At 68.5% G+C, this 55945-nt stretch carries 61 protein-coding genes and 2 riboswitches (2 of these 63 running past the window's edge); of the genes, 47 read left to right on the forward strand and 14 right to left on the reverse strand.

Features of this window, described 5'->3' with window-relative positions:
- Window positions 1-817, reverse strand: partial view of a hypothetical protein gene (locus tag ACFTSF_RS29900; RefSeq protein WP_380157507.1) — the 5' portion only. It extends 101 nt beyond the left edge of the window; the window shows 817 of its 918 coding nt (coding positions 1-817); its start codon is at window positions 815-817; its stop codon lies beyond the left edge, outside the window.
- Window positions 818-964: 147 nt separating this feature from the next.
- On the reverse strand, window positions 965-1657 hold the full coding sequence (locus ACFTSF_RS29905; protein ID WP_380157509.1) for a 3-keto-5-aminohexanoate cleavage protein: 693 nt from the start codon (window positions 1655-1657) through the stop codon (window positions 965-967).
- Between the two features lie 76 nt (window positions 1658-1733).
- Window positions 1734-1811, forward strand: a riboswitch (cobalamin riboswitch).
- An 85-nt stretch (window positions 1812-1896) separates the two neighbouring features.
- Here ACFTSF_RS29905 and ACFTSF_RS29910 point away from each other — a divergent pair.
- From ACFTSF_RS29910 to ACFTSF_RS29950, 9 genes are all read left to right on the forward strand, one after another.
- Window positions 1897-3969: a magnesium chelatase subunit D family protein gene (locus ACFTSF_RS29910; RefSeq protein WP_380157511.1), complete on the forward strand. Its 2073-nt coding sequence runs from the start codon at window positions 1897-1899 to the stop codon at window positions 3967-3969.
- Window positions 3969-4583: a cob(I)yrinic acid a,c-diamide adenosyltransferase gene (gene cobO / locus ACFTSF_RS29915; protein WP_380157513.1), complete on the forward strand. Its 615-nt coding sequence runs from the start codon at window positions 3969-3971 to the stop codon at window positions 4581-4583. Before ACFTSF_RS29910 ends, cobO begins: the two co-directional genes overlap by 1 nt.
- Window positions 4584-4623: 40 nt before the next feature.
- Window positions 4624-5979 (forward strand): cobyrinate a,c-diamide synthase, encoded by a 1356-nt coding sequence (locus ACFTSF_RS29920; protein WP_380157515.1) that lies wholly within the window; start codon window positions 4624-4626, stop codon window positions 5977-5979.
- A complete protein-coding gene (gene bluB / locus ACFTSF_RS29925) occupies window positions 5976-7439 on the forward strand; it encodes a 5,6-dimethylbenzimidazole synthase (RefSeq protein WP_380157517.1) in 1464 nt (487 codons plus the stop codon). Before ACFTSF_RS29920 ends, bluB begins: the two co-directional genes overlap by 4 nt.
- Window positions 7436-8047 (forward strand): hypothetical protein, encoded by a 612-nt coding sequence (locus tag ACFTSF_RS29930; protein ID WP_344158662.1) that lies wholly within the window; start codon window positions 7436-7438, stop codon window positions 8045-8047. Before bluB ends, ACFTSF_RS29930 begins: the two co-directional genes overlap by 4 nt.
- A gap of 115 nt (window positions 8048-8162) precedes the next feature.
- Window positions 8163-9266 carry an outer membrane lipoprotein carrier protein LolA gene (locus ACFTSF_RS29935; RefSeq protein WP_380157519.1) on the forward strand — a complete coding sequence of 368 codons (1104 nt, stop codon included), beginning with the start codon at window positions 8163-8165 and terminating at the stop codon, window positions 9264-9266.
- Window positions 9267-9396: 130 nt separating this feature from the next.
- Window positions 9397-10275: an ABC transporter ATP-binding protein gene (locus ACFTSF_RS29940; RefSeq protein ID WP_344158658.1), complete on the forward strand. Its 879-nt coding sequence runs from the start codon at window positions 9397-9399 to the stop codon at window positions 10273-10275.
- Entirely contained in the window at window positions 10262-11122 is an 861-nt protein-coding gene (locus ACFTSF_RS29945; RefSeq protein ID WP_380157522.1) for an ABC transporter permease, read from the forward strand. Before ACFTSF_RS29940 ends, ACFTSF_RS29945 begins: the two co-directional genes overlap by 14 nt.
- A gap of 14 nt (window positions 11123-11136) precedes the next feature.
- Window positions 11137-11973, forward strand: coding sequence for a putative RNA methyltransferase (locus ACFTSF_RS29950; RefSeq protein WP_380157523.1), 837 nt, complete (start codon window positions 11137-11139; stop codon window positions 11971-11973).
- A 43-nt stretch (window positions 11974-12016) separates the two neighbouring features.
- Here the strand turns inward: ACFTSF_RS29950 and ACFTSF_RS29955 are convergent, their stop codons facing one another.
- On the reverse strand, window positions 12017-12682 hold the full coding sequence (locus ACFTSF_RS29955; protein ID WP_380157525.1) for an FMN-dependent NADH-azoreductase: 666 nt from the start codon (window positions 12680-12682) through the stop codon (window positions 12017-12019).
- A gap of 122 nt (window positions 12683-12804) precedes the next feature.
- On the opposite strand from ACFTSF_RS29955, the gene ACFTSF_RS29960 reads away from it, so the two are divergent.
- A complete protein-coding gene (locus ACFTSF_RS29960) occupies window positions 12805-13356 on the forward strand; it encodes a MarR family winged helix-turn-helix transcriptional regulator (protein ID WP_380157527.1) in 552 nt (183 codons plus the stop codon).
- On the opposite strand, the gene ACFTSF_RS29965 is transcribed toward ACFTSF_RS29960, so the two are convergent.
- Both ACFTSF_RS29965 and ACFTSF_RS29970 read right to left on the reverse strand, forming a co-directional pair.
- The gene (locus tag ACFTSF_RS29965; RefSeq protein WP_344158648.1) at window positions 13353-14009 is read right to left on the reverse strand and encodes a response regulator transcription factor; all 657 of its coding nucleotides are present in this window, start codon (window positions 14007-14009) and stop codon (window positions 13353-13355) included. The two genes, ACFTSF_RS29960 and ACFTSF_RS29965, sit on opposite strands and share 4 nt — an antisense overlap.
- A 5-nt stretch (window positions 14010-14014) precedes the next feature.
- Window positions 14015-15277 (reverse strand): sensor histidine kinase, encoded by a 1263-nt coding sequence (locus ACFTSF_RS29970; RefSeq protein ID WP_380157528.1) that lies wholly within the window; start codon window positions 15275-15277, stop codon window positions 14015-14017.
- Between the two features lie 360 nt (window positions 15278-15637).
- On the opposite strand from ACFTSF_RS29970, the gene ACFTSF_RS29975 reads away from it, so the two are divergent.
- The 13 genes from ACFTSF_RS29975 to ACFTSF_RS30035 all read left to right on the forward strand — a co-directional run bounded on the left by ACFTSF_RS29975 (window position 15638) and on the right by ACFTSF_RS30035 (window position 26688).
- Window positions 15638-16654, forward strand: coding sequence for an ABC transporter substrate-binding protein (locus tag ACFTSF_RS29975; RefSeq protein WP_380157530.1), 1017 nt, complete (start codon window positions 15638-15640; stop codon window positions 16652-16654).
- A 5-nt stretch (window positions 16655-16659) separates the two neighbouring features.
- Window positions 16660-17463, forward strand: coding sequence for an ABC transporter ATP-binding protein (locus ACFTSF_RS29980; protein WP_344158642.1), 804 nt, complete (start codon window positions 16660-16662; stop codon window positions 17461-17463).
- Window positions 17460-18239, forward strand: coding sequence for an ABC transporter permease (locus tag ACFTSF_RS29985; RefSeq protein WP_380157532.1), 780 nt, complete (start codon window positions 17460-17462; stop codon window positions 18237-18239). Before ACFTSF_RS29980 ends, ACFTSF_RS29985 begins: the two co-directional genes overlap by 4 nt.
- Window positions 18236-19324, forward strand: coding sequence for an Ldh family oxidoreductase (locus ACFTSF_RS29990; RefSeq protein WP_380157534.1), 1089 nt, complete (start codon window positions 18236-18238; stop codon window positions 19322-19324). The genes ACFTSF_RS29985 and ACFTSF_RS29990 overlap by 4 nt, the downstream gene beginning before the upstream one ends.
- On the forward strand, window positions 19324-19758 hold the full coding sequence (locus ACFTSF_RS29995; RefSeq protein ID WP_380157536.1) for a RidA family protein: 435 nt from the start codon (window positions 19324-19326) through the stop codon (window positions 19756-19758). The genes ACFTSF_RS29990 and ACFTSF_RS29995 overlap by 1 nt, the downstream gene beginning before the upstream one ends.
- Window position 19759: 1 nt before the next feature.
- Complete coding sequence (locus ACFTSF_RS30000) at window positions 19760-20596, forward strand: fumarylacetoacetate hydrolase family protein (RefSeq protein WP_380157538.1); 837 nt, start codon at window positions 19760-19762, stop codon at window positions 20594-20596.
- Window positions 20593-21291: a GntR family transcriptional regulator gene (locus tag ACFTSF_RS30005; RefSeq protein ID WP_344158632.1), complete on the forward strand. Its 699-nt coding sequence runs from the start codon at window positions 20593-20595 to the stop codon at window positions 21289-21291. The genes ACFTSF_RS30000 and ACFTSF_RS30005 overlap by 4 nt, the downstream gene beginning before the upstream one ends.
- A complete protein-coding gene (locus ACFTSF_RS30010) occupies window positions 21288-22013 on the forward strand; it encodes an SDR family NAD(P)-dependent oxidoreductase (protein WP_380157541.1) in 726 nt (241 codons plus the stop codon). Before ACFTSF_RS30005 ends, ACFTSF_RS30010 begins: the two co-directional genes overlap by 4 nt.
- Window positions 22010-23593 (forward strand): FAD-dependent monooxygenase, encoded by a 1584-nt coding sequence (locus ACFTSF_RS30015; RefSeq protein ID WP_380157543.1) that lies wholly within the window; start codon window positions 22010-22012, stop codon window positions 23591-23593. The genes ACFTSF_RS30010 and ACFTSF_RS30015 overlap by 4 nt, the downstream gene beginning before the upstream one ends.
- Window positions 23593-23985 (forward strand): cupin domain-containing protein, encoded by a 393-nt coding sequence (locus ACFTSF_RS30020; RefSeq protein WP_380157545.1) that lies wholly within the window; start codon window positions 23593-23595, stop codon window positions 23983-23985. The genes ACFTSF_RS30015 and ACFTSF_RS30020 overlap by 1 nt, the downstream gene beginning before the upstream one ends.
- Before the next feature lies 1 nt (window position 23986).
- Window positions 23987-24886: an amidohydrolase family protein gene (locus ACFTSF_RS30025; protein ID WP_344158624.1), complete on the forward strand. Its 900-nt coding sequence runs from the start codon at window positions 23987-23989 to the stop codon at window positions 24884-24886.
- 52 nt (window positions 24887-24938) lie between these two features.
- Window positions 24939-25886, forward strand: coding sequence for a zinc-binding alcohol dehydrogenase family protein (locus ACFTSF_RS30030; protein WP_380157547.1), 948 nt, complete (start codon window positions 24939-24941; stop codon window positions 25884-25886).
- A 109-nt stretch (window positions 25887-25995) separates the two neighbouring features.
- The gene (locus ACFTSF_RS30035) at window positions 25996-26688 is read left to right on the forward strand and encodes a GntR family transcriptional regulator (RefSeq protein ID WP_380157548.1); all 693 of its coding nucleotides are present in this window, start codon (window positions 25996-25998) and stop codon (window positions 26686-26688) included.
- A 5-nt stretch (window positions 26689-26693) separates the two neighbouring features.
- On the opposite strand, the gene ACFTSF_RS30040 is transcribed toward ACFTSF_RS30035, so the two are convergent.
- From ACFTSF_RS30040 to ACFTSF_RS30060, 5 genes are all read right to left on the reverse strand, one after another.
- Complete coding sequence (locus tag ACFTSF_RS30040) at window positions 26694-27305, reverse strand: SMI1/KNR4 family protein (protein ID WP_380157550.1); 612 nt, start codon at window positions 27303-27305, stop codon at window positions 26694-26696.
- Window positions 27302-27763: a PPOX class F420-dependent oxidoreductase gene (locus ACFTSF_RS30045; protein WP_380157552.1), complete on the reverse strand. Its 462-nt coding sequence runs from the start codon at window positions 27761-27763 to the stop codon at window positions 27302-27304. The genes ACFTSF_RS30040 and ACFTSF_RS30045 overlap by 4 nt, the downstream gene beginning before the upstream one ends.
- Before the next feature lie 187 nt (window positions 27764-27950).
- Window positions 27951-28904, reverse strand: a complete 954-nt coding sequence (locus tag ACFTSF_RS30050; protein WP_380157554.1) for a hypothetical protein — start codon at window positions 28902-28904, stop codon at window positions 27951-27953.
- A gap of 274 nt (window positions 28905-29178) precedes the next feature.
- On the reverse strand, window positions 29179-29538 hold the full coding sequence (locus ACFTSF_RS30055; RefSeq protein ID WP_380157555.1) for a hypothetical protein: 360 nt from the start codon (window positions 29536-29538) through the stop codon (window positions 29179-29181).
- Window positions 29535-30074 (reverse strand): hypothetical protein, encoded by a 540-nt coding sequence (locus ACFTSF_RS30060; RefSeq protein WP_380157557.1) that lies wholly within the window; start codon window positions 30072-30074, stop codon window positions 29535-29537. The genes ACFTSF_RS30055 and ACFTSF_RS30060 overlap by 4 nt, the downstream gene beginning before the upstream one ends.
- A gap of 75 nt (window positions 30075-30149) precedes the next feature.
- Between ACFTSF_RS30060 and ACFTSF_RS30065 the strand changes: the two genes are divergently transcribed.
- On the forward strand, window positions 30150-30869 hold the full coding sequence (locus ACFTSF_RS30065; RefSeq protein ID WP_380157559.1) for a hypothetical protein: 720 nt from the start codon (window positions 30150-30152) through the stop codon (window positions 30867-30869).
- A gap of 217 nt (window positions 30870-31086) precedes the next feature.
- On the forward strand, window positions 31087-32607 hold the full coding sequence (locus ACFTSF_RS30070) for a DNA polymerase Y family protein (RefSeq protein WP_380157560.1): 1521 nt from the start codon (window positions 31087-31089) through the stop codon (window positions 32605-32607).
- Here ACFTSF_RS30070 and ACFTSF_RS30075 read toward each other — a convergent pair.
- Both ACFTSF_RS30075 and ACFTSF_RS30080 read right to left on the reverse strand, forming a co-directional pair.
- A complete protein-coding gene (locus ACFTSF_RS30075) occupies window positions 32598-33791 on the reverse strand; it encodes an RNA polymerase sigma factor (RefSeq protein ID WP_380157562.1) in 1194 nt (397 codons plus the stop codon). The two genes, ACFTSF_RS30070 and ACFTSF_RS30075, sit on opposite strands and share 10 nt — an antisense overlap.
- Complete coding sequence (locus ACFTSF_RS30080; RefSeq protein WP_380157564.1) at window positions 33791-34162, reverse strand: YciI family protein; 372 nt, start codon at window positions 34160-34162, stop codon at window positions 33791-33793. Before ACFTSF_RS30080 ends, ACFTSF_RS30075 begins: the two co-directional genes overlap by 1 nt.
- A gap of 172 nt (window positions 34163-34334) precedes the next feature.
- On the opposite strand from ACFTSF_RS30080, the gene ACFTSF_RS30085 reads away from it, so the two are divergent.
- The 20 genes from ACFTSF_RS30085 to ACFTSF_RS30180 all read left to right on the forward strand — a co-directional run bounded on the left by ACFTSF_RS30085 (window position 34335) and on the right by ACFTSF_RS30180 (window position 50998).
- A complete protein-coding gene (locus ACFTSF_RS30085; RefSeq protein ID WP_344158600.1) occupies window positions 34335-34931 on the forward strand; it encodes a CDP-alcohol phosphatidyltransferase family protein in 597 nt (198 codons plus the stop codon).
- Window positions 34932-34934: 3 nt separating this feature from the next.
- A complete protein-coding gene (locus ACFTSF_RS30090) occupies window positions 34935-35771 on the forward strand; it encodes a DUF881 domain-containing protein (protein WP_380157566.1) in 837 nt (278 codons plus the stop codon).
- Window positions 35768-36100, forward strand: coding sequence for a small basic family protein (locus ACFTSF_RS30095; RefSeq protein WP_131352136.1), 333 nt, complete (start codon window positions 35768-35770; stop codon window positions 36098-36100). Before ACFTSF_RS30090 ends, ACFTSF_RS30095 begins: the two co-directional genes overlap by 4 nt.
- Window position 36101: 1 nt before the next feature.
- Window positions 36102-37235 (forward strand): DUF881 domain-containing protein, encoded by a 1134-nt coding sequence (locus ACFTSF_RS30100; protein WP_380157569.1) that lies wholly within the window; start codon window positions 36102-36104, stop codon window positions 37233-37235.
- A 66-nt stretch (window positions 37236-37301) separates the two neighbouring features.
- On the forward strand, window positions 37302-37682 hold the full coding sequence (gene gcvH / locus ACFTSF_RS30105) for a glycine cleavage system protein GcvH (protein WP_344158590.1): 381 nt from the start codon (window positions 37302-37304) through the stop codon (window positions 37680-37682).
- A gap of 120 nt (window positions 37683-37802) precedes the next feature.
- Window positions 37803-38333 carry an FHA domain-containing protein gene (locus ACFTSF_RS30110; protein ID WP_380157571.1) on the forward strand — a complete coding sequence of 177 codons (531 nt, stop codon included), beginning with the start codon at window positions 37803-37805 and terminating at the stop codon, window positions 38331-38333.
- On the forward strand, window positions 38320-38979 hold the full coding sequence (locus ACFTSF_RS30115; RefSeq protein WP_344158586.1) for a MerR family transcriptional regulator: 660 nt from the start codon (window positions 38320-38322) through the stop codon (window positions 38977-38979). The genes ACFTSF_RS30110 and ACFTSF_RS30115 overlap by 14 nt, the downstream gene beginning before the upstream one ends.
- A 23-nt stretch (window positions 38980-39002) precedes the next feature.
- Window positions 39003-39494 (forward strand): bifunctional nuclease family protein, encoded by a 492-nt coding sequence (locus ACFTSF_RS30120; protein ID WP_344158584.1) that lies wholly within the window; start codon window positions 39003-39005, stop codon window positions 39492-39494.
- A 333-nt stretch (window positions 39495-39827) separates the two neighbouring features.
- A complete protein-coding gene (locus tag ACFTSF_RS30125) occupies window positions 39828-40448 on the forward strand; it encodes a MerR family transcriptional regulator (RefSeq protein WP_380157574.1) in 621 nt (206 codons plus the stop codon).
- A gap of 21 nt (window positions 40449-40469) precedes the next feature.
- Window positions 40470-40560: riboswitch (glycine riboswitch) on the forward strand.
- Window positions 40561-40639: 79 nt separating this feature from the next.
- On the forward strand, window positions 40640-43486 hold the full coding sequence (gene gcvP / locus ACFTSF_RS30130; RefSeq protein WP_380157576.1) for an aminomethyl-transferring glycine dehydrogenase: 2847 nt from the start codon (window positions 40640-40642) through the stop codon (window positions 43484-43486).
- A 103-nt stretch (window positions 43487-43589) separates the two neighbouring features.
- On the forward strand, window positions 43590-43736 hold the full coding sequence (locus ACFTSF_RS30135; protein ID WP_380157578.1) for a hypothetical protein: 147 nt from the start codon (window positions 43590-43592) through the stop codon (window positions 43734-43736).
- A gap of 25 nt (window positions 43737-43761) precedes the next feature.
- Window positions 43762-43905, forward strand: a complete 144-nt coding sequence (locus ACFTSF_RS30140) for a hypothetical protein (protein WP_380157580.1) — start codon at window positions 43762-43764, stop codon at window positions 43903-43905.
- A gap of 128 nt (window positions 43906-44033) precedes the next feature.
- Complete coding sequence (locus tag ACFTSF_RS30145; protein WP_380157582.1) at window positions 44034-44174, forward strand: hypothetical protein; 141 nt, start codon at window positions 44034-44036, stop codon at window positions 44172-44174.
- An 8-nt stretch (window positions 44175-44182) separates the two neighbouring features.
- Window positions 44183-44335, forward strand: a complete 153-nt coding sequence (locus ACFTSF_RS30150; RefSeq protein ID WP_380157584.1) for a hypothetical protein — start codon at window positions 44183-44185, stop codon at window positions 44333-44335.
- An 18-nt stretch (window positions 44336-44353) separates the two neighbouring features.
- The gene (locus tag ACFTSF_RS30155) at window positions 44354-44515 is read left to right on the forward strand and encodes a hypothetical protein (RefSeq protein ID WP_380157586.1); all 162 of its coding nucleotides are present in this window, start codon (window positions 44354-44356) and stop codon (window positions 44513-44515) included.
- A gap of 12 nt (window positions 44516-44527) precedes the next feature.
- The gene (locus tag ACFTSF_RS30160; RefSeq protein WP_344158568.1) at window positions 44528-44695 is read left to right on the forward strand and encodes a hypothetical protein; all 168 of its coding nucleotides are present in this window, start codon (window positions 44528-44530) and stop codon (window positions 44693-44695) included.
- A 107-nt stretch (window positions 44696-44802) separates the two neighbouring features.
- The gene (locus ACFTSF_RS30165) at window positions 44803-44937 is read left to right on the forward strand and encodes a hypothetical protein (protein ID WP_380157588.1); all 135 of its coding nucleotides are present in this window, start codon (window positions 44803-44805) and stop codon (window positions 44935-44937) included.
- A gap of 6 nt (window positions 44938-44943) precedes the next feature.
- Window positions 44944-46182, forward strand: a complete 1239-nt coding sequence (locus ACFTSF_RS30170) for a lanthionine synthetase C family protein (RefSeq protein ID WP_380157589.1) — start codon at window positions 44944-44946, stop codon at window positions 46180-46182.
- 11 nt (window positions 46183-46193) lie between these two features.
- Window positions 46194-49091: a lantibiotic dehydratase gene (locus ACFTSF_RS30175; RefSeq protein ID WP_380157591.1), complete on the forward strand. Its 2898-nt coding sequence runs from the start codon at window positions 46194-46196 to the stop codon at window positions 49089-49091.
- Window positions 49088-50998: an ABC transporter ATP-binding protein gene (locus ACFTSF_RS30180; protein ID WP_380157593.1), complete on the forward strand. Its 1911-nt coding sequence runs from the start codon at window positions 49088-49090 to the stop codon at window positions 50996-50998. Before ACFTSF_RS30175 ends, ACFTSF_RS30180 begins: the two co-directional genes overlap by 4 nt.
- Here the strand turns inward: ACFTSF_RS30180 and ACFTSF_RS30185 are convergent.
- Entirely contained in the window at window positions 50946-51593 is a 648-nt protein-coding gene (locus ACFTSF_RS30185; RefSeq protein ID WP_380157595.1) for a LuxR C-terminal-related transcriptional regulator, read from the reverse strand. The genes ACFTSF_RS30180 and ACFTSF_RS30185 overlap by 53 nt on opposite strands.
- Before the next feature lie 111 nt (window positions 51594-51704).
- Here ACFTSF_RS30185 and ACFTSF_RS30190 point away from each other — a divergent pair, with 111 nt between their 5' ends.
- The gene (locus ACFTSF_RS30190; protein WP_380157597.1) at window positions 51705-53006 is read left to right on the forward strand and encodes a serine hydrolase domain-containing protein; all 1302 of its coding nucleotides are present in this window, start codon (window positions 51705-51707) and stop codon (window positions 53004-53006) included.
- A gap of 88 nt (window positions 53007-53094) precedes the next feature.
- The gene (locus ACFTSF_RS30195) at window positions 53095-54675 is read left to right on the forward strand and encodes an IucA/IucC family protein (protein WP_380157599.1); all 1581 of its coding nucleotides are present in this window, start codon (window positions 53095-53097) and stop codon (window positions 54673-54675) included.
- Here ACFTSF_RS30195 and ACFTSF_RS30200 read toward each other — a convergent pair.
- Window positions 54665-55945: the 3' portion of an amidase gene (locus ACFTSF_RS30200; protein ID WP_380157600.1), read on the reverse strand. 123 nt of this gene lie beyond the right edge of the window; 1281 of the gene's 1404 nt are visible here — the last part of the coding sequence; its start codon lies off the right edge, out of view; the stop codon is at window positions 54665-54667. The two genes, ACFTSF_RS30195 and ACFTSF_RS30200, sit on opposite strands and share 11 nt — an antisense overlap.

Genomic DNA, 55945 nt, shown 5'->3' on the forward strand with positions numbered 1-55945 from the left:
CCCAGGCCGGATCGCCGAAGATCTGCTGATAGGTGAACCTCAGTACCAGCCAACCCGCGGCAACCAGATCGTCGTAGCGTCGGCAGTCCGCGGCGAAAGCGGTCGGCCCACCGTGGAATTCGTACCCCTCGACCTCCAGCGCGAGCCTGATCGGCCGGCTCCCGAGATCAACCCGGGCGACGAAGCCCGCGCTGTCGTACACGATGACCTGCGGTTCGAAGTCTGTGATCCCGGCCGAGATCAGCACGCCGCGGAACACCGACTCCAGAAAGCTCTCCGCGAGCGGAGTGGCCGCCGCCGCGACCTGCAGGGCGAGCGGACGGCCGAAGCCGCGCATCCCGGTCGCTGCGTTCTCGAGCTCGGTGAGACTCAGCTGCCCCGTCCGGAGAGCCGCGTCGGCGACGGCGAGCGCCTCTCCGAACGGCAGGATCCGGGCGCAATCGATCACGGTCTGGAGCAGCGTCGTCGTCCGCGCGAGACGCTCGTCCGAGGTAATCGGTGCCCAGTGCAGCACTGCCGGGCGCCCGCGGCGCACGCGACGGTTGATCGGGACCGTGACGTGCGGCTTCTCGGGTTGGGCGAGCAGCGGCAGACCCCAGAGATGCGCAGCGCTCACGTGGGAGGCGACGCCGTCGTAGGCGAGCGCAGCGAGCCGGTGCGGCCCGAGCGAAGGCAACGCGTATTGGCCACGGGCGACTCGTTCTAGCTCACCGCACTGGACTGCGGCTCGCAGCTTCCGCTCGGTGGTGAGCTGGAGGAGCTGCGCTGCCTGGGCCGAACCGCCCAGCCGGGCCACGATGTCGACGAGGGAATCCACTCCATGAGCGTGCCTGATCGCGCCTGATCGCGGCCGGAGTTATCCACAGGCGTCGGTAAGGACACGTAGAGGTGCCGAATGCGGCGCTGGGGCACGCTCAGCTAAGCGGGCCGCGGTCTGCTGGGAGCTACTACTACGTGTCCTTGGCTACAGGAACTTGAACAGATCCGCGGTCGAGGCGGCTGGTTCGCCGGTGGGGGTGGTGAGGGTGTCTTCTAGGCCTAGGCGGAGGTGGTGGGCTTGGGAGCGGGCCCAGTGGAGGGTTGGCCAGGTCCAGTGGGATTCGCCGTGGACGAGGATGGGGGTGTTGGTGGCGGGGAGGGCGGCGAGGATGGATTGGGCGGCGGTGGGGCCGTCGGGGCCGGGGGAGATGCCGGGGATGGCTTCGATCAGGATGCGGTGGGTGGGGCCGGACCACGCCAGGTAGGTGGCGGCGGCTTGGGGGGTGAAGAGGCCGGCTTCGACGGCGATTCCTCGGGACAGGAGGAGGTCGGCGACCTGGGCGGCGCCGGGTTCGTGGAAGTTGACGCTGGCGAAGTCGGGGCCGGGGTGCCACTCGGCGATCAGGCGGAGGCGTTCGGCGAGGTCGGGGACAATCGGTTCGCGGGTCGAGACGCCGAGGGGGACGCCGGGGCAGGCGGTCTGGACTGCTTCGACGGCGGCGCGGATGTCGGGCCAGTGCAGGCTTTCCCGTTCGTCGGCGCCGCGGGGGTGAATGTGCAGGGCGTCGGCTCCGGCTTGTACGGCGGCCGCGGCGGCTTCGGCGAGTTCGGCCGGGGTGATGGGGACACCGGGGTGCTCGGCGCGGGTGCGGTCACCGTTCAGGCAGGCCTTGATCATGCGGTCAGGGTAGGTGTGAACCTGGTCGCTGAGCGGCGGGCCTTGGTGTGCCATGATCGAGCGGACAGGTGTGGAGGAACACCGGTGACCGGGTGCAGACCCGGAAGTCCGGGGCGGTCCCGCCACTGTGACCGGGAGACCGGAAGCCAGGACATCCACACCCTGTCCGCCGCGGTCCCCGTGGCGTACCAGCTGCCGAAGCGGGCGTGGACACCCGCTGACGAAGGGATTCCCCGCTGATGCGGCCTGCGCCACCCTCGACCGGCTTCCCGTTCACCGCGGTGGTCGGGATGGAAGACCTTCAGCTCGCGCTGATCCTCGCGACGATCTCACCGGCGATCGGCGGGGTACTGATCCGCGGCGAGAAGGGTACGGCGAAGTCGACCGCCGTCCGCGCGCTGACCGAGATCCTGCCGCCGGTGGACGTCGTACCGGGGTGCCGGTTCTCGTGTGACCCCGCGGCTCCGGCGGCGGACTGTCCGGACGGGCCGCATGTCGCGCCCGAGGCGGTGAGCCGGGCGGCTCGGTTGGTCGAGCTGCCGGTGGGCGCGACCGAGGACCGGGTGCTGGGGTCGTTGCACCTGGAGAAGGCGCTGGCCGAGGGAGTCACGGCGTACGAACCGGGTCTGCTGGCGGCCGCGCACCGCGGACTGCTGTACGTCGACGAAGTCAACCTCCTGCACGACCATCTGGTGGATGTCCTTCTGGACGCGGCCGCGATGGGCCGGGCGACGGTCGAACGCGACGGGGTCTCGGTCACGCACCCGGCGCGGTTCGTGCTGGTCGGCACGATGAACCCGGAGGAGGGCGAACTGCGGCCGCAGCTGCTCGACCGGTTCGGGCTGACCGTCGACGTCGTCGCGAGCCGCGATCCCGCCGTACGCGTCGAGGTGATGCGCGCGCGACTCTCCTACGAGGCCGACCCGGCCGCGTTCGTCATCCGGTACGACGGCCCGCAGCGTGAGCTCGCGGAACGCATCGTGAAGGCGCGCGACCTGCTGAGCGAAGTCATCCTGACCGACTCGGCCTTGCGCCAGATCGCCGAGATCTGCGCGTCGTTCGACGTCGACGGGATGCGCGCCGACCTGGTCACCGCCCGAACCGCAGTCGCCCACGCGGCATGGTCCGGTCGGACGGTCGTCGAGGTCGAAGACGTCCGCGCCGCCGCCAAGCTAGCCCTCCCACACCGCCGCCGCCGGAACCCGTTCGACGCCCCCGGCATGGACGAGGACCAACTAGAACAAGCAATCCAAGACAGCACGCCGCCGCCCCCGGACGACGACCCGGACGGTGGACCCGACGGCGGCCCAGGTGGCGGCTCCGACCCGGACGCACCGCCCACGGACCCCGACGCAGCACCGCCCACCGACCCGGCAGACGACCGCGGCCCAGACGCCCACGACCCCGGCACCGGGCCGGACGCTCCCCGGAACTCCGCCGACCCGGATCCGGCCGACAGCCAGCCCGGGCGCCCGACTCCGGTCGGTGACGTCGTCGGGAGCTCCGAGCCGTACAAGGCACGACTGCTGAGCGTGCAGGCGGCGGGTGCGGGGGTTGCTGGTAGGCGGTCCCGGGCGATCACCGAGGTCGGGCGTGTGGTGGGCGACCGCGCACGCGTGGGGAGTGAGTCGGGCCGGCCGCACCTGCTGGCGACCATCCGGGCAGCAGCACCACACCAGCACGCCCGCGGTCGGATCGGTGCCGGGCTGGCGGTTCGGGCTGGGGATGTGCGGTTGTCTGTGCGCGAGGGGCGGGAGGGGAACCTTGTGTTGTTCTGTGTGGATGCTTCTGGGTCGATGGGGACGAAGCGGCGCATGGGTGAGGTGAAGACGGCCATCGTCTCGTTGCTGCTTGATGCTTATCAGCGTCGCGACACCGTCGGGCTTGTCACGTTCGCGGGGGCGGAGGCGACGGTTGCGTTGCCGCCGACCGGGAGCGTGGAGACCGCCGTACGGCGGCTTGAGTCGCTTCCGACTGGGGGTCGGACGCCGCTCGCCGAGGGGTTGTTGCAGGCGGCCGAAGTACTGCGGATTGCGGCGATTCGGGATCCGCGGCGAAGGCCGTTGCTGGTGCTCGTGACGGATGGGCGCGCGACGTATGGCGAGAAGGCGTTTGCGCGGGCGAAGCAGGCGGCTGGTTGGCTGGCGCAGCGTGGGATTGCGACTGTGGTTGTGGACTGTGAACCGCGCCGCGGGGTTCGGCTTGGGCTGGCTGGTGAGCTTGCGGCTGACCTGGGGGCGGAGTATCTCGACCTCGGGGATGTTGCCGCTGGCAACCTTATTCGTGCGGTCACCGAAAGGAAGGCGGCCTGATGCCGAAGGGACAGCCGGAGGTCGTACCGCAGGACGGCCTGACCACGCGGCAGCGCCGTAACCGGCCGCTGCTGATGGTGCACACGGGCGAGATGAAGGGCAAGTCGACCGCCGCCTTCGGGATGGCGTTGCGCGGCTGGAACCAGGGCTGGAACATCGGGGTCTTCCAGTTCGTGAAGAGCGCGAAGTGGAAGGTCGGCGAGGAAGGTGCCTTCAAGGCGCTCGGTCAGTTGCACGAGGCAACGGGGCAGGGTGGGCCGGTCGAGTGGCACAAGATGGGTGAAGGCTGGAGCTGGTCGCGCAAGGCCGGCACCGAGGAGGACCACGCCGCCGACGCCGTGGAGGGCTGGCGCGAGATCCAGCGCCGGATCGCCGCCGAGACCCACGATCTCTACGTGCTGGACGAATTCACCTACCCGATGAAGTGGGGCTGGGTCGATGTCGACGAGGTTTGCGAGACGCTCGTGAACCGGCCCGGTCACCAGTACGTCGTCATCACCGGCCGCAACGCCGACCAGCGCCTGATCGACGCGGCGGACCTGGTCACCGAGATGACCAAGGTCAAGCACCCGATGGACGCCGGGCAAAAGGGCCAGCGAGGTATCGAGTGGTAGCGGCTGGGGCGGGATCGAGCGGCTGCCCGAGGAGCCGGGCGTGGTGATTCCACGGATCGTCGTGGCGGCGCCCTCGTCGGGTGCCGGGAAGACGACGGTCGCGGTCGGCCTGATGGCGGCGTTGCGCCGGGCTGGGCACGTGGTGGCCGGGTTCAAGGTTGGTCCGGACTACATCGACCCTGGGTTCCATGCGGTGGCCACTGGGCGTCCCGGGCGGAACCTTGACGCGATGCTGTCCGGTGAGGAGCGCGTGGCGCCGCTGTTCGCGCATGGCGCGCAGGGTGCAGACATTGCGGTGATCGAGGGTGTCATGGGCCTGTACGACGGCGCGCTGGGGACCGACGGGTTCTCATCGACCGCGCATGTGGCGAAGTTGCTCAAGGCACCGGTTGTGCTCGTGGTGGATGCTTCCGCCGCGGGGCGGAGTGTCGGGGCGGTCGTGCAGGGGTTCGTTGCCTTTGACACCGAGGTGCGGATCGTCGGGGTGATCCTGAACAAGGTCGGTTCGGATCGGCATGAGGCGGAAGTACGGGCCGGGGTGGCACCGACCGGCGTACCGGTGCTGGGCGTGTTGCGGCGGGACACGCGGTTGACGGTGCCGAGTCGGCATCTGGGTTTGGTGCCGGCGGATGAGCAGCGGGAGCAGGCGGAGAACGCGGTCGAGGCCGCGGCTGAGCTGGTCCGTGCTGGGGTTGACCTGGAGGCGTTCGTTGCGGCGGCCCGGGCGGCCTCCGAGCTGGAGACGTCAGCGTGGGATCCGGCGGCGGAGGTGACGCCGGCGGAGGAAGGCCGGCCGGTCGTCGCGGTGGCTGGTGGGCCGGTGTTCTCGTTCCACTACACCGAGACGACGGAGCTGCTGACGGCCGCCGGAGCTGAGGTGGTCCGGTTCGATCCGCTGCACGACCCGTTGCCTGAGGCAACCGCTGCGTTGTATCTCGGTGGTGGGTTTCCCGAGTTGCATGCCGAGGCGTTGTCGGCCAACGAGCAGTTGCGTCGGCAGGTCGCGACCGAGATCGCGGCCGGGCTGCCGGTGATCGCGGAGTGCGCCGGACTGCTGTACCTGTGCCGCGAACTCGACGGTCACCCGATGACCGGAGTACTCTCGGCGACCGCGCGAATGACCGGCAGTCTGACGCTCGGCTATCGGACCGCGATAGCGGCGACGACGACGGCGTTCTTCGATGAGGGCCGGCGGGTTCGTGGGCATGAGTTCCACCGGACTGCGGTTGAGCTCGACGGTGAGGTCGACCCGGCTTGGTACCTGCCCGGCGGGGTCGAGGGGATTGCGCGGCCGCGCGTGCACGCGTCGTACCTGCATCTGCATTGGACGGCGAGTCCGGATGTGCCGGCGCGGTTGGTGGCGGCGGCACGCGTGCACGCTGGGTTGGAGAAATGAACCTGGTCGTCGGCGTCGGCCTGCGCGCCGGTACGTCGTACCGCGAGCTCCGAACCCTGGTCGACGAAGCCGTCGCGGAGGCAGGCGGCGAGGTGCGGATCCTGATCACGGTCGAGGGGCGTGAGTCCGAGCCGGGTGTCCAGAGGCTGGCCGCTCACCTGGGAGCCGAGTTGCAGACAGTCGCCCCAGCTGAGTTACGTCGGCAGCAGGTGCCGAGCCCGAGCGAGCAGGTCGAGCGCCTAGCCGGTACGCCGAGCGTCGCGGAGGCCGCCGTACTGAGTACTGGTGCTGAGCTGGTTGTTGCCAAGCGGACGTCGCCGCAAGCGACTGTTGCGGTGGGGCGGCTTGCGTTCGCTCCGGGGTATGCGCCGGGGGAGCGGCAGGTGGTGCATCGGGTGCTGGCTGAGCGGCGGGATGTACGGCGGGGGTTCGTGGACCTGCCGATTCCGGATGACGTGCTGACCCGGGTGCTGGAGTCTGCGCACCGGGCGCCGAGTGTCGGACTCAGCCAGCCGTGGGACTTCCTGCTGATTCGGGAGATCGCGACCCGGCGGAAGATTCATGATCTGGCGACTGCGCAGCGGGATGCGTTCGCGGCGTCGTTGCCGGAGGAGCGGCGTCAGCAGTTCGACGGGTTGAAGATCGAGGCGATCCTCGACACCCCACTGAACATCGCGGTCACGTGCGACGCCGGCCGCGGTGGACGACACGTCCTCGGCCGGCACGCGGATCCGCGCACCACGTGGTTCTCGGTCGCGATCGCCATCCAGAACCTGTGGCTGGCCGCGCGCGCCGAAGGACTCGGCGTCGGCTGGGTCTCGTTCTTCGAACCCGGCGAGGTTGCCGCGGTACTCGACCTACCCACCCACATCGAGCTCGTCGGCTACCTCTGCATCGGGTACGTCGACCAGTTCGCCCCCGCACCGGAGTTGGTCCGGTCGGGCTGGGCGTCGCGCCGCCCGCTGAGCTGGGCCGTGCACCAGGAGTCGTGGGGAAGGCGAGGACTCCCAGGCGCCGAGCCAACCTCGATCGCCGCCGACGCCAAGCAAGCGGCGCTGAGCACCCCCGTAGCTGATGGCGGTGCACCCCAGAAGGTGGCGCCAGGAGCGTCCTTCCCGGAGCATCCGACTCCACGTGGGCAGGTGGTTCGGGTGGTGGTTGGTGGGGATCCGGCCGAGTACCTGGGGCGGGCTGACACGGTGGTCGTGCAGTTGGGTGCCAAGCCTGAGGCGGATTTCGGGGTGTTGTGGCGGCCGGTGCGGGATGTGGTGGAGGGGGTCGAGACCGGCGTGGAGATCGTGCGGGATCTGGCGATGCAGGGGGCGGGGGAGATCGTCGTACGGGTGGTTGCTGACGGCGAGGTGGCGGTTGCGGTGGGGCGGGGACTGCGGGTGGGGGCTGGTGCTTGCGGGGTTGGGTTTCGGGATGAACCGGGGGAGCTGCGAGACTCCTCCGCATGACTGTGCCACCCAGTGGGGGATCCATGTACGTGCCCGCCTTCTCGATGAAGCAGCGGATCACGCTGATGGCCAACAAGTACGAGCTGATCACGACCAACCCGGACGGGTCCGACGGGCCGTTGCTGGCGTTCGCGCAGCAGAAGCGGATGGCGTTCAAGGAAGAGGTCACGTTCTACACCGACGACACCAAGTCGCAGGTGGTGTTCTCGTTCAAGGCGCGGAAGCGGATCGACCTCGGGTCGGGGTACGACGTCTTCGATGCGAACGGGCAGCAGATCGGCTGGTTCAAGAAGGAGTTCGGGAAGAGCCTGCTGCGGTCCAGCTGGCAGTTGACCGGGGCCGGGTTCGAGTCGTCGGGGACGGAGCGGAGCGCGGGGATCGCGATTCTGCGCCGGGTGTGGGACTTCGTGCCGTTCGTCGGTGAGATCCCGCTGCCGTTCATTTTCCACTTCGACTTCACCGACAACGCGAACCAGCAGCCGATCCTGTCGGTCGAGCGGAAGATGTCGATCCGGGACCGGTACCGCATCACGGTGCAGGACCAGCGCGTCGACTTCCGGGTCGCCGCCGCGATGACGGTCGCTCTCGACGCCCTCCAGAGCCGCTGATTCAGCACAACCGAGCCCGTCGTACGACCCAGGTCGTACGGCGGGCTCACTCTTTCGGGTGAACTGACCCTGAGGGGCCTTGGCTGGGCTTGCTGCCGGTGCGAGTCTTGAGGACATGGGTGCAGCGCAGCGCAGTCGACGGTGGTTGGTTCCGGTTTCAGCGGTGGCCGTGGTGGCCGGAGTGGGGACGCTCGGGCCGGTGGTCGCCGACGCCTCGCCGAAGTTGCCCGATATCTCCGCACAGCAGCTGCTGGCGAACGTGCAGACCGCGAAGGTCGACGGGCTGAGCGGCACGGTCCACTCGTCCGCGGATCTCGGGCTGCCGGCGCTACCCGGTGTGACCGGTGGTAGCGATTCCGCGAGCGGTCAGGTGACTGAGTTCCTGAGCGGTGAGCACACCGCCCGGGTCGCCTTCGCGGCGCCGGACAAGGCGCGGGTTTCGGTGCTCGACAACATGGCCGAGCGGGTCTGGACGACGGACGGCAAGTCCGCCTGGGCCTACGACTCGGGCAAGCGCGAGGCCGTCAAGCTCCAGGTTCCGGAGCACAAGGCCGGCAAGGCGGAGAAGGCGCCGCAGTCGTACAACCCGCAGGACGTGGCCAAGCAGTTCCTGGACGCGATCGACCCGAGCACGAAGGTCGACGTCAGCGGGACCGAGAAGGTCGCCGGGCGGGACGCCTACAAGCTGCGGCTGACCCCGAAGACAGACAAGACGACGGTCGGCTCCGTGACCCTCGCGGTCGACTCCAAGACCTGGGTTCCGCTGCAGGTGAGCGTGCTGCCGAGGACCGGCAAGGACCCGGCGGTCGAGATCGGCTTCACCCAGGTCTCCTTCGCCGTACCGTCCGCGAGCACCTTCACCTTCACCCCGCCGAAGGGCGTCGAGGTCACCCAGCCGAAGGTGCCGACCACGCGGCCGGACGTCCCGAAGAGCATCCCGAGCAAGCCGGAGAAGAAGCCCGGTACGGCGGATGAGCCGACCGTGCTCGGTGAGGGCTGGGCCTCCGTGGTCATGGTCAAGGGTGTGAAGCTCACCGGCGACGGTGGTCCGGTCGACCAGTTCCTGGCGAGTGCGCAGACGGTCGAGGGTTCATGGGGCAAGGGCAAGATCGTGACCAGCAAGATGGTCAACGCCCTCATCACCGACGACGGCCGGGTCTTCGCCGGCCTGGTCACCCCCCAAACCCTCCAGGACGCCGCAGCCAAGGCACCCCGCTGACGTGACAGAGACTCAGGTGTCCGAGGAGGCTTCCAGCACCTCCTCGGACCGCAATCCTCCACCTGCCACCCCGACGGGCGGGAGCCCGCTCGTTACGCGAGGGCTGACCAAGCGGTTTCGGGGTGGACAGGTGGCGGTGGACTCGGTGGATCTGGAGGTGCCGGCGGGGAGTGTTTTCGGCTTCCTCGGGCCTAACGGATCCGGCAAGACCACCACGATCCGGATGGTGCTCGGGCTGATCGCGCCGACTTCGGGCGCGGTCGAGTTGCTCGGGCAGCCGATGCCGAAGGCGCAGTTACGGGTGTTGCCGCGGGTGGGGGCGTTGGTGGAGGGCCCGGCGTTCTATCCGTTCTGGAGTGGGCAGGCGAACCTGCTGCGCTTCGATGCCGCCGACCGGACGGCGGACCCGCGCACTCGCAAGGCGAGGGCGGGTGAGGCGCTCGAGCGGGTCGGCCTCTCGAACGCGGCCGGCAAGAAGGTGCGGGCGTACTCGCTCGGCATGAAGCAGCGGCTGGCGATCGCGGTCGCGCTGATGCAGCGCCGTGAATTGCTAGTGCTCGACGAGCCGACCAACGGGCTTGACCCGCAGGGCACGCGCGAGGTGCGGCACCTGATCCGCGAGCTGGCCAACGACGGTACGACGATCTTCACCTCGACCCACCTGTTGGCCGAGGTGGAGCAGGTTTGCACGCACGCCGCGGTGATGAGCCGCGGCCGCCTGATCCGCCAGTCGAGCATGGCCGAGTTGCGCTCCGAGCTGCGTCCGCGCCTGGTCGTGAAGACGCCGGATGTCGCCGCAGCTGCAGAGACGCTGAAGAGCCTCGGCGTGACCGACCTGCGAACCGCCGGCGACACCGTCGAGGGTGACGCGGGGGAGTTGCCGCTCGAGAAGTTCGCCGCGGGGCTGGTTGCCGCGGATGTCCGGATCCACGGGTTCGGCCTGGAGCGTCCCAGCCTCGAAGAAGCCTTCGTCGCGCTCACCGGGGAGGGTTTCGATGTCGCCGAGTAGCGCAGTCGCCGAGGTCGCGATCGCGAGACCGAGCGCCGGCCGCCATACGCTGGCGTTGTTCAAATCCGAGCTGCAGTTCGTCTTCGGCCGCGCGCGGACGTGGGTCCTACTGGCCGTGCTCGCCGCGGTCCCGGTGATGATCGGCGTCGCAATCAAGCTCTCCGGTGCCGAAGGCGGCGCTGAGGGATTCCTCGGCCAGGTCGCAGGGAACGGGCTGTTCCTGATCGTGGCCAGCCTCGGCCTCTCACTACCGTTCTTCCTGCCGACCGCGGTGACCGTGATCTCGGGCGAATCCCTGGCCGGCGAATCCAGCCTCGGCACCCTGCGAAACCTGCTCACCGCACCAGCCGGGCGCTCCCGCCTGCTGGCCGCGAAGATGGTCGCGCTGGCGATCTTCTGCCTGGCCGCGACGTTCACGATCTGGGTCGCCGGCCTGATCGTCGGGTTCGTACTCTTCCCAGTCGGCGACGTGCTGCTGCTCTCCGGTACGACGATCTCCCTCGGTGAAGGCCTACTCCGGGCCCTGGCGATCGCGGTGGTGATCGCACTCTCGCTGATGGGCCTGGCCGGCATCGGACTGTTCGTGTCGTCGCTCACCTCGACCCCGCTCGCGGCGATGGCGGCCACCTTCGGCACGTTCATCGTGCTCGGCATCCTCTCGGCGATCCCGCAGATCGACGTGATCCACCCCTGGCTGCTGATGTACGGCTGGACGTCGTTCGCCGACCTGCTCCGAGACCCGCCGTACTGGGACGCGATCGTCCGCAACCTGCTCCTGCAAGCCGGCTACCTGGCCGTCTTCTACTGCGCGGCGTGGGCCCGGATCACCAGTCGCGACATCGTCTGACCGACAATGGACGGGTGGATCCCGACCTGGTCGCCGTACTGCGTTGTCCGGTCTGTGCCGATGCGTTGGCGCTGACCGACCGGACAGCGCGCTGCGCGCAGGGGCATGCGTACGATCTCGCGAAGCAGGGCTACCTCAATCTGTTGCCCTCGGCATCGAATGGGATCGAGGGTGATTCGGCCGGGATGATCGGCGCCCGGACGGTGTTTCTCGGCGGCGGTCACTACGCCCCGATCCGGGACGCGCTGATCCTGCGCGCGGCCGAATACCTGCAGCCGGACAGTGACGAGCTCGTCGTCGAGGTCGGCGCCGGCACCGGCTACTACCTGGCCGGCGTCACCGGCAGATCGCGACCGGGGCTCGCTCTCGACGTCTCCCGGTACGCCGCTCGCCGGGCCGCGAAGGTGGATCCGCTGATCGGCTCGGTGGTGTGTGATGCCTGGCGCGAGTTGCCCGTGGTGGATGGCGCGGCCCAGGTCGTACTGAATGTGTTCGCCCCGCGGAACGCGACCGAGATGGCTCGGATCCTGAGCCCGGGTGGCGCGCTGCTGGTGGTGACTCCGAATCCGGAGCACCTCGCCGAACTGGTCGGCGTACTGGGGATGGTGTCGGTCGACGAGGACAAGGAGCGGCGCCTGCAGGACGCGCTCGGTGGGACCTTCGTCGAGACCGGCCGCGAGGTGATCGCGGAGCCGATGCGGCTGGATCGAGTGGCGGTGGAGCAGTTGGTGCTGATGACACCGAGTGCGCGGCACATCTCGCCGCACGAGCTCGCGGACCGGATCGCGGCCCTGCCCGAGCCGGCGCTGGTAACCCTCTCGGTCACCCTGACCACCTGGCAGCTCAGCTGATCCGACGCCGGCTAGCACGGCATCGCATCAGGAGCGCTGTTGGTCAGGCAGCCTTGGCGACCAGTTCCTTCGCGACCACGGCCCCGAGTTCCTCGGCCGTGACGTGGGCCTCGGCCTCGGAGGCCTTGGACAGGTCGATGAGCGACTCCATCCCTGGGGTGACCGGGGCGAGGGTGAGCTCGGCGGCCGCGATCCGGACGTTCATCTTGAAGACGTCACCGAAGATGCGCTCCAGGTACGCCGTGGCGTGGTCCCAGCCGTGCTTCGGCGAACCGGGCTGGTAGCCGCCACCGCGGGCGAGGGTGAAGATCGCCGGGCGGCCTTCCACCGGGTTCTCGACGTGGTAGGTCATGTCGAGCAGGAGGACGTCGATCCAGGCCTTCACGTGCTGGGCGATGCCGTAGTTGTACAGCGGGACGGCGAGCAGGACCGCGTCGGCGTTCTTGAGTTCGTTCGTCACTTCCTCGGCCAGTGCACGGGCCTCGGTGAGCAGCTCCCGCTCCTCATCGGTGGCCGGCTCCTCGCCGACCTGGGCCTTGGCCAGCGCCGGCCAGACCGTCGCCGGCAGCGGGTTGCGGCCGAGGTCCCGGCGGACGACGACGCCGTCCGGGTGTTCGGCCCGCCAGGCCGCTTCGGCGCTGTCGGCGAGCGCCCGGCTGACCGATCCGTTCAGGCGCACGCTGGCGTCGACGCGTAGCAAGGTCGTCATAGTCGTTCTTCTCCTTGGGGGCTGTAGAGGCTCATTCGAGCTGCTACGAAGATAATCTGTTGAACAGAACATATTCAAGTCAGATCGTATTCCGGGTGGCGTAGACCACGTAGACTGGGCGCGTGACCAGTACTTCGCCGGATGTCGGCGCGCGAACGGCCCACGGCGTCCCGCCGCGGGTGGCCAGTGGTGCGCCGGTCGAGGCCGATCTGGGCTGGGCGCTCGGGGTCGTGTTCCGCCGGTACGCGAAGGCCTCCGGGGCCGCGCTCGACGACGTACCGGGTGGGCCGCGCGGCTATCAGGTGCTGGCCACGGTGACGTCGGACGGGCCGAAGCGGCAGCTCGATCTGGCCGCTCAGCTGGGTGTCGACCGGACCGTGATGACGTATCTGCTCGACGACCTCGAGAAGGCCGGGCTGGTGCAGCGCCAGCCGGATCCGGCGGATCGGCGCGCGCGGCTGATCGTGCCGACCGAGCAGGCGACCGAGACCCTCTGCGACCTGGAGCGCCGGCTCGCGGCCACCGAGGACGAGGTGCTCGGCAGCCTGGACGAGGCGGAGCGCTCCAGCTTCCGGATGCTGCTCCAGCGCGTCGCGCTGAAGGCGGATGCGATCGATCCGCTGCACAACGCGTGTGTGCTGGCCGACGAGAGTGTCGACCCCGCCACCACCTAGTGCAGGGGCACGAAGCCTGACTCGTAGGCCTTGATGACGGCCTGCGTGCGGTCCCGGGCGTTCAGCTTGGAGAGCACGTTCGCGACGTGGGTCTTGACCGTCTGCAGCCCGAGGATCAACTCGGCGGCGATCTCCGCGTTCGACAGCCCGCGGGCCATCAGCCGCAGAACCTCTTGCTCGCGGTCGGTCAGCTGGAATTCGTCGAGCCCGGTCGGCCGCTGTGCCTGCGCTCCGACATGGGCCAGCGCGAGCGCCCGGATTGCCTCCGGGAACAGCAATGACTCGCTGCCCGCGACTGTGCGGATCGCCGCGATGATGTCGTCCGGCGGGGTCCGCTTCAGCAGGAACCCGGAGGCGCCGGCGCGAAGGGCGTCGTACACGTAGTCGTCGTTCTCGAAGGTGGTCACCACCAGGACGCGCGGTGCCGGGTCGAGGCTGTCGAGCAGTAGCCGGGTCGCCTGGATGCCGTCGACCGCGGGCATCCGGACGTCCATCAGTACAACATCGGGACTGGTACGGCGGACGACCGGCAGCACCTCGGCGCCGTCACCGGCCTCGCCGACGACGGTCAGATCCGGCTCGGCGTTGATGATCGCGCGCAACCCGCTGCGGATCAGCGGCTCGTCGTCGACCACCACCACGGACAGCGTCATGCCTGTCATCCCTTCGTCGTCACTGCGACCGGCAGCGACACAGTCAGCCGCCAGTCCTCGTCATCCCGACCGGCCGCGACTGCACCACGCAGTACGGCGACTCTTTCACGGATGCCGGCCAGTCCTCGCCCGCCACCGGAGTTGGCGGAGTCACCACTGACCGGGTTGGTCACGGTCAGCCGCAGCCCGGAGGTGTCGAGCCGGATCTCCAAGGCCACGGTCAGCTGGTCGTCCGGGTGACCGGCATGCCGGATCGCGTTGGTGAGCCCCTCTTGGAGGATCCGGTAGGCCTCCCGCGATACCGCGGCGGGCAACTTGTCGAGGGCCCCGATGCGCTCGATCGTGACGGTGATGCCGCCGGCCCGAGTGGACTCCACCAGCCGGTCGAGATCGTCGAGAGTCGCCTGCGGCGCAGTCGCGGAACCCGGTCGGCGATCGTCGCGCAACAGCCCGAGCACGTGGTCGAGATCGGCCAGCGCCGATCGGGCCGAGGTCTCGATGGCGCCCAGAGCGGTCTCTGCGAACTCCGGATCGCTGGCCAGCACCCGGCGTGCGGCGGCTGCCTGAATCGTCACCAGGCTGAGCGCATGGCCGACGCTGTCATGCAGTTCGCGGGCCAAACGGTTGCGCTCGGCAAGCGTCGCCGTACGGCGCTCGAGGAGTTCGATGCGCTCGGCCGCTGTCGGACCGAGGATGCGTGGTGCGAGGTGGGCGAGCAGTGCGCCGACGGCCGACGAGATCAGGAACAGCACCGCCAGTGCGACCAGGACCACGAGCGGCATCCACAGATCGGTCCAGCTGCCAGTGACGTCGTACGAGATGCCGGGCACGAGCTCTTGCGAACCCGTCGAGCGGAAGGGGGCAACGAGCAGCACTGGCCCGGCGCCGAAGACGGCGGTGCTGAGGATGCCGACGATGCCGCCCGCCAGCAGATGCAGGGTCAGCCAGAAGGCAGTACGGCGCCGCTGGGCCCACGTCTTCGCCGGGCCGAGCGGCCGCTCGTCGAACTTGACCCCGAGCAGCGATGAGACCGCGATGCCCTCCACCTCACGCACAGCGGGCAGTAGGCCGATCGCGAGCGGTGGCGCGACGCCGAGCAGGATCAGGATCACGGCACTCGCCGGACCCGGCAGCCGCAGGTCATGGGTGAGCGCGCCGACCGCGCTGCCGACCAGGAGAACGGCCAGGACCAGTGCGGCGCCGATCAGGAGATAGATCCAGCGCAGGTACGTCGACGCCCGGCCGAGGGACCTGAGTGCGTTCACCACGCCCCCATGGTGTCAAACCCGGGCCGTCCGAACCTCCCTCGGCGGAGTGAACGGGCTGAACGGAGTGCTCGGAATCACAAGAGGTTGAGGGTTTACGCAAATTTGATGCCGAAGTCCCCGATCGGCGCTCCGGGGGCGTCGCGATCTGCTGTTCATGCGGGTACGGTCTGTGGTCGGGGCGGGTGGCCGGGCCGGGAAGGGCCAGGTCAGGGGGAACGGCTCCAGGACAGGTGGCACAGCGCGAACTGCGGGAAGCACAGTGCACTAAGGGCAGGTAAAGTCACTGTGAAGTCCCGGGGGGCCGATTGACCACCTTTCCATATTTGATGTTTGATCAAATATCGGATGAGAGAGGTCGATATGAGGTTGAGGCGTTCCGTCGTCGCGCTGACGGCGGTCCTGGGGCTCGCCCTGGTCAGCGCGTGCAACAGCGGGAACGACAAGGGCAGCGACAGCGGTTTGCAGAAGGTCAGCTACCTGACCTCGTTCGGCCAGTTCGGCCGCGAAGCATATGCGTACGTCGCGCTGGAGAAGGGCTACTTCAAGGACGCCGGTTTCGACGTCAAGATCAGCCCGGGGTCCGGCACCGTGGACGTGATGAAGCAGGTAGCCGGTGGTCAGGCCGACTACGGCATCGGTGACTTCACCGCGATCACGATCACCCTGGGCAAGCAGAAGCTGCCGGTGACCACGGTGGGGATGATCCACCAGAAGTCATTGGCCGCGATCGTCTCCCTCGAGGGGATGGGCATCAAGGAGCCGAAGGACCTGGTCGGCAAGAACATCGGCGACCAGCCTGGTTCGACCAACCAGGTGACGTTCCCGGTCTACGCCCAGCGGGTCAAGATCGACGACAAGAAGGTCAACTTCGTCCCGGCGCCGCCGCCGGCGCTGCCGCAGTTGCTGTCGACCGGCAAGGTGCAGGGCATCGGCCAGTTCGTGGTCGGCGTCCCGCTGGTCGAGAAGGCCGACAAGGACGGCCGCAAGGCCGTCGTGCTGCCGTACGGCGATGTGCTGCCGGAGCTCTACGGCAACGCGATCCTGACCCGGTCCGATCTGGCCAAGGAGCACCCGGACCAGGTGAAGAAGTTCACCGGTGCGCTGCTCAAGGGGCTGCAGGACGCGATCAACGACCCGGCCGCCGCGGCCGAGATCCTGAAGAAGTACGTGCCGACGACCGATGTCGGCGTGGCCAAGCAGGAGCTCGAGCGGATGAAGCCGTACACGGTGCCGGCCAACTCGGGTGATCCGCTCGGCGCGGTCGACACCGAGCGCGTCCAGAAGATCCTGGACATCCTCGGCGGTGCGAAGGCGATCACTCCGGGCACGCTCAAGCCTGCTGACCTGGTCACGGTCGACCTGGCCCCCAAGGGCTAGGCCGCATGATCCGGCTGGACGGTGTGGGTCAGGTCTTCGACGGACGCGAGGGCTCGATCACGGCCCTCGAGAAGATCGATCTGCACGTCCGCGCCGGTGAGTTCGTCACGCTGATCGGCCGGTCCGGGTGTGGCAAGTCCACCCTGCTCCGGCTGATCGCGGGACTGCTGTCGCCGACCTCGGGCACGGTCAAGGTGGCGGGGGAGCCCGTCACCGGACCGCGTCCGGATGTCGCGTTCATGTTCCAGCGTCCGGCGCTGCTGGCCTGGCGGTCGGTGCTGTCCAACGTGCTGCTGCCGGTGGAACTGGACCGCACGATCCGCGACCGGACGGCGTACAAGAACCGGGCGCATGAGCTGCTCGAGCTGGTCGGGTTACAAGGGTTCGAACGGCGGTTGCCGCACGAGCTGTCCGGTGGGATGCAGCAGCGCGTGTCGCTGTGCCGGTCGCTGATCCGCGACCCTCAGGTGATGCTCATGGACGAACCGTTCTCCGCACTCGACGCGCTCACCCGGACCGAGCTGTCCGAGGAACTGCAGCGGATCAAGATGGAGCTGTCCACCACGATCGTGTTCGTCACGCACTCGATCGACGAAGCCGTCGTACTGGCCGACCGGGCCGTTGTCCTCTCTCCCCGGCCGGGTCGCCTGCGCGACGTCGTCGACATCGACATCCCGAGGCCGCGAAGCCTCGGTCAGAACAGTCATCTGGAGGATGTCGCCCGGATCAGCGCCCGGCTGCACGCGCTGCTGGCCGACAAGACGCCGCCGATCGCCGAGCGGCTGGTCGACGAGGTGTGGCCGCGATGACGAAGCGTTCCTGGTGGACCGAGTCCCGGGCCGCCGCCATCCTGCTTCCGATCGTCGGCCTGGTCGCGGTGATCGCGCTCTGGTGGCTGGCCACGATCGCCTTCTCGGTGCCGGACTACCTGGTGCCGAGCCCGGGCGACGTACTGGTCAGGTTCAGCCAGGACCCGGTGATGATGCTGCAGAACGCCGGGGTCTCGCTGCTGGAGACACTCGAGGGGTTCCTGCTCGCGATCGTGGTCGGGATCCCGATCGCGTTGCTGATCGTCCGGTCGGCGATTCTCGAGCGGCTGGTCTACCCGCTGCTGCTGATGGTGAACGCGATCCCGAAGGTCGCGATCGCGCCGCTGCTGGTGGTGTGGATGGGCTTCGGTCAGGGGCCGAAGGTCCTGATGGTGCTGCTGATGTGCTTCTTCCCGATCGTCATCTCGACCGCCCAGGGGATGAAGTCCACCCCGGTCGAGCTGGTCGAGCTGCTCCGGTCGCTGAACGCGAGCCGGACCCAGGAGTTCTTCAAGCTCCGGCTCTGGCACGCGCTGCCGCAGATCTTCACCGGACTCAAGGTCGCGATCTCGCTGGCCGTGATCGGTTCGGTGATCGGTGAGTTCGTCGGCGCCACCCAGGGGCTGGGCTATCTGATCTACACGTCCGGTGCGAGTGCCGACACCGCGCTGGCGTTCGCGTCGATCACCTTGCTCAGCATCATGAGCATCATCTTGTTCTACGGGTTGGTCCTGCTGGAGCACCTGCTGCTGCCGTGGGCGCAGGAGAGCCGGTGACAACTCAGGCATCCGACGCGGATCGCCGCGTCCTGGTCCGGCCGACGTGGCTGGAGGCAACCGTCTCGGCCGTCTTCAGTGCGGTCGGTTTCGAGCCGGACGACGCCGCCTCGATCGCGGTCGCGCTCGTCGAGGCAGACCTGCGCGGGGTCAGTTCGCATGGCATCATGCTCGTCCCGATGTACGTCGATCGGCTGAACGCCGGCGGGGTCACGCGCGAGCGCGAGCTGGACATCGTGTCCGACGCCGGTGCCGCGCTGGTCGCGGATGCCCGCGGCGGGATGGGCCAGCTATCCAGCCCGCAGGCGATGGGCCAGGCGATCGAGCGTGCCGGCCGGTACGGGATCGGCCTGGTGTCGGTCCGCAACGCGCATCACTTCGGTGCGGCCAGTCGCTGGGCCATGCAGGCCGCGCAGGCCGGCTGTATCGGGATCGCGATGTCGAACACCACACCGTTGATGCCCGCGCCGGGCGGCGCCGAGCGACTGGTCGGCAACAATCCGCTGGCGATCGCCGTACCGACTGCTTCCGGTGTGGAGATCGTGCTCGACATGGCGCTGTCGGCCGTTGCCCTGGGCAAGATTCGGTTGGCGGCCTCGGCCGGTCAGCCGATCCCCGACACCTGGGCCACCGACCCGTCCGGCATCCCGACGACAGACCCGGAGGAGGCCGTGCTCGGCATGCTGCTGCCGGCCGCCGGGCACAAGGGATTCGGGCTGGCGCTGATGATCGACGTACTGACTGGGGTTCTGAGCGGTGGCGGCTGGGGCGATCAGGTACGCCCGCTGTACCGCGAGCCGGGTCGGCCGAACGACTGCGCCCACCTGTTCCTGGCGATCGACCCGGAGCTGCTCGGTGGCGCCGACAGCTTCCGCCGCCGCTCGTCCGGGCTGGCGGACCGGGTCCGCGGCAGCGCGACCGCACCAGGGGTGGACCGGCTGTACCTGCCGGGTGAGATCGAGGCGGAACGCGCGGCTCACCAACGGCGGCACGGCGTACTGATCGAGAGGTCGGGATTGGACGGACTGCTGGCGACCGCTCGCGCGGTCGGCGCCGTCATCCCGGCCGGAGGGGTGCTGAACTGATGGCGAAGAGCCAGGTCACGACGACTGAACTGCACAGCCCGAACGGCGTGTTCTCGCAAGCGACCACGGTCGCGGCGACCGGGCGGTTCGTGTTCGTCTCCGGGATGACCGCACGCCGTCCGGACGGCAGCATCGCCGGCGTCGGCGACATCCGGGAACAGACCCGGCAGGTGTGCGAGAACATCTCCGCCGCGGTTCGTGCTGCGGGTGGCACCTTGGCGGATGTCTGCCGGGTGGACGTGTACGTGCGCAACATGGAGGACTTCGCGAAGATCCACGAGGTGCGCGCGCGGTACTTCGTCGAACCGCTGCCGGCTTCGACGATGGTCGAGGTCAGCAAGCTTGCGCATCCGGACTATCTGATCGAGATCAATGCGATTGCGGTGATCGCACCTACTGGGGGTGACTCTATGCGTGGCGTCGAGTGGACCTGAGATGAAGTACGTGATGGTGGCGTACGACGGGGTGGAACGGCCCGGCGTACTCTCCGATGACTCGGTTCTGTTGCTATCGGCAACGGATCTGACGTCGGTGATCGTGGACGGCGCGTCGTTGTCGGGGGAGAAGATCGCTTACTCGCCTGAGCTTTTGCGGCCGCCGTTGCGGCGGTTCCGGCGGGACATCCTGTGTACCGGGTGGAACTACTGGGACCACTTCGAGGAGAGCAAGGGCAAGCGCGAGGGGCAGGACGTCGAGCGTCCGCTGCACCCGACCTTCTTCACGAAGGGGCCGGATGTGGTGATCGGCCCGTACGACGACATCGCGTGGGACCCTGCCATCTCCTCGAAATGGGATTACGAGGCCGAGGTGGCGCTGGTGATCGGCAAGACCGGACGGAACATCCCGGTGGCCGACGCGCTCTCGTATGTCTGGGGCTACACGTTGGCCAACGACGTGTCGCAACGGGACCTGCAGCGAGCGCACGGCGGCCAGTGGCTGAAGGGCAAGAGCGTCGACAACACCATGCCGCTCGGGCCGTGGATCGTGACGGCTGACGAGCTGGGCGACCCACAGGATGTACAGCTGCAGTGCCTGGTGAACGGTGAGGTGCGGCAGGACGCGTCGACACGGCAGATGGCGTTCGACGTGGCCACGCTGATCAGCGAACTGTCGTTCGGGATGACGCTGCGGCCGGGCGACCTGCTGCTGACCGGGACGCCGGCGGGGATCGGTAACGCGCGTGAGCCGCAGGTGTTCCTGCAGGACGGCGATGTGGTGGTCACACGCTCGGACAAGCTCGGTGAACTGCGGAATCGGGTGGTGGCCGTATGAATGGTCCGTTGGAGCTGCTGCCGGGCGGCGGCCGTGGTGGACGCCGGACGCTGGCTGAGCATGCGGCCGCGGAGCTGCACCAGCTGATCCTGTCCGGCGAGCTGCCGAGCGGTACGCCGCTGCGGCTCGTGGAGCTGGCTAACCGGCTCGAGATGAGCCAGATGCCGGTGCGAGAAGGACTCCGCCGGCTGGAGGCGCTCGGACTGGTCGAGATCATCCCGCATCGCGGTGCCTGGGTGCGTGACCTGTCGCTGGAGGACCTGCGGGATACGCACGAGACCCGGCTGGCGCTGGAGTCACTTGCGGTGCGGGCTGCTGCTGAGCGGTTCACCGAAGCTGATGTTGAGAAGGCTGCCGCCGCGCTGGCGGATCACCTGCGGCTGTCACAGGCACAGGACCTGGCTGGTGCTCGGGACGCGCATGCGGACTTCCACTTCGCCGTGTACCGGGCCAGCGGGTCGCAGTGGTTGCCTCGGGCTATTGAGCCGGTGTGGCAGAACAGTGAGCGCTACCGGTTCGGTAGCCCGCTCACCGCGGCGATGATCGAGCAGAACCGATCTGAGCACCAGGCGATCCTCGATGCGTGTGCGGCGCGAGACATTGACGGTGCTGAGACGGCTTTGCGCAGTCACCTCGCTGGTGCGTTCCAGCGGATTACCGAGACGATGACTTCGAGACAGAAGGAGTCGTCGTGAAGGTGACCTTTGACGCGACCGGAGTGGTCGTCGTGATCACCGGTGGCGCTCAAGGCATCGGTGCGGCGCTGGCGAGCGCGATCACGTCGTACGGCGGGACTGCCGTGGTGTTCGACGTGGTGAAGCCGTCTGACCCGGCTGTCTCGTTTGTCGAGGTCGACGTGGCGGATCGGGCGGCTGTGGACTCGGCGGTTGCCGGAGTGGTCGCGCGGTACGGGCGGATCGACGGACTGGTCGCCGGTGCGGCGGTGCAGCCGCGGTCCGCCGTACTGGACCTGGATCCGGCGGAGTGGAGTCGCACGCTCCAGGTGAACCTGGACGGCGTGGTGTGGGCGTGTCAGGCCGTCGTACCGCACATGGTGGCGCAGCGGTCCGGTTCGGTCGTGGTGTTCACCTCTGGGATGGCGTTGACGGGCTATCCGGGTGCGGCGGCGTACGCGACGAGCAAGGCCGGGCTGGTCGCGTTCGCGAAGTCGCTCGCGGCTGAGGTGGCCGCGGACCGGGTGCGGGTGAACGTGGTGGCGCCCGGGGTAATCGACACCGAACAGTTCCGAAATGCGAACCACGGGGTGGACCGGGAGCACTGGCGGGAGACGATAGGGATCGGCGACCCCGAGGACGTGGTCGGCCCGTTGCTGTTCCTGCTGTCCGATGCGGCCACGATGACCGGTTCGACGCTGACCCGGGAGCGGGCCTTCTCTTCTGAAGGGGGTGCCCGGTGACTGCTGACCAGCTGCCGGTCGTCGTCGTGGGTGCCGGTCCGATCGGCCTGACCACGGCACTCGGTCTCGCACACTACGGCGTACCGTTCGTGCTCCTCGAGGAGGACGCGACGCTGTCCTCGGACACCAAGGCCGGTACGACGCTCAGCCGGACCCTGGAGATCTGGAACCGGTACGGCGCGGTCGAGGAGATCCTGAACGCCGCGGTCCGGATCGACGAGATCGGTGACATCGACCGGGCCACCAACACGCCGCGGGCGTCGGTGCGGCTGGCCGAGCTGGTGAATGACACGCAGTTCCCGTTCGTGATCAACCTGCCGCAGCAGCGGATGGAACCGATCCTGGCGGCCGCACTGGAGCGCGCTGGGCACACTGTCCGATTGCAACACCGCGTGACGTCGTTCGAGGTGCTGGACGACCGCGTGGTGCTGCAGGTGGAGACGCCGGACGGTCCGCAGACGCTGGAGGCCGCGCAGCTGCTGGCGTGCGACGGCGGCCGCAGCAAGATCCGCGACGCGCTCGGCGTACCGGTCGTGGGGGAGACGCTGCCCGAGCGGTACATGCTGATCGACGTCGCGGTCGACCTGGACGTCGACAACGCGCGCGACTACCCGTACCTCGCGTACTTCGCGGACAAGACCGAGTGGATGGTGCTGATCCGGCAGCCCGACAACTGGCGGTTCCTGTTCCCGCTGGCACCCGGGGCCGAGACGCCGGGTGACGTGGACCTGCTGGTGAAGGTGAAGCAGTTCATCGGCGAGGTGGACCGCATCGAGCTGCTGGGCACCGTCATCTACAACGTGCACCACCGGGTTGCGGACAAGTGGACAGTCGACCGCAAGGTGTTCCTGATGGGTGACGCCGCGCATCTGATCACCCCGATGTGGGCGCTGGGTCTGAACACCGGTGCGCTCGACGCCTCCAACCTGCCGTGGCGGTTGGCGTGGGTACTGCGCGGCTGGGCCGATCCGGCGTTGCTGGACGGTTACGAGCAGGAGCAGCGGCCGGTCGCGGTCAACGGGTCCGGTGAGATGGCCGAGGCGGCCCGGAAGTACATGTCCCACCAACGTGGTGCGGTGACTGCCGACACGAGTGACTGGGCGACGGCGTACACGAGGACTTTGCTCGGGGTGCGATTGGACGTGGACGGAGTGGGGGACTGGTCGATGGTGGCCACGACCGCCGAGCCGCCCGCCGTACGGGCAGGCGACCGGGCACCTGACCTCGCCTTGCAGGGACCGGCTGGGCGAGTGACGGTTCACGACCTCGTGCGGGAGTCGTTCGTCGCGCTGTACTTCACCGACGTGCGGCGGCGGCCGAAGATCCCGCTCAACGACTCACCTGCGCTCCGCCACTACGCGGTGTCCCGCTGGGACGCGCCGCACGACTCGGGGCTGCGCGACAGGTCGCTGTTCGATCCGGGCAGCGTCGCCACGAACCGGTACGGCGTACCGGCGGAGAGCGTCGTACTGCTGCGGCCGGATGGGCACGTGGCTGCGGTGGCGCCGCTGTCGGCTGGTGTGGCTTTCGAGTTGTACTCGCGCGTCACTGGCCGGCCTGTGCCGCGGGAGGAGGGCTGATGACTTCCTTTGACGAGCCGCTGCGTGAGTTGTTGCTGCAGACGGATGACCTGGAGTGGGTCGAGAAGTCCTTGGACGGGTTGTCGCACAAGATGCTGTGGCGAGACCCGGAGACCGAGGCGTCGATCGCGCTCGTGCGTTTTGAGAAGGGGAGCGGGATTCCGTCGACGCACAAGCATGCGTCGAACCAGTTCATGTTCTGTCTGAGCGGGCGCTACGTGTACGTGCCGACCGGTGTCACGCTCGTCAAGGGCAGCTTCTACTGGAATCCCAAGGGCCTCGTGCACGGGCCGACGCTGGCCGAGGAGACCTCCGTGCTGCTGGAGGTGTACGACGGTCCGCACTATCCGGAGCGGCCGGCGTTCTACGACAACGACGAGGATGCGCGCTGACATGGCGGGCTGGGACGTCCATACGCACCTGATACCGCCGACCGTCCTCACGGCGGCGTACCGGGGTGAGTACGGGCTGTCCGTTGACAGCGGCATGTTGGTGATCGACGGGCAGCGGCTGCCGCTCAAGCGGCTGGCGGACCCGGCAGCTTTGCTGCAGTGGATCGCTAAACAAGAGCTGGATGGCGCTGTGGTCTCGGTGCCGCCGGCTCTGTTCAGGTACGACGCAGGTGTCGAGTGGGCCGAGTTGGTGAACCAGGGGCTCCGTGAGCTCGCCACACCGCAACTGCGGGTGCTCGGTCAGCTGCCGCTGCTGGATCCGGCCGCACCGGCGGTGGCTGCGGCTCTTGCTCGAGAGGGCGTCTTCAGCGGATTCGCCCTCGGTACGCCGGACTATGCCGGCCTCGATCCGGTGTGGCAGGTGCTGCACGAACTGGAAGCTTTCACCCTCATTCATCCAGGACACAGTGACGACAAGCGGCTCCGATCGTTCTACTTGTCGAACCTGTTGGGGAATCCGTACGAGACCGGGGTCGCCGCGGCGTCACTGGTCTTCGCGGATGTGCCGGGCCGGTTCCCGGGGATCCGGTTCTGTTTGTGTCATGGGGGAGGGGTGACGGCGGCGGTGGCGGGACGATGGCAGCGCGGAGTGGAGACGGGCCGGCCGGGGATCGAGGAGCTCTCGATGCCCGTGATCGAGGCGGTCCGCAGTTTCTACGTCGACGACCTCGTGCATGACGAGGCGATGCTGCAGCTGCTCACCAAGACCTTCGGTGCGGCCCATGTGCTGGCCGGTAGCGACTGGCCGTTCCCGATGGGCAGCGATGCGCTCGCGAGCGAGCGCGCGGTGACGGCCGGCGAGCTGACCGCGCCCCTGGCCAAGGAGGTCTCCGACCGGTGAGGTGGCGGTTTCCGTCGAGGGGTGTCGTGATCACATATCAAATGGGGGACAGATGAGGTCGCAGGAGGGGACCGTGCTGCGCAGGCACGGACCTGGCCCGGAGCTGGCGGTCGAAGAGATCGAGCAGACTGCCGGACCGGGGGAGACGCTGGTCGAAATGAGGCTGGCCTCGGTGACGGCCCAGGACCGGACCGCGCTGAGCGGCAAGCAACCGGCAGCGTCATTCACACCGGGCTCCGAGGGGTTCGGTGTGGTCGTGAGCTCGGCAGTCGCCGAGACCGGCGCTGGAGTGGTGCTGCGCGGCGAAGGGGTCGGCGTGACCAGGCCTGGGCTGTGGGGCCGGTACGCCGTCGTACCCGATGCGGCTGTCCATCCGGTACCGGCGTCTCTGGACCCGGCGACCGCGCTGGCGTTGCTGACACCGGCGTTGACCGCACACACCGCCGTACGGAGAGTTGGTCAGGTGCGCGCTGGTGAGACGGTCGTCGTCACCGGCATCACCGGACTGGTCGCGCGGCTGTGCGCAGCGGTCGCTCGGTCGGCCGGTGCGGCGCGGGTGATCGGGTTGGCCGGAGTCGTCGAGCCTGTCGACCTGGTTGGTGATCTGGTCGACCAGATCGTCCGCGTGGACGAATTGGGCCAGGTCGGTCGCGACCTGCCGTGGTGCGACCTCGCAGTCGACACTCTGGGCGGTCCAGTGACCAGTGGGGTGCTGGGACACATCACACCGGGAGGGCGAATCGCCCTACTGGGTTACAAGGCCGGTGAGTTCACCACACTCGACCTGCACCAACTGATCGGTCGCGACCTCCGCGTGCTGCCGGTGAACGTGCAGCGGACCACACTCGAACCCGGTGCGGTCGGTCAGGCCCTGGCCGACATCGCACCGGCCCGGCTGCGGCCGGAAGTCGAGCTGTTGCCGGCTGCTCAGGTCAGTGAGGTTCTGGACCGATCCGCTGCCGGTGCACGGTTCTTGCTCGACCTGACCGCCCTCAGCTGAACTTTTTGTGTTGAGCAATCTGTCGGCGAAAGCGCGCACTCGGCCCAGCCTGCCGTACGGTTACCTCCCAGAGCTGTTCTGTGTGGAGGAGAGAGGCAGCCCGCGCCCAATGACCCGACGACTCGAGCTCACGCCTGGGGGACCGACCGGCCGTCGTACTCTCGCCGAGGAGGCCGCCGCCGAGCTGCACGAGCTCATCCTGTCCGGCGAACTCCCCAGCGGTACGGCACTCCGTCTCGAGGAGCTCGCCAAACGCCTGGACATGAGCCAGATGCCCATCCGCGAAGGCCTCCGCCGGATGGCCGCCCTAGGCCTGGTGGAAATCGTGCCCCACAAGGGCGCCTGGGTCCGCGAGCTCTCCCTCGAGGACCTCCGCGACACCCACCAGACCCGCCTCTCGCTGGAGTCACTGGCCGTCCGAGCCGCCGCCACCCGCTTCACCGAAGCCGACGCCGCAGCCGCCCGCACCGCCCTGGCCGAACACGTCCGCCTCTCCAAACTCGGCGACAACATCGCCTCCCGCCAGGCCCACACCGAGTTCCACTTCGCCATCTACCGAGCCGGCGGCTCCCGCTGGCTCCCCCGAGCCATCGAACCCGTCTGGCAGAACAGCGAGCGCTACCGCTTCGGCTCCCGCCAAACCAAAGCCCGCATCGAACAAACCCGCCGCGAACACCAAGCCATCCTCGACGCCTGCATGGCCCACAACGAGTCCCAAGCCGAAACCGCCCTCCGAGACCACCTGGAAGGTGCGATGAAACGCATCACCGAAACCATGGAACGCCGTACCACCAGAGCCTGAAAATCTCAGGCAGGCACGTTGCCCCAGCGAAGGTAGCCGTCATCCACGTGCGGCAGCTCCGGTGAGCGCCCCTTCCTGGAAGCAGCACCTCCGTCGACGAAGGCGCTAGCGATCTCCTCGAGCATCTCGCCGACGCCACCCCACCACGGTGCCCCTGACGGACCGCCCTCCGGATACCACTCCCAAACACACCCGAATTGGTCGCCGTCACGCAGATCGACGTACAACAGACCGGCGTCAGCCGCTTCCGCGATCGGCAGGAAGTTGTCGAGCCAGTCTGTCGACATGCTGCCCGCCGGATCGCCGTCGCCCGACCACGGACCGGCGCCGTGGAGCCCACGCTGGGTCTTCTGCTCGAGGTGCCGCCGCGACAGCATCTCCATCACCGGGATGAGGTTGTAGAGCGTCGGGATCAGCGAACCCGCGATCGAGCGGTGCGTCGTACCGTTGGCGATCTGCAGGTACTCGACCAGGTCCGCCGGTAGTGGCCGGTTCATCGCGGCCTGCAGGTAGCGCAGGTCGACCGCCGTCGCCGGTGGGTTGATGTGCGGCACCGTGGACGGGTGGTTGGTTGCGAGCCAGTCGACGATGCGGGACCAGGACGTGCTGACGGTCACGCGAGGTGCGCCGGGAAGCCTCCGGTGGCCAACGGGCTCCAGCGAGTGGGGGTGATGCGGATGAGGCACTTGCCCTGGTTTTGCATGGCTTCGCGGTACTCGTCCCAGTCGGGGTGCTCGCCGGCGATGGAACGGTAGTAGTCCACCAGCGGCTCCACCGCCTCGGGGAGCTGGATGACCTCACCCTCACCGTCCACCTGCACCCACGCGCCGTTCCAATCGTCCGACAGCACCACGACGCTGGTCTGCGGATTCCGCTCGACGTTGGTGCTCTTGGCACGCTGCGGGTACGACGAGATGACGATGCGCCCCGCGGGGTCGACACCACCGGACACAGGCGACGCCTGCGGCGTACCGTCCGCTCGAGTGGTGATCAGCAGCATGTGATGACGCGGCCGCACAAACTCCAGCAGCCCCTCAAGATCAACCTTGGTGTTGGTAGCAATGGTCCTCGGCATACCCACCACCCTATGCGCCACATCCACCCTCACCCCCAACCCACCGTCCCCCGACCGAAGCCACCGTGCCCCGCGACCGAAGCCACCGTGCGAATGTGATGAGTCGCCCGGTGAATGTGGGAACCGTGTCGCTGGATATCGATTGCCAGCGACACGGTTGTCACATTCGACATGCGCCTGGGGGAGGTCAGGCAGCGTAGGAGTGGTGGAGCCATCGGCGAGAGGCGATGGGAATGGTTAGGCAGGCGCGGTGGGCCTCTTGGATGCGAGTGATCAGGGCGGGCGGGTTCCGTAGGTCCAGAGCTGTGACTCGAAGGACTGTCAGACCAGTGCGTTCGAGACCCTCTTCGCGGTGGTTGTCGCGGGTCTGCTGGCCGAGATCCCAGTGGTACTCGCCGTCGTACTCGAGGGCAAGACCGCCAAATGACTCCAGCAGGTCGACGATGCCGAGGAATCTCCCGTCGAGGTCGTAAACCGGTGCGTTGACAAGGAGTTGGGTCAGGCCTGCTGCGCGGCAGATCATCCGCAGCCTCGACTCAGGCGGCGACGCCGCTCGCCCGTTGAGCAGCGGTAGCGCGTCGCGCAGTTGGCGAACACCACGACGCCGGGAGTGGGCGGCTTCGTACGCCGCGATCGCCGTCGCATCCACAAGTCCGGCATGGACAAGGCCGTCGCCCGCAACGACGGCCTCGGTCAAGTCCGGCGCGAACCTCATCAAGTCGTACGCCGTCCGGGCGCCGGCCGTGCACGGTACGCCGGCTACCTGCACCACGTCTTCAGGTTCCAGCGCTGCACGCAAGGACCGGATGCCGGGACGATTCACCACGGTGTTCGGCGGGATCGCCACCAGTACAGGTTCACCGAGCCGGCCCTGCGCGGCGATGGCCGATCCCCAGCCACCGTCCAGCACCGTGACTCCTTGCAGATATGCGGAAGCCCAGCCGCCGACAACGCCGCCGTACGGCATGACCGCGACCGCATCCAGGATGCGCTGCCTGACGGGATCTCTGACCTGCGCCGACCGGTGATAGCCGAAATGCGGCGAGCTCCAGGAACCCGACTCCAACTGTGCCCGCGTAACTCCGGTAGCGAGCAGATCCATCCTGCGACGAGGCATGAACCCGCGACCGATGTATTCCATCCCCCAACGATGCCCTGAATCACCACTCGCCCCAGCAAGTTATCCACAGCCACGCCCGCCACCGAAGCCACCGTGCGTTGCGCCCGCCACCGAAGCCAGCGTGGGGCGACGTCAGCGAGTGTGAGGACCGGGTCGTTGGAAACCCCTTACCGGCGACCAAGTCCTCACAGTCGATGGTCGACTCCCCACATTCGCACGGTGGCTTCGGTCGCGGGGTGGTCTGATTTGCAGGGTGGCTTCGGTCGCGGGGTGGGGGTGGGGGATCGCGGGTGGGTTAGAGGACGGCTGTCTCGTGGACGGTTTGCCACTGGGTGCCTGCTAGTACGGCGGTGGTCCAGCGGGCTGTGCCGATCGAGTGTTGTTCCAGGAACCTGCAGACTGTGGTGTCGGCGGACTGGGCGAGTATCTCGAAGTGGTCGATGGTGATCTTCAGTCCTGGTACGGCGTTGTGGGCTGTGCTCAGTCCGGTCATCAGCTCGTCCTGGCCGACCTTGACGCCGTCGATCGTGATCAGGGTGAAGTCCGGTCGGTGGGCGGCGCGGAAGCGCTCTAGCACCTCCGGACCGGCCGTACCGCCTAGCCAGGCGGCCAGGTTGTCGTGGTGGGTGACCACTGCGTCGTACAGGGTGTTCATGAGAGGTCTCCGTAGAGGGGCAGCGGGTCGATCAGCTGCTCCAGTTCGTGGTCGGTGAGTTGGTTGATGCGGTCCTTGGCGCGCTGGGCCTGTGGGGTGGTGGGGATCTTGCCGGCCAGCAGGCTGGGCAAAGCGATCTCGTAGCCGGCCCGGACGCGTGGGGCGTAGCGGTGGCGGGTGCGGGCGACGGCTGAGGACACCCGGAGCGCGTGTTCGTTCAGGTACTGGACACCCGGTCGGTCGGTCTCCCGGGCGGCGAAGCGGTAGCCGTTCGCGCGGTCGCAGGCGGTGCAGCCGAGTGGGCCGGCGCCGAGGCCGGATCCGCACTCGGAACAGGTCAGCTGCTTGAGTGCGCCGTCCACGACTCGCCAGTCGAACTCGGAGGTGTCCTGGAGGACGACCTCGGCCAGGTCGCGGGCTTCCGGCGTACCGGGGGTGACGCCGGACTCTGCGCAGAGCGCCTGCCAGGCGGTGTCGATGCTGTCCTCGACCTCCTCCAGCGCGCGCCGGAAGGAGGGGTGGTCGACACGGAGCATGCTCGGACGATAACCGTTCGGAGGGTTGTGGACGACCGGATTGACACAGTCGAACAGGTGTTCGAACATGGGATCATGACGGGGATCACGGCGCTCGACGAGGCTCGTGCCTTCCTGTCCACGACGAAGGCGCGGGGCGCAAAGGCCCGGGTGCAGCAAGCGCTGGACACGGCGACGGTGGACAGGGCGCTGCCGACGTCACCGGTGGTCTCCGAGCTGCTGGCGGGAGCCCCACTGCGCGGCGGTGCGGTGTACTCCGTGCAGGGGTCGACGGCGCTGGTGATGGCGTTGATGGCGGGACCGTCCGCGGAAGGTGCCTGGTGTGGCGTGGTCGGCATGCCGTCGTTCGGTGCGGAGGCGGCGCAGGCGCTAGGCGTCGACCTGGAGCGCCTCGTGCTGGTGCCGGAGCCGGGTCCCGAGTGGCTCAGTGTGGTTGCTGCATTGGTTGATGCGCTGAGCGTCGTCGTGGTTCGGCCGCCCGGTGAGGTCACACCAGGGGAGGCGTCCCGTCTGGCGGCCCGGTTGCGGACCCGTGGTGCGCTGCTGATCGCCTCCGGTTCCTGGCCGGGCAGTGAAGCCCGACTGGAGATCGAGAGCAACACCTGGACCGGTCTGGGTGACGGCGAAGGACTCCTCGAGGCCCGCCAAGCCACCGTCGCCGTCACCACCCGCCGAGCCGGCACCACCCCACGCCGCCACCACCTCTGGCTCCCAGCCCCTGACGGCACCCTCAACACCATCACCCCACCCGCTCTCAGCACCGCCCCCACCTGGCAAGAAGAGGCGGTCGGCTGATGCGCGGGGTGGCACCTGCCTGGGCGGGGAGGGGGAGAGGCGCCACCCTCCCCGCCCCCACACCCGCTTGGGGTTTGCGGTGGGAGAGGCGCCACCCTTCCCGCCCCGACACCTGCCGGGGTTTCGTGGTGGGGAGAGGCGCCACCCTCCCCGCCCCCACACCCGCTGGGGGTTTGTGGTGAGGGGGCGGGAGGTTAGTCGGGTGATGGTGGTTTGGGTGCCGGACTGGCCTGTGGTGGCGGCAGGGGTGGGGGACGGGGCTGTTGCGGTGCTGGAGAAGGGGCGGGTGCTGGCTACTTCGGCGGCTGCTCGGCGGGAGGGGGTGCGGCGCGGGCAGCGGGCTCGGGAGGCGCAGGCGCGGTGTCCGGAGCTGGTGGTGGTGAAGTACGACGAGGTGGCGGATGCGCGGGCGTTCGAGCCGGTGGTGGAGTGTCTGGAGGTGTTGACGCCGGGGGTGCAGGTGATCCGGCCGGGGATGTGCGCGGTGAAGGCGCGCGGGCCGGCCCGGTTCTACGGGAGTGAGTCGGCGGCGGCGGAGAAGTTGCTGGACCGGCTCGAGACGTTCGAGGTGCCGGGTGGGCGGGTCGGGGTTGCGGATGGCCCGTTCGCGGCGGAGCAGGCGGCACGGGTGAGCTCGGAGCAGACCCGGGTGCTGGTGGTGCCGCCGGGCGAGTCGTCGAAGTTCCTCGCGCCGCTCAGCGTCGACGTACTCGAGCAGCCCACGCTCACCGGCCTGCTGCGTCGCCTCGGGTTGCGGTCGCTGGGTGCGTTCGCGCAGTTGGCTGCCGCCGAGGTGCTGACCAGGTTCGGCCCGGATGGTGCGTTCGCACATCAGCTGGCCCGCGGGGCGGACGACCGGCCGGTGGTGGCGCGGGAGGTGCCGCCGGAGCTCACCCGCACGCTCGAGTTCGAGCCGTCGGTGGACCGGGTCGACCAGGTGGCGTTCGCGGTCCGGTCGGTGGCCGACGAGCTGGTCGACCGGCTGACCGAGCTCGGCGGGGTGTGTACGACACTGCGGGTAGAGGTCGGTACCGAGTCCGGCCGGATCCACGAGCGCGAGTGGCTGCACCCCCGCTGGTTCACCGCGGCCGACGTGGTCGACCGGGTCCGCTGGCAACTCCAAGGCAGCGGTACGGCGACCAGTGGGCTCACCTCCCCGGTCACCCGGATCCGGCTAGTCCCCGAGCAGGTGGACCCGGTCGGAGCCCAGGCCGACGGCCTGTGGGGCGGCGGACCGGACGAGCGGATCCACCGCGCACTGTCCCGAGTCCAGAGCATGCTCGGCCACGGCGCTGTCGTCTCGGTGGTAGTCGGCGGCGGCCGCGGCTTCGCAGAGCGCCAAACCCTGGTCCCCTGGGGCGACCGCCCGGTCCCCGCTCATTCACCCGATCAACCCTGGCCCGGCGCGATCACCGCACTAGCCCCCACCACCGTCTTCTCCGAACCGCTCCCGGCCCAGGTCTACGCCGCCGACGGCACCCAGGTCTCGGTCACCGCCCGCGGCGACCTCACCGCCGTACCCACCGCCTTCCGCCTAGCCCCCGGCCGCCACGTCGCCGACAGCAACAAACTCCACCCCATCACCGCCTGGGCCGGCCCCTGGACGACCGAAGAACGCTGGTGGGACCCCGCCACCGCCACCCGCCAAGCCCGCTTCCAGTTCGTCACCGCCGACACCCGAGCCTGGCTCTTCACCCTCCACCAAGCCACCTGGCACCTCCAGGCCACCTACGACTGATCGAGGGCTTCGGCTCGGGAGTGGAGGTAGTGCTGTTCGGGGGTGCTTTGGGTTAGGCGGGCTGCCTGGAGGTAGGCGTCGCGGGCGGCGGGGGTGTCGCCGGACAGTTCTAGTAAGTGGGCTCGGACGGCGGCTACGCGGTGGTGGTTGGTGAGGGTGGGGTCGATGTCGTCCAGGAGGGTGAGGCCGGCGGCGGGGCCGTGGACCATGGCTACGGCGACTATGCGGTTGAGGGTGACCATGGGGCCGGGGGCGGTGGATTCGAGGAGTTCGTAGAGCATCAGGATCTGGCGCCAGTCGGTGTCGTCGGCGACTGAGGCCTCATCGTGTACGGCGGCTATGGCGGCCTGGAGTTGGTAGGGGCCGACGGGGGCGGACTTCAGGGTGGCCGCGATCAGGTCGGTGCCCTCGGCAATGGCTGCTGCATCCCAGAGGGAGCGGTCCTGGTCAGGGAGGGGAACTAGGTGGCCCTCGGGGGTGGTGCGGGCGGGGCGGCGGGCGTCGGTGAGGAGCATCAGGGCCAGCAGGCCGGCGACCTCACCTTCCGACGGCAGTTGCTCACGCAGTTGCCGGGTTAGGCGGATGGCTTCGGTGCTGAGCTCTACTCGGTGCAACGAGTCGCCGGACGATGCGGTGTAGCCCTCGTTGAAGATCAGGTAGAGGACGTGCAGTACGGCGGTCAGTCGGGCCGGCAGCTCGTCAGGTGGTGGCAGGGCGAACCGGGCGTCCTGCAGTTTGGCCTTCGCGCGGCTGATCCGCTGGCCGATAGTTGCCTCGGGCACCAGAAAGGCGCGGGCGATCTCGCCGGTGGTCAGACCGCCGACCGCGCGCAGAGTGAGTGCGACCTGCGACTGGGTGGTCAGGTCGGGGTGGCAACACAGCATCAGCAGGGTGAGCGAGTCGTCGACGGACGGCGCCGCTTCGGGCTCGGGCTGTACGCCGACCGCCTCCTCCCGCCGCTGTCGGGCCGCCTCACTGCGCAGTACCTCGATCCGCCGTCGCGACGCGACCGTGATCAGCCAACTGCGCGGATTCTCCGGTACGCCGTCGCTCGGCCACTGCATCGATGCCGCGAGCAACGCCTCCTGAACCGCATCCTCGCAGGCGTCGAAATCGCCGTACCGGCGCACGAGTGCGCTCAGCACCGACGGCGCCTGCGACCGCAGTACCTCCTCGAGCTGCATCACATGTACGCCGACAAGTCGCGCACCGGGCGCACTTCGACCACGCTGTACGGCGCCTCCGGGATCAGCGCGACGATCTCGGCCGCCCGCTCCATCGACTCGCAGTCGAGCAGGTAGAAACCGGCCAGCTGTTCCTTCACTTCGGCGAACGGGCCGTCGGTGGTCAGCGGCTTGCCGTCGCGGACCAGCACCTGTTTGGTCGCTGTCGGTTCGGCCAGCGACTCCGAAGCGAGCAGCTCGTTGCGCTCGGCCAAAGCTTCGTGCAGAGCCGCGTAACCGGCCATGCCCTCACGCTTCTGTTCGTCGGTCAGACCGTCCCACACTGCACGGGACTCCGGATTGCCATAGATCAGTACCAGGAACTTAGACACGGTCCAGTATCGATCGGATTACCGGTTTGCAGCAGCCATAGCGGGGGACTCGCCGAGGCGTTCAGGTGTAGAGGGCGTCCGGGGCATGCCCCGCCGCGTGGCCGGGCATGGCCCTGTCGGTGGGCCCAAGTACAGTTACAGCGACATTCAGGGGTGAGAGAGGAGGGGGCGCGTGCCGGACTTGGAAGTGTCCGACCGGGTGCTCACGATCCCGAACGCGCTCAGCTTCCTCAGGTTGCTGGGTGTGCCGCTGTTCCTGTGGCTGATCCTCGGACCGCACGAGGACGGCTGGGCGCTGCTGGTGCTGGCGATCTCCGGGTTCACGGACTGGGCCGACGGCCAGATCGCACGGCGGATGAACCAGACCACCCGGCTCGGGCAGATGCTCGACCCGGTGGCCGACCGGCTGTACATCTTCGCCACCGTGCTCGGTCTGGCGTTGCGCGACATCATCCCGTGGTGGCTGGCGATCGCCTTGCCGCTGCGCGACCTGTTGCTCACGTTCACCCTGCCGGCGCTGCACCGCCGCGGTTTCAACGCGCTGCCGGTGCACTTCCTCGGCAAGTCGGCGACCTTCTGCCTGCTCTACGCGTTCCCGCTGCTGCTGCTCGGTGACGGCGACAGCACGCTGAACCTGCTGGCCCGCGTCTTCGGCTGGGCGTTCGCGATCTGGGGGACGGCGCTCTACTACTGGGCCGGCGTGCTCTACTTCGAGCAGCTGCGGCACCTGATCCAAACAGTGAAACCGATCAGCGACACGGCTAGGTAGCCAGTGACCCAGCCCGCAACCAAGCCTCCTCCGCAGCGCCGCGTCGACGCCTCGATGTCGCTGCTGAACAACCTGATGGCGCACCCGATCGACGAGGGGTACGCCGTTGCCGCGCGGACCCAGCAGGACGGCAAGCCCGTCCGGTCGCGGCACCGGGTGATGCTCGCGGTGGCGGCGCTGGTGCTCGGCTTCCTGATCGCGGTCGCGGCCTCGCAGAACTACCGCAGTGCGCCGGAGGCGGAGAAGCAGCGCAAAGAGCTGATCGCCCGGATCAACCAGGCCGACACCCGGCTGACCGGGCTGCGCACCGACCAGTCACGGCTGGCCGACGAGGTCCGCCGGCTGCAGGCCGGGGGACTGACCAACGCGGACAACGGTGTGGCGCTGCAGCAGAAGCTGGATGACCTGGAGCTGCAGACCGGAGCGATCGCGGTCACCGGTCCCGGGCTCAAGGTCGTCGTCAACGACGCCAAGGACGCGGACAAGGAGGGCCGGCTGCTCGACGTCGACCTCCAGCAACTCGTCAACGGGTTGTGGACGGCCGGCGCGGAGGCGGTTTCGGTGAACGGTCACCGGCTCACGTCGATGACGGCGATCCGCGGTGCGGGCAGTGCGATCACTGTCGACTACAGCTCGCTGACCCCGCCGTACACGGTGCTGGCGATCGGCGACACCGGGACGCTGCCGGCCCGGTTCGCGCAGAGCTCGGGCGGCCAGTGGGTGCAGTACCTGGTCAGCAACTTCGATGTCCGGATGACGATCACGACGGAGGATTCCTTGCTGGTGCCGGCGGATGCGACCATCGCGCTGCGATACGCGAAGGTCGGTGGCTCGAAATGATCGCCGTACTCGGACTGGTCATCGGCGTGGTGATCGGGCTCCTGGTCGCCCCGGACGTCCCGGAGTGGGCGCAGCCGTACCTGCCGATCGCGGTGGTCGCGGCGCTGGACGCGGTGTTCGGCGCACTGCGCGCGTTCCTGGACGGGATCTTCGACGACAAGGTGTTCGTCGTGTCGTTCGTCTCCAACGTGCTGATCGCGGCGCTGATCGTCTACCTGGGTGATCAGCTCGGCGTCGGCTCACAGCTGTCCACCGGCGTGGTCGTCGTACTGGGCATCCGCATCTTCACCAACATGGCCGCGATCCGCCGCCACATCTTCCGGGCCTGACATGAGCGACGACAAACCGAACACCCCGGACCCGGAGAACCCCGCCCCCGACGACCAGCCCACGGTCATCGCCAGCTGGTGGGGCCAAGACGGCACCCCCGCCAAACCGGGTGAGCCGGCCAAGCCGGCCAAGCCTGGTGAGCCGGAGAAGACGCCGGCGAGTGAGCCGACAGCCGAGGAGCCGACGGCCAAGGAGCCGCCGGTAGCCGAGCACAAGCCGGATGAGCGTACGGCGGGGGAGCGGAAGGCGGATGCGTGGCAGGCTGCCGACCCGGCACCGCGGCCGCGGGCTGAGCATGCGAAGCCGCCGCGGTTCGATCCGCCGGTTACGCCCAAACCACCCGTCGAAGCGGAGCCGGAGCTTCCGGTCGAGCCGACGCCGATGCCGAAGAAGCCTCGGACGCCGAACCTCGCCGTACGGCGATTGAAGGCCGGGTTCAAGCCGTCGCGCGGTCAGGCGATCGTCGCGGTCGTGCTCGCGCTGGTGGCCTGTACGGCGGTCGTCCAGGTGCGCGTCAATCGCGCCGACGACGGGTACCAGAACGCGCGCCGTGAGGACCTGATCGCGATCCTCGACGGCCTCGGGCAGAACACCCGGCGGCTCGAGGGTGAGATCGCCGAGCTGGAGGAGCGGAAGAACACGCTGTCGTCCAGTGCCGACAAGGCGGAGACGGCCAAGCAGCAGGCGGAGGCGCAGATCCGCGCGCTCGGGATCCTCGCGGGGACGGTGCCCGCGCACGGACCCGGGGTGCGGATCACGCTGAACGACCCGCAGGGCAAGATGACGTCCAGCAACCTGCTGGACGCGATCGAGGAGCTGCGCGACGCCGGTGCCGAGGCGATCCAGATCAACGGGACGGTGCGGGTGGTGGCCAGTACCGACTTCGTCGACGACGCCCCCGGGATCAAGATCGACGGGATCAAGGTGAACTCGCCGTACGTGATCGAGGCGATCGGCGACTCGCACAGCCTGGCCGAGGCCTCCAACTTTCCCGGTGGGCTGGTCAGTGAGGTGACCGGTCCCCAGGTGGGCGGTACGGCGGACGTGAACGAGGAGACCAACGTCGCCATCACTGCCTTGCACGCGCAAGAAGAGCATCGCTACGCTCGCCCGGCGCCCAGCCCATCCAAGTAGGCACAGTCAAGTAGTCAAAGCCCGTCAAAGTAACGTCCAGTCCGGCTTCGAGAAAGAGGAACGACGGTGTACCCCGAAGACCTGAAGTACACGGCCGAGCACGAGTGGGTGAAGGCCGGCGAGGGCCCGGTGCGGGTCGGAATCACCGACTTCGCGCAGGACGCGCTCGGTGACATCGTGTACGTCCAGCTCCCCGAGGTCGGCAGCGTGGTGCGCGCCGGCGACTCCTGTGGCGAGCTCGAGTCGACCAAGAGCGTCAGCGACCTGTTCGCCCCGGTGAACGGGACCGTGCGGGCCGTCAACGAGGCCCTGGCCGACCAGCCCGACCTGGTCAACACCGACCCGTACGGCGAGGGCTGGCTGCTCGACATCGAGGTCGACGACGACGCCGAGGTCGACGCCCTGATGGACGCCGAGACCTACCAGGGCCAGCTCGACCCGAGCTAGGGCGTCACTGATAGGTTTACCGGACCTCAACCGCTGATCGAGGGTTGGGGTCCGGGTCCACACTGTAACCACGGGGTCTACGACACAACGTCGCCTAACGGCGATCGGGAGGATCACAGCATGCCGTTCTGCAACCAGTGCGGGCACGAGAACTCCGAGGGCAGCCGCTTCTGCTCGCAGTGCGGAGCCATGCTCCCTGGGGCGGACCGGCCGGCCGCCGCGACGCCGACGCCGGGTGTCACCGACACCGCGATGCTGACGCCGATCAGCGCCGAGCCGGAGACCGAGCGCTTCGACCAGGGCGAGCCGCTGTCGGCCGACGACCAGGCCGCGGTCGGTGCACTGCCGGCCGGATCGGCGTTGCTGATCGTGCAGCGCGGCCCGAACGCGGGGTCGCGGTTCCTGCTCGACGTCGACGTGGTCACCGCAGGCCGGCACCCGGACAGCGACATCTTCCTCGACGACGTGACGGTGTCCCGCCGGCACGCCGAGTTCCGCCGCGACGCGTACGGCGTCAAGGTCCGCGACGTCGGCAGCCTGAACGGGACCTACGTGAACCGGGACCGGATCGACGAGGTCCAGCTGAGCAACGGTGACGAGGTCCAGATCGGCAAGTACCGGCTGGTCTACTACGCCAGTGGCCAAGCCTGAGCTCTCGATCGGCGAGGTCCTGCAGATCCTGCAGGCCGAGTTCACCGATGTCACCATCTCCAAGATCAGGTTCCTCGAGGCCGAGGGGCTGGTGACACCGGCGCGCACCGCGTCGGGCTACCGCAAGTTCAGCGCGGGTGATGTGGAGCGGCTGCGCTACGTGCTGACCGCGCAACGTGACCAGTACCTGCCGCTGAAGGTCATCAAGGAGCACCTCGGTGCGATCGACCGCGGTCTGCGCCCGGCGGCCGGTGGACCGCCGATCGCCCCCAGTACGCCGGCCTCCGGGCCGGCCGCCGACGACTTCGGTGCCACCGGCACCGATCTGCGGCTGACCAAGGCGGAGCTCTGCGCGGCCGCCGGAGTCAGTACGGCGTTGCTCGCCGAGCTGGAGAGTCACGGCCTGATCGTGGCCGAGGGCAAGCATTACGGCGGCGACGCGATCGTCGTCGCCCAAGTCGCCGCCGAACTGGCGACGTACGGCATCGAACCGCGCCACCTGCGCCCGTTCCGCACCGCGGCCGACCGCGAGGTAGGACTCATCGAGCAGGTCACCGGCCCCCGCCGTACCGACCAAACCCAAGAGTTGGCAGCCCTCACTGTGCGGTTGCACACGGCACTGGTGAGATCCCGGCTGCCGCACTGACCACCGCGGAGTAGGCTGAAGGTGTGCGCGAAGTCGACGTAGTCGGAGTCCGGGTCGAGATGCCCTCGAGTCAGCCCATCGTGCTGCTCCGGGAGGTCGGCGGCGAGCGGTACCTGCCGATCTGGATCGGTGCGGCCGAGGCGAGTGCGATCGCTTTCGCCCAGCAGGGGATGGAGCCACCGCGGCCGCTGACGCACGATCTGTTCGCGGAGACGATCCGGGTGCTCGGGCACACGCTGAGTCAGGTCCGGATCGTGAACCTGACCGACGGGGTGTTCGAGGCGATCCTGGTCTTCGACGACAAGACCGAGATCTCGGCCCGCCCGTCGGACTCGATCGCGATCGCGCTGCGCACCGGTACGCCGGTGTTCTGCACCGAGGAGATCCTCGCCGAGGCCGGGATCCCGGTCCCGGAGAGTGAGACCGAGGCCGACGAGGTGCAGGAGGAAGAGGAGGTCGAGCGCTTCCGCGAGTTCCTCGACCAGGTCACCCCGGAAGACTTCGACAAGAGTTAGGGGGTGTCACGCGGCCCCACGCCTACTGCGCTGCACTCGGCACGGCATCTCGCCGCACTGGTGCAAAGCGAAAGATGCTCCGCATCTACCCCTTCGCCCCAGCACACCGAGCTACCGCACCGAGCACATGCTCGCTACGGCGCGGGACCACGCGACACCCCCTGACCCTCAAGACCGGGAAGGTAACGATTCGTCTGGGAGTCGCGACACGCTAGCCGCTCGGAGCGGTTGTCGTTGACCCTCCCAGGTCGGCGGCTTACCGTGAAGGAGTCGTGGGGAACTGTTACTCCACGGAGATGGCTCGTTCCAGTCGGTATCCAGGGAGGCTCAGGCGTGACACGCACCGGCGACACGGATCTGACGGCGCAGTCGACGTCCGAAGCACGCGCCGAGGCGGCCGCCACTGCCGGCGTTCAGGGTCTGCTGTTCGACGACGACCTGCGGCCGATGCCGGAGGATGTCGGGTTCCGTGGGCCGACGGCCTGCGCTGCGGCCGGGATCACCTACCGCCAGCTCGACTACTGGGCGCGGACCGGCCTGGTCTCCCCGTCGGTGCGCCCGGCGACCGGCTCCGGCACCCAGCGGTTGTACGGTTTCCGTGACGTCTTGTTGCTGAAGGTGATCAAGCGGCTGCTCGACGCCGGGATCTCGCTGCAGCAGATCCGGACCGCGATCGCCCACCTGAGCAAGCGCGGGATCGACGACCTGACCCAGATCACGCTGATGAGTGACGGCGCGTCGGTCTACATGTGCACCTCGCCGGACGAAGTGATCGACCTGCTGGCCGGTGGCCAGGGAGTGTTCGGGATCGCCCTCGGCGGTGTCTGGCGCGAGGTCGAGGGGTCGCTGTCCGAGCTGCCCACCGAGCGTGCCGACGGTCACGGCGAGGGCGAGGACGAGTCCCACGCCAGCGACGAGCTGGCTGCCCGCCGCCGGGCCCGCGCAGCCGGCTGAGGTACTCTGCTCTGTAGCTGTTCACCGCACTCGGGAGAGACCCGTTCACACCGGGCGCCGAAGGGGCAATTCCTCCCCGGAACCTCTCAGGCCCATGGACCGGGTGCGTCAGGCAACTCTGAAGCGTGCACTCGTGCGTGACAGAGGGGGAGGCCACCCGGAAGCTACTGCAAGCAACGGAGCCTCTTTCGATGACCGAAATCTCTGCAATCTTCGCCGACCGGCACATCGGGCCCCGCCCCGACGAGGTCGCGCGGATGGTCGAACTCCTCGGGTACGCCGACGTCGACGCGCTCGCGGATGCCGCCGTACCGGCCTCGATCCGGTCCACCGAACCGCTGCGCCTCCCGGAGCCGGCCTCCGAGGTCGACGCGCTGACCGAGTTGCGCCAGCTCGCGGCCCGCAACAACGTCGCGACCTCGATGATCGGGCAGGGCTACTACGGCACCTTCACGCCGTCGGTGATCGTCCGCCGCCTGGTCGAGAACCCGGCCTGGTACACGGCCTACACGCCGTACCAGCCGGAGATCTCGCAAGGTCGGCTTGAAGCGCTCCTGAACTTCCAGACCGTCGTGTCCGACCTGACCGGTCTGCCGACCGCCAACGCGTCGCTGCTCGACGAGGGCACCGCGGCCGCCGAGGCGATGACGCTGGCCCACCGCTCGAACCGGCAGTCGTCGATCAAGGGGGCAAAGTCGAACCGCTTCCTGGTCGACTCCGACTGCTTCGCACAGACGATCGCGGTCGTCGAGACCCGCGCCGAGGCGCTGGGCATCGAGGTCGTCGTCGCCGACACCACCGTCGGTCTGCCCGAGGGCGACTTCTTCGGCTTCCTGGTGCAGTACCCGGGTTCCGGCGGTGCTGTCCGTGACCTCAAGCCGCTGATCGCCGCCGCGCACGAGCGCGAGACGCTGGTCGCGGTCGCCTCCGACCTGCTCGCGCTGACGTTGCTCGAGGCACCGGGGGAGGCCGGCGCCGATATCGTCATCGGCTCTTCGCAGCGCTTCGGCGTACCGCTCTTCTACGGCGGTCCGCACGCCGGCTTCATGTCGGTCCGCGCCGGACTCGAGCGGTCGCTGCCCGGTCGGCTGGTCGGTGTCTCGGTCGACGCCGACGGCGCCCCGGCGTACCGGCTCGCGCTGCAGACGCGTGAGCAGCACATCCGTCGCGAGAAGGCGACCTCCAACATCTGTACGGCGCAGGTCCTGCTGGCCGTCGTTGCGTCCATGTACGCCGTGTACCACGGACCGGATGGGCTGCAGGCGATCGCCGGTCGCGTGCACGGTTTCGCGGGCAAGCTGGCCGCGTCGCTGCGTGCCGGTGGTGTCGACGTCGTGCACGGCGACTTCTTCGACACCGTGCTGGCCCGCGTCCCCGGTGCCGCCGCGGACGTCGTCGACGCCGCCCGGCAGAACGGCATCTGGCTGCGCCAGGTCGACGCTGACCACGTAGGCATCTCCTGTGACGAGAAGACCGATGTCGCCGCGCTGACCCGGGTCTGCCAGTCCTTCGGCGTCCAGTACGACGACACGCTGGCCGCGCCCGAGATCGCCGTACCGCGGACGTCGGAGTACCTGACGCACCCGGTCTTCAACACGCACAAGTCCGAGACGTCGATGCTGCGCTACCTGCGCAAACTGTCCGACAAGGACTACGCGCTCGACCGCGGCATGATCCCGCTCGGCTCGTGCACGATGAAGCTGAACGCGACCACCGAGATGGAAGCGGTCACCTGGCCCGAGTTCGCCGATATGCACCCGCTGGCGCCGATCGAGGACGCCGCCGGGTACGTGAAGCTGATCGGTCAGCTGGAGCGCTGGCTGGCCGAGGTCACCGGGTACGCGAAGGTGTCCATCCAGCCGAACGCGGGTTCGCAGGGTGAGCTCGCCGGTCTGCTGGCGATCCGCGGCTACCACCGGGCCCAGGGCAACGAGGACCGCAACGTCTGCCTGATCCCGGCGTCGGCGCACGGCACCAACGCGGCGTCGGCCGTGATGGCCGGGATGAAGGTTGTTGTTGTCAAGGGCAACGACGACGGCACGATCGACCTGGACGACCTGCGCGCCAAGGCCGCCGAGCACGCGGACAAGCTGGCCGCGATCATGATCACCTACCCGTCCACCCACGGGGTGTACGAGGAGAGCGTCACCGAGGTCTGCCGGATCGTTCACGAGGCCGGCGGCCAGGTGTACGTCGACGGTGCGAACCTGAACGCGTTGCTGGGTCTCGCGAAGCCGGGCCAGTTCGGCGGCGACGTGAGCCACCTGAACCTGCACAAGACCTTCTGCATCCCGCACGGCGGCGGTGGCCCGGGCGTCGGCCCGGTCGCGGTCGCGGCGCACCTCGCGCCGTACCTGCCGAACCACCCGCTGCTCGACCAGGCCGGGCCCGAGTCCGGTGTCGGTCCGATCAGTGCGGCGCCGTTCGGCTCGGCCGGTGTGCTGGCGATCTCGTGGGCGTATATCCGGATGATGGGTGGCGAAGGTCTGACCGCGGCCACGAAGGCCGCCGTACTGACCGCGAACTACGTCGCCAAGCGCCTCGAGGGCGCCTTCCCGGTCCTCTACACCGGCGAGAACGGCCTCGTCGCCCACGAGTGCATCCTCGACCTGCGCCCGATGACCAAGGAGACGGGTATCACCGTCGACGATGTCGCGAAGCGCCTGGTCGACTACGGCTTCCACGCCCCGACCATGTCCTTCCCGGTCGCCGGCACCCTGATGGTCGAGCCCACCGAATCCGAAGACCTCGTCGAGCTCGACCGCTTCTGCGACGCGATGATCGCCATCCGCCACGAGATCGACCGAGTAGCCGCCAACGAATGGCCGGCCGACGACAACCCGCTGGTCAACGCCCCGCACACCGCAGCCTCGGTCATCAACGACAAGTGGGAACACGCCTACACCCGTGAAGAGGCCGCCTTCCCACAGTCGGTCGACCGAGCCTCGAAGTACTGGCCCCCCGTCCGCCGCATCGACGGCGCCTACGGCGACCGCAACCTGATCTGCTCCTGCCCGTCCCCGGAGTCCTTCGAGTAACCCCTTCGCAACACCCTCTCCCAAGGCCGTCTGCTGACCCCAGCAGGCGGCCTTGAAACGTCTATGTCACGCCCATGACAGGCCCCTGCCCAACCCTCGCCCCATGACGACAACCACGAACGACTACGACCTCGACATCCGCCTGGGAGCTGCTGACTGGCGGTTGGGCGCGGAGGCCGCGACCGAGCCGACGACGACCTACCAGACCACGGGCGAACGCGTCTGCTGCACCGACTACTGCTGCGACTGAGCAGCACGACCGAAGGAGTACAACCATGCCCATCGGCATCGACGAGTTCGACCTCGACATCCGCCTGAGCGAACCGACGCCGTACGACGTTCCGGATCCGGTGTCCTACTTCACCACGCGGCCGACCAAGACCAGTCCGTGCTGCACCGACTTCTGCTGCCCCGGCTGAGCCCGTTCGGGCACTCCGGGAACGACCGGGAATTTGTCCCGGTCGTTCCCGGGCGGCGTCTCTGTCGTCCTGGGGAGGGCCGCGCGCAGGGTGGATGACAGCACACCTCATCCACCTGGAGGACCATCATGACGACCGCAACCGGTGACGAGTTCGATCTCGACATCCGCGTGGCGCCGCAGTTCGGGTACGACCTTCCCGAGTTGCCGTCGACCCACACGAGCCGCCCGAGCGGCGAAACGTGCTGCTCCGACAACTGCTGCGATTGAGGGACGACATGCCAACAGCGACCAACGAGTTCGATCTCGACATCCGGCTCGGGCGGTACGACGCGGACAGCCCTGCCGAGGCGGCGACCAGGTTTCCGGTCACGCGCGTCGGGAGCCAGGACTTCTGCTGCACGGACAACTGCTGCACGGTGAACTGCTAGCCCATCAAGGAGGAACCGGTGACCACAGCACTTCTCGACGAGTTCGATCTTGACATCCGGCTCGAGGTGATCGATCCGCAGCGGATCGGTACGCCGATGATGGCGACCAGCCGGCCGTGGTCGGAGCCGTGCTGCAGCCACAGTTGCCCGATCGAGTGCAAGCCGTCCGTCGACTGCTGAATCGGAGGAAACATGCCTACCGCAACTCTTGACGAGTTCGACCTGGACATCAAGCTCGCACCGGCCTGGCGGCCGCGGATCGACCAGCCGATGCTGTCCGGGACCCGGCCGGACTCGGAGCAGGTTTGCTGCACCGACTCCTGCCCGATCAATTGCCAGACGACGACGCAAGTCTGCTGAAACGAAAGAGGCAGCATCCGGCTGCCGAAGGCGCAGTCCCGGGGTATCGCACTGGTGTCCCGGGGCGGGCGCTCGGATCATGGACGAAACCGATGAAGGGGAGAAAGATGCCGACAGCAACTATCGATGAGTTCGAGCTCGACATCCGGCTGCAGGAGCTCCGGGCTGAGCAGCTGAGCGCCGAGAAGTACCCGCCGCCGACCATCCCACTCAACTGCACGACCTCGAAGTACTGCGACTGAGTGCCGATGCCTACAGCAACCAGCACCGGCTGGCAGCCGGTGCTGAGTGCGGAGTTGCGGGCGGCGGCAACCGCGCGGGCCTTCGAGGTGGCTGAGCGGTTGAGGGGGCGGAGCGAGCGGGAGCCGGGGCTGGATGGCTCGGCGGGTACGGCGTTTCTGTTCGGGCAGCTGGATCGCATCGCTCCCGGCGAGGGGTGGGACCAGCACGCGCACGCGGCGCTCACGGATGCGGTTCGCGGTACCGAGAGCACCGGGCGGAATCACCCCGGGCTGTTCGTCGGGACCAGCGGGCTCGCGGCCGCGGCCACCTATCTGTCGCGGGAGGGCAGCCGGTACGGCGGTTTGCTCGCGACGCTGGACGAGCAGGTCGCGCAGGCGACGGCGGAACTGTCGGAGCGGTTCGTTAAGAAGCCCGCTCGTCAGCCGTACGAGGACTTCGACGCGATCTGCGGTCTGGCCGGCCTCGACCGCTACCTGTTGTCGCGGGAGCGGCCGGAGTTGGCCGGTCTCGTAGCGCTGTGCGACTCGGGACCGGACGATCCGAACTGGTTCACACCGCCGGAGGCGATCCGCAAGGACACTGCCATCGCAGAGTGGTACCAAGGCGGCGTCTACAACCTTGGGCTCGCCCACGGCATCCCGGGACCGCTGGCGGTGCTGTCGGTCGCTTACTCGCAGGGGTACGTCGTACCTCGGCACGCAGAGGCGATCGCGCGGACTGCCGAATGGCTGGCCGCGCAGCGGTTCGACGACGAGTGGGGTGCGAACTGGCCTGCGTGTCTGACACCTGGTGGGTCGCCGGACTCGTCCCAGGCTGCTTGGTGCTACGGCAGTCCAGGGGTGGCGAACACGCTCCTGCTGGCGGGCAATGCGATCGGTGACGACAAGCTGCGGGAGCTGGCGATCGAGGCGATGGCCGCGCTGTACCGCCGGCCGTGGTCGGCGCGGCTGACCGGGCAGTCACCTGGTCTGTGTCACGGGGTCTCCGGTCTGCTGCAGATCACTGTGCGGTTCGCCAACGACACCGGAGAGCCGCTGTTCACCGAGGCAGCCACCGAGCTGACCGAGCACCTGCTCGACCTGTACCGGCCGGAGCTGGCGACCGGCTATTACTCACGCAAATCGACCGGTGAGCTGCGCGAGCACGCAGGACTGCTGGACGGCGCTGCCGGTGTCGCACTGGCATTGCTGGCGGCCAGTACGCCGGTTGAGCCGGCCTGGGATCACGTATTGCTGCTGAGCTGAGGGGGAGCCGCATGTTTCGGCCGTTGGACTGGGTCATGGTGCGTACGCCGCTACTTCCGGTCGAGGCGTTCCTTGACCCGCCGACGGCGGTTGCGCCGGGCACCGAGCTGCCGGCGGATCCGCGCATCCAGCGTGCGCTGGCTGTCGGGGCCGGTGACCTCTCACGGGCGCTGGGCAAACCGCCCACCACCGAGAAGGCGTTGCGGCGGATGCGCAGTAGCCTGCAGCGCTATCTGATCCGGATGTCGACGCGACCCACGCCGTACGGGACGTTCGCAGGGGTCGCGGTGGCGGAATGGGGTGACACGACAGACCTGGCGCTGACCACCGAGCCCGCACGAGTCAGGACGCGCCCAGACATGGGCTGGCTGCTCGAGCTGATCGCCGAGTTGGAGCAGAAGCCGGATGTCCGTGCCGGCTTGCGCTGGTACACCAACCCGGCCGCTAGCTTCCACGCGGACCGGCTGTTCCTTTCCGAGCGTGCTGTCCTCACTGACCCCGCCGAAGCCGGCCGCGCGGTGAACCTTCGGGCCACTCCGGTCGTGCGCGCTGCCCTCGAAGCCGCCCGCACACCTGTCCCGTACGACGACCTGGTCGGCGCACTCGTTGCGAACGGCGCACCGCGCGACAAGGTGGAAGGCCTGCTGCAGCAACTCTGGGAGCAGACTGTCCTACTGACCGACCTGCGCCCGCCGGTCACGATCTCGGACCCGGCCAAGTACGTCGTCGACCGGCTAGCGACCGTACCGGCCGCCCGGGCTGAGGCAGCCGCGCTGGCCGAGCTGCTGGACGACGCCGCCGAGTGGGACGGGCTGGACGTTGAGCAGGCCGCCGCGCAGTACCCGAAGCTGGTTGCGAAGGCGAAGACCCTGCGGGACTCGCCCACGCAGTTCCAGACCGACATGGCACTCCCACTCACCGGCCGGGTCACACGGGAGGTGGCGGAGGAGTCGGCCCGGTTGGCCGAGCTGCTGGCACGACTGTCGCCGTCCGCGGCCGGTGTGTCCTCCCTGGACGGCTACCGGAACCTGTTCGAGGACCGCTACGGCCGGGACCGCGAGGTGCCGCTGCTCGAGCTCCTCGACCCGGAGCGAGGTCTCGGCGTACCGCCACGCCCCGAGCGTCTCGAGCCGACCGATGAGCAGAAGCGCCGCAATCGAACGTTGGTCGACCTCGCTCTCGATGCGCTGAAGGACGGCCGCGCGGCGGTGGAGCTGGATGACGCGACCCTGGAGAAGCTCACCCTGGGCTCGCGACCGGCACCCGATTCGCTCGATCTGTCGGTGTTCGTGGTGGCCGGCTCCGCGGCCGCTCTGGATGCCGGCGACTTCCGTTTGGCGATCGGGCCCAACGTCGGTGGTGGCGCGGCCGGGCGCGTGCTGGGCCGGTTCGCCGATCTGGTCGGGGTGGAGCCCCTGCAGGCAGCGGCCGCCGCCGAGGCTGCGGTGAACCCGGAGGTGCTGCGTGCCGAGGTGAGCTACCTCGCGCGCCACGTCCGGTCGGCCAACGTCAGCATCCGTCCGCTGGTCCGCGAACGCGAGATCGCCCTCACGACCACACCTGGCGAACACCAGTTGCCGCCGGACGAGCTGGTCGTCGGCCTCAGCGGCGGCCGGTTCGTCCTGCGCTGGGCCGTCGACGGTCGCGAGGTCGTTCCGTGCGCCGGGCACATGCTGAACACCGTGGGCGCACCGGAGATCGTGCGTTTCCTGGAGCAGGTCTTCCACGATGGCCGGCTGGTGGGCCTGAGCTTCAACTGGGGAGCTGCGGCGGACTTCGCGTTTCTCCCGCGGGTGCAGCGCGGCCGACTGGTTCTGTCGCCCGCGATGTGGCGAGTGGAGCCCGCGGACCTGACCGACTTCGCGGCCTGGCGAGAACGCTGGCAGCCCCCGCGCTACGTGTACCTGGCCGTCTCCGACAACCGGCTGCTGCTCGACCTGGACAACCCGACGCACATCGAGCAGCTGCAGGACCAGGTCCGTGAGCAAGCCGTGTTGCACGAGGCTCTGCCCGCACCAGGTGATGCCTGGGTCACTGGGCCGGACGGCAACTACTTCAGCGAGCTGGTGGTGCCGCTGGTGCTCGACAAGCCAGTGGTGCAACCAGCGCGCCGCCGGTTGCCGGTACGGCGTTCTGAGACCGTACGGCGGTTGCACCCGCCGGGGAGCGATTGGTTGTTCGCGAAGCTGTACCACGTCCCGGCGTACGAGGACGATCTGATCGCGCATGCGCTACATGACTTCGGAGCAGAGTTGTGGTTCTTCATGCGGTACGTCGATCCGGACCCGCACCTGCGGGTTCGGTGGCGCGGTCAGCCGGATGCACTGGGCGTCTTGCAGTGGGGCGCGCAGCTGGTGGAAGACGGGTACTGCAAGCGGTTCGGGCTGGACACGTACGACCAGGAGGTCGAGCGGTACGGCGGTCCGGTCGGGATGGAGTTGGCCGAGCAGCTGTTCCATGCGGACAGCGAGTTGGTGGCCGAGCTGCTGCGGCAACGGCGGACGCTCGACATGTCGTTGCTCGGGGTCTACACGGTGGACGCTCTGCTTGCCGCACTCGGCTATGACGTGGCTGAACGTGAGGCGTTATGCCGAAGCGGCGTTGAGGATCGCAAGGCGACTGCCGACGAGTTCCGGAAGGAGCAGAACGCCTTGCGGGCTGTGCTCGGTGACCCGGACTGGTTGCCTGCGTCAGCGCGGCCAGCAATCAAAACCTGGTCAGAGCGGATCGCGAGCATCACCCCGCGCCTGGCAGACGCTGACGTTAGCAAGGACGTGCTGGCACAGAGCTATGTGCACATGCACTGCAATCGTCTGCTGGGCTGTGGGCATCCGCCGGAGCAGCGGGTGCGTGGGCTGTTGGTGCGCACGCGGGAGAGTCTGGCCCGGGCGCCGTGGCGGCAGCGGTGACTCGACCGCTGGTCGGCGTCGACGAGGTGACCGCACCAGACTGGTTGCAGATCGGCCAGCAGGCAGCGGGAAGCGGTCTGCGCACCGCACTGCGCTCGCTGCCAGGTGCGGTCACGCTGGTGAGCTCGCTGGCCTGGCGCACCTCGCGTCGACTGACACTGGCTGTGGTGGTGCTCCAGTTGGCGGCCGGTTGTGTGGCAGCGTTCGGATTGCTCGCCACCGCCGACGTACTGACTGCGTTGCTGGCAGGTGGTCCCACACCCGACCGGCTCGTTGCTGCACTGCCCGCGGTCGCCCAACTGGTCGCACTCCTCTCGGGCCGAGCGATCTTGGATGCGTTGGGCGGAGCGGCCCAGTCGGCGTTGCGGCCGCGGATCGAGCAGGCCGCGCAGCATGAGCTACACAGGGCGGTTGCCGACGTCTCGCTGATCGCGTTCGAGGACAGCGAGTACGTCGACCTGCTGCGGCAGGGGCAGGAGCGCGGAGTCCGCAGTATCGAGATCAGCGTTCGCGGTGTCACCGATCTGGCCAAGTCGATGATCCAGCTGGTGGCAGCGGTGGTGACAGCCGGCCTGCTACACCCCCTGCTGGCACCGCTGGTCCTGTTCGCCGTCGTACCGGAGATGCTCGCGTCCGCACGCGCCGTGCAGCTGCAGTACCACTCGTTTCTGCGGATGGTCTCGCTGCGTCGCCGTCAGTCGATTGCCAGCGGACTGCTCACCGGCCGGGCGACCGCAGCCGAGATGCGGGCGTGCACAGCAGGTCCTGCTCTGTTGGCCGAGTACCTCCGGATCAGCACGCGCCTCACCAAGGAGGCGCAGCGCGTCGAGATGGCGAAGTCCGGCGTCAACCTGGTTGGACGCGCAGTGGCCGGTCTCGGTACGGCGATCGGCTTCGGCGTGCTCGGTCTGATGCTGTACGCCGACTGGCTGCCACTCGCCCTTGCCGGGACTGCTGTGATGGCGATGCGCCTCGCTGGGACCGCACTGTCGAACTCGATGGCCGGCGTCACGCAGATCTACGAGAACTCGTTGTACATCGACCTGTACACGACCCTGCTCCAGCAGACTCGCCGCCACACCACCCCAGTGACCGGCAAGACCGCACCCAGCGACCCGCGGCGGATCAGTCTCGAGGCGGTCAGCTTCACCTACCCCGGTCAGCCGGAGCCGGCGCTGCGCGACCTCAACCTGGTCATCCGCAAGGGCCAGACCGTCGCACTGGTCGGTGAGAACGGCTCTGGCAAGACCACTCTGGCCAAGCTGCTCACCGGCCTCTACGCGCCCAACGAGGGACGGGTGTGCTGGAACGGCATCGACCTGGCGACGGTCGACGCGCACACCGTGCACGACCGGATCGCCATCGTCGCGCAAGACCCCGCCCGCTGGCCGATGTCGGCGTACGACAACATCCGCATCGGCCGGCTGGAATCACCGAACGACTTGGACCAGGCGCTCGCTGGGTCCGGCGCCGACGAGGTGATCGCCGAGCTGCCGGCCGGCGGCGACACCGTGCTGTCGCGGGAGTTCAAGGCCGGTCGTGACCTGTCCGGCGGTCAGTGGCAGCGGATCGGTCTGGCCCGCGGTCTGTACCGCGACGCGCCGATCCTGGTCGCCGACGAACCGACGGCGGCCATGGACGCCCGCGCCGAACAGGCGGCGTTCGAATCGCTGCGGCGGATCGGCACCGGGCGGACCAAGATCCTGATCACGCACCGCCTCGTCAACGTCCGGTACGCCGACCTGATCGTCGTACTGGAGCACGGCCGGATCGTCGAGCAGGGGAGTCACGCCGAGTTGCTGGCGCGAGGCGGTGTGTACGCCGGGCTGTACGAACTGCAGGCGTCGGCCTACCTCAGCCCAGACCCTCGTGCCGAGCCCGAGCGGCTGCTTCGGCCCGCGAACTGACGCCCAGCTTGGCGAAGATCGCCGAGAGGTGGTTGCTGATCGTTTTCGGCGCCAGGCCGAGGCGCTGTGCGATCGCGGAGTTCGGCAGGTTCTCCGTGATCAGAGCCAGTACGTCGCGCTCGCGACCGGTGAGGCCGGAGAGCTGACCGGAGTCCCGGACCGCGCAGCCGACCAGTCCGCTCAGTCGCCGGGCGACGGTGGGGCCCAGCACGGCCTCACCAGCCGCGACACCGCGAATCGCGCGCAGGATGCTGTCGTGCGGAGCGTCTTTGAGCACGTAGCCCAGTGCGCCCGCCTGAAGTGCCGAGACGATCGACTCGTCCGCATCGCTCATCGTGAAGATCAGGATCCGGGTGTGCGGTGCGGAGCGGAGAATCTCGGTGACGGTGCGCCGACCGAGGTCGAGGTCCAGGACGACGACGTCCGGCCGGTACATCAGGACGGCGCGCACGGTGTCGCCGTACGACTCTGCCTCCGCGGCGACGTCGACGTCGGGGATGGCCTGGAGGACGGCGCGCAGGCCGCTGCGGATCACCGGATGCGCGTCGGCGAGTACCACCCGAAGCGCCTCCGGAGCGACTTGTTCTGCGGCCACCTGGCGTTCACCTCCCCGACGAGTAAAGCCGACAGCACACCGTGATCACCCCGTCGCCGGGTCAGGCCTGCGAGCACATTCCACAACCCCAACGGGCATTACCCTGTCCGGGTGACCGACGTACGTGCAGACACCGCCGCCGCCCTGACCGCCGGGATTGCAGTCGCGCAGAGCGAGACCAGAGTGCCATCGGTGGCCGCCGGTGTGGTGCGGGATGGTGAGCTGGTCTGGACCGGTGCTCGCGGGCGGTTCGCAGACGCTGCTGGGGTGGGGCCGGGGCCGGATGTGCAGTACCGGATCGGCTCGATCACCAAGACGCTGACGGCCGTGCTGGTGATGCAGTGCCGCGACGAAGGACTGCTCGCACTGAATGATGCCGTGGGCAAGTATCTGCCGGGGATCGCGTTCGGCGACCGCACTGTGCGGCACCTGCTCGCGCACAGTGGTGGGATGAACGCCGAGCCCGAAGGGCCTTGGTGGGAGCGCAATCCGGGCGTCTCGTTCGACGAGCTGGTGGCGGCGATGGATGAGTCGCATGCGGTCGGTCCGGCCGATCGGCGGCACCACTACTCGAACCTTGGCTACGCGGTGCTGGCCGAGATCGTGGCGCGGGTGCGCGGCGAGTCCTGGCTGGACCAGGTGCAGCGGCGGATCCTCGACCCGCTGGAGATGCGTCGTACGTCGTACTTCCCGTTCGGCGCGGCTGCGCAGGGGTACTCGGTGCATCCGTTCAGTGGGCAGCTGATCGAGGAACCGGCTTATGACTCGGGCGCTATGGCGCCGGCCGGGCAATTGTGGAGCACGGTCGAGGACCTGGCGAAGTACGCGAACTTCTGGATCGACCCGGTTGGCGAGGTGCTCAACCGCGACACCGTCGACGAGATGGCCGCGCCGGCGGCTGCGGATCCGCGTGAGGCGCTGACTGCGTCGTACGGGCTCGGGCTGCGGTTGATTGCCGAGGACCCCTATCTGCTGATCGGTCACACTGGATCGATGCCGGGCTTCCTGGCTGGGCTGTTCGTCGATCGAGTACGTCGGATCGGCGCGGTCACGTTGGGGAATGCGACGTACGGGAAGGTGGCGTCGCTGGCGCCGGAGCTGATCAGCACGTTGGTTCGCCATGAGCCGGTGCTCGCGCGCGAGTGGTTGCCGGAGCCACAGCTTGAGCAGGGCAACGATCTGCTCGGCCACTGGTACTGGGGAAACACGCCACTCACGATCGCGGTCAGCGGCGGCGTGCTGCAGTTGTCGGGTGCGATGAGCTGTCGCTTCACGCCGTTGGGTCCTGATCTCTTTCAAGGACGGGACGGGTACTTCGCGGGGGAGCGGCTGCGGGTTGTCCGCGCGGCCGGTGGGGTCGACCATCTGAACCTGGCCACCTTCGTGCTCACCAGGACGCCGTACGGCGAGTGACGATGACCACGCGGAGTCGGCTGGTCACCGGACTCGTTTGAAGTTAGGCTCACCTAAGTAAGCGTTGCCTTACTTCAGGAGAGTGAGCGTGAGCTCGACCGAGACGGCCGTCGCGGCGCATCTGAACGCGATTCTGCGGTGCTACACGCGGGAGGCTGCGGTACCGGTGACCACCGGAGTACTGCGGCTGGCCGTCGGCGCATCGACGGTCACGGCCCGCGTCGAGCATGCCTCGCGGAGCGGCTGGCACCAGTTCACCGAGATCCTGGTGGATGGTGTCCCGCCGGCACCCGAGGAGCTGGTGCGGCTGCTGTCGGCCGGCATAGACCCGGCCGAGGTCGACGACCTGGCAGCCCGTACGGCGGAGTCGGTGCGCAACGTCGCGTACTTCGTCGACGCGGGTGGGGCCGACCGTGGCCCGGGCCGCTTCCTGGAAATCGAGCAGGCGTTGCTGTTCGGTCAACTGAACCACCCGGCACCCAAGAGCCGGGACGGATTGAGCGGTGCCGAGCTGGCGAGGTACTCGCCGGAGCTCGGTGGCCGTTTCGCGGTGCACTGGTTCGAGGCCGACACCGAGTTGGTGTCCTCGGACCAGGTGGCCGGCGCGCCCTCGCTGCAGGGACTGGACGCTGTGCAGCTGATGGGCGCGCTGGCCGGTATCACTCCGTCGGCGGGCCGGGTGCTGATCCCGGCACACCCTTGGCAGGCAGCGGCACTGCGGCAACGGCCGCGGGTCGCCAAGCTGCTCGGCGAAGGCCGCGTGAAAGAGCTCGGCCCGCACGGCGCGCAGTGGTACCCGACCTCCAGTATGCGCACTCTGTACCACCCGGATCTGCCGGTGATGCTGAAGCTGTCCCTCGGCCTCCGCATCGCGAACTCACGCCGTGAGTCGACACCGACCGAGCTCCGCCGCGGCCTCGAGGTCTACCGCTTGCTCGACGCCGCCTACAACGCCGGTACGGCGACCGCGCACCCGCGGTTCACGATCGTGCGGGATCCAGCGTGGATCGCTCTTGACGAGGGTGGACCCACGTTGACTGGACTGGACGTTGCTGTACGAGAAGTGCCGAGTGACGTCAACAGTTATGCATGTTTGGCCGGACTGGTCGCACCACGTCCAGACCGCATCAGCCGGCTCAGCGAGTTCGCCGCCGACGACCCGACCGGCTGGGTGGCGTCGTACATCGACAACGTCTTGATCCCCATGCTCCATCTGTACGCCGAAACTGGCATCGGCCTCCAAGCGCATCAGCAGAACACCCTGGTCCGCCTGGACGGCCTAGGCCGCATCAAGGGTGGTGCCTACCGCGACAACCAGGGCTACTACCTCGCGTCGTCGTACCTGCGTGGTCTGCTTGCTGTGACAGGTCTGCGCGACTCAGCACTGGCCGTGGTCGACGACAGCACAGTGGACGATCGACTGACCTGCAGCCTGCTCTACAACCAGGCACTGGCCGTCGTGGGCTGTCTGGCAGCCGATGGCGTTGCCGACGAAGCAGAACTGCTCGATGTGGTGCGCGACCGGCTCATCCTGGCCCTACCGCTCCTGCAAGCTGCCGGGCCGGACGGTGACCGTCTTGCGCGCCGCTGGCTGACCGCAGACACCCTGCCCTGTCAGGCGAATCTCTCGACCGTCTACCTGAACATCCCGAACCCTCTCACCGCATAAGCGGCGGTCCGGACCGCCAGAGCTCGAGTTCCTCGTCGATGACGACTCCGAGGCCGACCAGTTCGGCCTCACGTTCGGGGAGACCAGCCAGGGACAGACCGACCGGCAGGCCGCGATGCTCGAACCCGGCCGGCACACTGAGCACTGCGAAGTCCGCAATCGACCAGGGCAACGACTGGCGGAGCGCTGGGCCTTCCGGCGGCCTAGTGCCGTCGAGCAGCGGGGGTGCCGCGTCGAGTGTCGGATGGGCGATGGCATCCAGCCGATGGGTCGCGATGATCGTCCGCCAGTCCGACTCCCACCGCGCACGCAGCGCCAAGGCTTCGGCGTACCGCTCTGGGCTGACCTGCTCACCGCTGCGGACTCGCTCAAGCACCTGCGGGGTGTACAGGTGGCTGTCGGTGATCAGCGCGTCGTGGACCAGCCGGGCTTCGTACTCGGTGACGGTGTCGAAGACACCGGTGGATTTCGCCAGCACCGCCTCGGTGTTCGGCGGGTGGCCGATCTTGACGAGCTCTGCGCCGCGGGCGACCAGCACATCGAGGGCTAGACGGCAGACAGTGGCGACCTGGTCGTCGACCGGCTCCCACGACATCGCGGTAGGCAGTCCGATCCGCACACCGCTCAGGTCCTGCGGAGGGTCGAGCGGGTACCCCGGTACCGCAGCTGGCCCGGCTGGAACGCGCATCAGCAACGAGATGTCGAGCATGCGACGCGCCATCGGCCCGGCTACGTCGAAGGTCGGGCTGAGCGGGATCACGCCGTACAAGGGAATCCGGCCGCGGGGGCTACGGAGGGTGCTGATACCGCATGCGGCGGCCGGGATCCGGAGCGAACCACCGGTGTCGGTTCCGAGCGCGATCGGAACCATGCGGCCGGCGACCGCGGCCGCAGAGCCACCGGACGAGCCGCCCGGCGACCGTCGCAGGTCCCACGGGTTGGCGGTGGGACCGGACGTCGTCCCGTAGGCGAACTCATGCGTCGTCGTCTTCCCGAGCAAGCCCGCGCCGGCTGCCTCGAGCCAGCCCCAGGCGGCCGAACTCTCCTGCGGGACATAGGTCGCCAGCACCTGACTGCCCGCGGTGGTGCGCACCCCTTTGGTGCGGAAGACATCCTTCAACGCCACCGGTACGCCGGCCAGCGCGCCGACCGCGGTCCCCGCAGCCCGCGCACGGTCGGCGCGGTCCGCGGCCGCTGCCGCCAGGTCGGGGGTCTGGGTGACGAAGGCCTGGATGGACGGGTCGGCTCGGTAGATCCGCCGGAGGCAGTC

The sequence above is a fragment of the Kribbella sp. NPDC056951 genome, from assembly GCF_042674205.1.
GTDB classification, from domain to species: Bacteria; Actinomycetota; Actinomycetes; order Propionibacteriales; family Kribbellaceae; genus Kribbella; species Kribbella yunnanensis.

Coding starts and splice junctions, on each gene's coding strand:
- ACFTSF_RS29965 (WP_344158648.1), bottom strand. CDS start 14,009: ATGACGCTGTCCGTGGTGGTGGTCGACGACGAGCCGCTGATCCGCAGC.
- ACFTSF_RS30025 (WP_344158624.1), top strand. CDS start 23,987: ATGGCGGGCTGGGACGTCCATACGCACCTGATACCGCCGACCGTCCTC.
- ACFTSF_RS29905 (WP_380157509.1), bottom strand. CDS start 1,657: ATGATCAAGGCCTGCCTGAACGGTGACCGCACCCGCGCCGAGCACCCC.
- ACFTSF_RS30045 (WP_380157552.1), bottom strand. CDS start 27,763: ATGCCGAGGACCATTGCTACCAACACCAAGGTTGATCTTGAGGGGCTG.
- ACFTSF_RS30175 (WP_380157591.1), top strand. CDS start 46,194: ATGTTTCGGCCGTTGGACTGGGTCATGGTGCGTACGCCGCTACTTCCG.
- ACFTSF_RS29995 (WP_380157536.1), top strand. CDS start 19,324: ATGGCGAAGAGCCAGGTCACGACGACTGAACTGCACAGCCCGAACGGC.
- ACFTSF_RS30165 (WP_380157588.1), top strand. CDS start 44,803: ATGCCGACAGCAACTATCGATGAGTTCGAGCTCGACATCCGGCTGCAG.
- ACFTSF_RS30140 (WP_380157580.1), top strand. CDS start 43,762: ATGCCCATCGGCATCGACGAGTTCGACCTCGACATCCGCCTGAGCGAA.
- ACFTSF_RS30000 (WP_380157538.1), top strand. CDS start 19,760: ATGAAGTACGTGATGGTGGCGTACGACGGGGTGGAACGGCCCGGCGTA.
- ACFTSF_RS30005 (WP_344158632.1), top strand. CDS start 20,593: ATGAATGGTCCGTTGGAGCTGCTGCCGGGCGGCGGCCGTGGTGGACGC.
- ACFTSF_RS30150 (WP_380157584.1), top strand. CDS start 44,183: ATGCCAACAGCGACCAACGAGTTCGATCTCGACATCCGGCTCGGGCGG.
- bluB (WP_380157517.1), top strand. CDS start 5,976: ATGAACCTGGTCGTCGGCGTCGGCCTGCGCGCCGGTACGTCGTACCGC.
- ACFTSF_RS29975 (WP_380157530.1), top strand. CDS start 15,638: ATGAGGTTGAGGCGTTCCGTCGTCGCGCTGACGGCGGTCCTGGGGCTC.
- ACFTSF_RS30110 (WP_380157571.1), top strand. CDS start 37,803: ATGCCGTTCTGCAACCAGTGCGGGCACGAGAACTCCGAGGGCAGCCGC.
- ACFTSF_RS30035 (WP_380157548.1), top strand. CDS start 25,996: ATGACCCGACGACTCGAGCTCACGCCTGGGGGACCGACCGGCCGTCGT.
- ACFTSF_RS30060 (WP_380157557.1), bottom strand. CDS start 30,074: ATGCTCCGTGTCGACCACCCCTCCTTCCGGCGCGCGCTGGAGGAGGTC.
- ACFTSF_RS30065 (WP_380157559.1), top strand. CDS start 30,150: ATGACGGGGATCACGGCGCTCGACGAGGCTCGTGCCTTCCTGTCCACG.
- ACFTSF_RS30020 (WP_380157545.1), top strand. CDS start 23,593: ATGACTTCCTTTGACGAGCCGCTGCGTGAGTTGTTGCTGCAGACGGAT.
- ACFTSF_RS29985 (WP_380157532.1), top strand. CDS start 17,460: ATGACGAAGCGTTCCTGGTGGACCGAGTCCCGGGCCGCCGCCATCCTG.
- ACFTSF_RS30135 (WP_380157578.1), top strand. CDS start 43,590: ATGACGACAACCACGAACGACTACGACCTCGACATCCGCCTGGGAGCT.
- ACFTSF_RS29935 (WP_380157519.1), top strand. CDS start 8,163: ATGGGTGCAGCGCAGCGCAGTCGACGGTGGTTGGTTCCGGTTTCAGCG.
- ACFTSF_RS30055 (WP_380157555.1), bottom strand. CDS start 29,538: ATGAACACCCTGTACGACGCAGTGGTCACCCACCACGACAACCTGGCC.
- ACFTSF_RS30145 (WP_380157582.1), top strand. CDS start 44,034: ATGACGACCGCAACCGGTGACGAGTTCGATCTCGACATCCGCGTGGCG.
- ACFTSF_RS29980 (WP_344158642.1), top strand. CDS start 16,660: ATGATCCGGCTGGACGGTGTGGGTCAGGTCTTCGACGGACGCGAGGGC.
- ACFTSF_RS30075 (WP_380157562.1), bottom strand. CDS start 33,791: ATGCAGCTCGAGGAGGTACTGCGGTCGCAGGCGCCGTCGGTGCTGAGC.
- ACFTSF_RS29955 (WP_380157525.1), bottom strand. CDS start 12,682: ATGACGACCTTGCTACGCGTCGACGCCAGCGTGCGCCTGAACGGATCG.
- ACFTSF_RS29930 (WP_344158662.1), top strand. CDS start 7,436: ATGACTGTGCCACCCAGTGGGGGATCCATGTACGTGCCCGCCTTCTCG.
- ACFTSF_RS29945 (WP_380157522.1), top strand. CDS start 10,262: ATGTCGCCGAGTAGCGCAGTCGCCGAGGTCGCGATCGCGAGACCGAGC.
- ACFTSF_RS30160 (WP_344158568.1), top strand. CDS start 44,528: ATGCCTACCGCAACTCTTGACGAGTTCGACCTGGACATCAAGCTCGCA.
- gcvP (WP_380157576.1), top strand. CDS start 40,640: ATGACCGAAATCTCTGCAATCTTCGCCGACCGGCACATCGGGCCCCGC.
- cobO (WP_380157513.1), top strand. CDS start 3,969: ATGCCGAAGGGACAGCCGGAGGTCGTACCGCAGGACGGCCTGACCACG.
- ACFTSF_RS30170 (WP_380157589.1), top strand. CDS start 44,944: ATGCCTACAGCAACCAGCACCGGCTGGCAGCCGGTGCTGAGTGCGGAG.
- ACFTSF_RS29910 (WP_380157511.1), top strand. CDS start 1,897: ATGCGGCCTGCGCCACCCTCGACCGGCTTCCCGTTCACCGCGGTGGTC.
- ACFTSF_RS30050 (WP_380157554.1), bottom strand. CDS start 28,904: ATGGAATACATCGGTCGCGGGTTCATGCCTCGTCGCAGGATGGATCTG.
- ACFTSF_RS30100 (WP_380157569.1), top strand. CDS start 36,102: ATGAGCGACGACAAACCGAACACCCCGGACCCGGAGAACCCCGCCCCC.
- ACFTSF_RS30030 (WP_380157547.1), top strand. CDS start 24,939: ATGAGGTCGCAGGAGGGGACCGTGCTGCGCAGGCACGGACCTGGCCCG.
- ACFTSF_RS30095 (WP_131352136.1), top strand. CDS start 35,768: ATGATCGCCGTACTCGGACTGGTCATCGGCGTGGTGATCGGGCTCCTG.